The organism is Mycobacterium sp. (genome assembly GCF_049647605.1).
Classification (GTDB): domain Bacteria; phylum Actinomycetota; class Actinomycetes; order Mycobacteriales; family Mycobacteriaceae; genus Mycobacterium.
Genome location: NZ_JBARXZ010000079.1, coordinates 1 through 57182, shown reverse-complemented (window position 1 = coordinate 57182; position 57182 = coordinate 1). Strand labels below are relative to the sequence as shown.

Below are 57182 nucleotides of genomic sequence, written 5' to 3'. Positions count from 1 at the left end.
CAGCCGGTCGGGATCGTTGCGTCGATTCTTGCGGGTGACGTAGGTGTATCCGGTTCCTGCCGTCGACATGAGTTTGACGACGGGCCGGACGTCGGTGCTCTTTCCAGCCATCAGATTTTCTGTCCTTCCTGGCGTAGCCGGGCCACCACGGCTTCGATACCGTCCCGGTCGATAACTTTCATGCCTTTGGTGCTGACTCGCAGTCGGACTCGGCGGCCCTCCGACGGTAGGTAATAGGTCTTGAGTTGAATGTTCGGGTTCCAGCGCCGGCGGGTGCGGCGGTGGGAATGCGACACGGTGTTCCCGAAGCCAGGGCTTCGGCCGGTCACCTGGCAATGCGCGGACATCGGTGCGCCCCCTCCACGGTTATTGGGAATCATTTTCGACAAGCAGACCTGTGCACTGTAGCGTGAACATCGCTTAAGTGAAAATGATTCCCAATAACGGAGGGTGATGTGCGTACCCCGGTGGTGTTGGTCTGCGGGCTGGGTGACACCGATGCAACGGCTGGCGTATTGCTCCGCCAGCCGGGCACTTTGGTGGTCGAGCACCGGTTCGACGGCCACGTCGTGCGACGGACGATGACAACCCGTCGAGGTGGGCATTCGACCACGGCAGAGGCGGCACTGGAGCTGGCGCACGGATGTGTCTCGTGCACCATTCGCAACGATCTGCTGATCCTGCTGCGGCAACTGCACCGTCGTGACGACGTGACACGCATCGTCGTGCACCTGCCCTCGTCGATGGAGCCCGAGCCGGTGTGTTTTGCGATCGATCGGGTGCCGGTGCGGGTGGGACCCGGGTATATCGACGGTCCGGCGGCTCGCGATGTTTTCATCGCCGCGGTGGTGGTCTGCATCGACTCCGACACCTGGCTGGAACACGCGCTCGGTGACGAGGAGCTCGAGGACGGACGCACGCGGGCACAAGTGGCGGTGTGTCAGGCGGAGTTCGCCGACGTGCTGGTGGTGGACCGGCCGGAACCGATGGTGCTCGCGGTGCTGCAACGGCTGGCCCCGCGCTCGCGGATCACCGCAGGCGCAGGCCGGGTGGAAACAGCTTTGGCCAATCTCGAGCCCGACTCACGTTGCGGCCGTGTCGATCACCCGCACGGACCACTGTTGTCCGGTGAGCCGCCGCTACATGCCGACGGCCCGGTGCAGCTGATCGAGTTCGGTGCCCAGCGCCCCTTCCATCCTCGTCGCCTCCACGATGCGCTCGACAAGCTGCTCGACGGGGTGGTGCGGGCCCGGGGCCGGCTTTGGTTGGCCAACCGCGCCGGGCACGCCATGTACCTGGAATCGGCGGGCGGGGGTCTGCGGGTCAGCAACGCCGGAAAATGGCTGGCCGCCATGACATCCAGTGAGGTCGCCTATGTCGACCCCGAACGCCGCGCCCTCGCCGACCTGATCTGGGAGTACCGGTTCGGGGACCGGCACACGTCCATGACCGTGCTGGTGTGCGGGGCCGACCCCGATGATGTGCTGGGTGCGCTGCACACGGCCCTGCTCACCGATGACGAGATGAACCGACCGAACGGATGGGCGGCCTACGACGATCCATTCGGCGACTGGCACACCGAACCCTGTTACGACACCACCGAAGTCACTGCCGACAGTCAGCGCGGCGCCGAAGGAGGACACGCATGAAACCCAACATCCACCCCGACTACCACCCGGTGGTTTTCCAGGACGCGACAACGGGCACGGCCTTTCTCACCGGTTCCACGCTCACCAGTGCGCAGACCGTCGACTGGGAGACACCCGACGGGATACGGACCTACCCTCTGGTGATCGTCGACGTCACGTCGGACTCGCACCCGTTCTGGACCGGTGGCAATCGTGTTCTCGACAAGGCCGGTCAGGTCGAGAAGTTCCGCAAGCGATTTGGTGAGCGCCGCCGGCCCTGAGGCCGTCAGTAAACGTCGCGGACGTACCGCTTCTCCCGTTTCAGGGTGTTCACGTACTCGGTTGCGGCCTCGGGGACCAGCCCGCCGTGCTCGGCGACAACATCGTGGAGCGCCTTGTCGACGTCCTTGGCCATCCGGGTGGCGTCGCCGCACACATAGAAGTGGCCGCCGGCTTCGAGCCAGGAGAACAGATCGGCGCCCTGCTCGCGCATCCGGGTCTGCACGTAGACCTTCTGGGCCTGATCCCGCGAGAACGCCAGATCCAGTCGGTTCAGCAGGCCCGAGTTCGACCAGCCGGTGAGCTCGTCGGCATAGATGTAGTCGTCGGCGCGATGTTGATCGCCGAAGAACAACCAGTTGTCGCCGCCCGCGCCGCGCCGCTCGCGTTCCTGCAGGAACGCCCGGAACGGTGCGATACCGGTACCGGGACCGACCATGATCATCGGTGCGCTGTCGTCGGCGGGGACCCGGAACGACTTGTTGGGCTGCAGGAAGATCTTCGCGGTGCCGCCCCGGTCGGCCAGGAAGGTCGAGCAGACCCCGCCCCGCTCGCGGCCGGTGCTCTGATAGCGCACGCTGGCGACGGTCAAGTGGATGTGATCGGGATGCGCCAGTGAGCTCGACGAGATCGAATAGGCCCGGTGCTGAAGAGGTTTGAGCAGCTCGATGAACTCTTCCAGGGCCAGCTCGTCACCGCCGATCCGCAAGATGTCCAGGACGTCCTTGCCGTAAAGCCAACGGTCCAGGGTTTCCTTCACCCCACCGCGGAGTGCGTGGGAGAACTCGGCGTTGTCGGCGCGGCTTTCGACCGCACCCAGCAGATCCTTGGACGGGACACTGATCTCGTAACGATGGGTGAGCAGCTCACCGAGTGGCTCACTGTCGACAAGGGTGTCCACCGACACGCGGAAGTGATCGGCAATCGCCTCGACCAGTACCGGATCGTTCTCCGGGATGACGGCGAGCGCGTCACCGGCTTCGTAGGTGATACCGCTGTCGGCGAGGGCAAACTCGTAGTGCCGGATCTCTTTGTCCGAACCCGGTCCCGACAGCAACCGGTTGACGGCGACGTCGGAGACAAACGGGTTCTTGCGCGTCCAGCCGGAACGTGCCGCAATGCTGGGCGGAGGTGTGCTCGGGGTGCCGCTGGCGCCGGTGAGGCTGACCAGACTGCCTACCGCGGACTGCACCCACTCGGCGGCGAGGGCCTCGTAGTCGATATCGCAGTCGGCGCGGGCCACCAGGCGGCTGGCGCCCAGCTGTTCGAGCCGCAGGTCGATCAGCTTGCCTGCCTGGCAGAAACCGTCGTAACCGGTGTCACCGAGCGCGAGGACCGCGAAGGACACCCCTTCGAGCCGGGGGGCGGTGCTGGCAGACAGCGCCTCCCAGAACAATTCGGCGTTGTCGGGCATCTCGCCCTCGCCGTAGGTGGAGGTGATGATGAGAACGTGCTTACACCCGGCGAACTCGTCGAGTTCGATCTCGTCGAGACCGGCGACGGTCACGTCGAAGCCCTGCGCCCGGGCAGCGGCCGCGGCATCGCCGGCCACCCCCTCGGCATTGCCGGTCTGGGTGCCGTAGAGGATCCGCAACGGCGGCCGCGGCGCCTCCGAGTCGCCTGCGACAGCAGGCGGCGGCGTCATGCTCACCGCCATCCGAGAGTGCAGACCGGCCAGGAATCCCGAGATCCAGGCGCGCTGGTCCTCGTTGAACGGAGCGTCTTCGGGGATGTAGCCGATCTTCATGAGCTCTTCACAGGTTCCTTGCGCGGCGCGACCGGGGTCGAGTCCGCGATGACGACGGGGATGGTTTTGAGCGCAAACAGCTCTTCGAAAGACGGTAGCCGACCGATCTTTTCGACGTTCTTTGTGCTCTGGAACAGGATCCAGCCGTAGGTGCCCGGACTGTCCATCGACAGCACGTTGCGCTCGGTGAGGGCTTCCTTGTAATCGGTGATCCGCTTGTTGGCGATCAGCACCGCGAGGTCCTCGTCGCTGAAGGGGTCGATCGCTTCCCGGGCGTAGCGCTGCAGCTTCTGGATCAAGAAGAAGTCCTCGGTCAGCACCAGGTTGCGCACGGTCTTGCCGATCCGGGGGTCGGTCACATCCGTGACACCCGGGGTGCGCGCCATCGCCAGCTGCTGAGCCATGTTCAGCACGGTGTAGGTGTTGAGCAGAGCGAACATCTCCTCGGTGTCCGTCTCCCCGTAACCCGGCACCGAACCGCCGTGAACCAGCTGCTTGTCGCGGTAGGACCGCTTGAACTTGTGAACCTGGTAGCCCGCCAGCGCGGTTGCGAGCTCATCGAGCAGCTCCTTGCGGGTCTTGGCCGCCAGGATCGCATCGGAATCCTGGTACTGCAGCAGCGCGCGCGGCATCACGTACACCACGTGCTGACGCGTTGTCGCCCAATCATCGAGCAGCGACTGAGCTTTTGCCGATCCGGTGGCTTCGACATGCCACTGCAGCAATGTCTGGGCGGCCACCTCGTGGAACGGTGCCGTCGTGATCGGGGCGAGTTGCACCGAGTCGGCGCTCACCTTGGCGGCCAGCGCCCCTTCCGGGTCGTACTGGTATAGGAAGCCGCCGCTCATGCCGTTGGCGACGCCCTTGCCGAATCCGCCGATGTTGAACACGGCACCGTTGGTCATGTACTCACACAGGAATTCGCCGACCCCTTCGACCACCGCGGTGGCGCCTGAGTTCCGCACCGCGAAGCGGTCACCGGCCTCACCTTCGACGAACAGGCGTCCGCCGGAGGCGCCGAACAGTGCGAAGTTGCCGACGAGGACATTGCCACTGGATTCGCTGGAGCCGCCACCGGGAGAGCGGACCGCGATGCTGCCGCCGCAGGCACTCTTGCCGACGCCGTCGTTGCAGGTGCCGGTGTGGGTCAATGTCATTCCGTCGTTGCAGAACACGCCGTAGCTCTGGCCGGCCGAGCCACTGGTGGTGATGACCACGCTGTCGGGGGTGAGGTAGCGACGTCCGCGATCGTCGGTGGCGACCGACGATCCGGCGGCCCCCTCGTGGTTGAGCTTTCGTTCGATGTCGATCGCCAACTGTCCGCCGACACTCTTGTTCTGGTTGCTCAGCTCCACCGGGTCGAGAACAGCCCCGCTGAACGTCAACTGGCTCAGGAAGCTGTCGTCGACGGTGTAGTCCTTCTCCATGTAGATCGGCTCGTCGACGAGGACTTCCTCGGTCACTTCGAGCATCTTTCGCAAGTCGAGTCGCCCGATGCTGGAGGGGTGTTCGAGGAGGTGGAGCAGGTCGCTGCGTCCGCGGGCGGCCCGCAGTGACGGCAGGCCGAGCGTGGCCAGGATCTCGCGGACCTCGTGGGCGATGTTCAGCAGATACTGTGCCAGCGCCCGCGGATCCCCCTCGAATGCTTCGGCATTGGTGGTCAGGCCGGCCGGGCACTTGATGTTGCAGTTCTTGGCCATGACGCACTTGAGCATCATCAGCGCGGTGGTGCCGAACTCGAAGCTGTCCCCGCCCAGGAGCGCCGACTTGATGACGTCACTGGCGGTCTGGTGGGCACCCGAACAGCGCAGCGTCACCTTCTGCCGGATACCGTTGACGCACAGCGCCTGATGGACTTCGGCGACCCCGATCTCCGCGGAGCGTCCGGCGTACTTGAGGCTGGTGACCGCGGCGGCCCCGGTACCGCCGGTGTTCCCGGCGACGTTGATCACGTCAGCGCCGGCCTTGGCCACGCCGACTGCGATGGTGCCGATACCCTCCGAGGAGACCAGCTTCACGATCACCCGAACGCGTGCCGCCTTGCAGTCGTGGATCAGCTGCGCGAGGTCCTCGATCGAGTAGGTGTCGTGGTGCGGCGGCGGCGAGACGAGCTCCACCCCCGGGGTGCCACCGCGCGCCGCGGCGATCTGCACTGTCACCTTGGGTGCGGGAAGCTGGCCCCCTTCACCGGGTTTGGCACCTTGCCCGATCTTGATCTCCAACTCCCGCAACATCGGATCTGCGAGATAGCCGGCCCACACCCCGAAGCGGCCCGAGGCGAACTGCTTGATGCGCGAGCCGCGGATGGTGCCGTATCGGGTGAGGTGCTCGCCGCCCTCGCCACAGTTCGACAGACCGCCGACCATGTTGGTGCCGTGTGCGACCGCTTCGTGCGCCTCGGCCACCAGCGCGCCGTGACTCATCGCTCCCGAGGCCAGGGTTGCGGCGATCTCACTGGCCGGCTGAATCTCATCCAGCGGTATCGAATCCGGTGCTGTTTGCAGGTTCTGGAGATAGTGTGCCGCAGCCCCGGTGGCCCGCACCCACAGTCGGTCGCCGACAACCTCGCTGTCGAGGATGTCGTCGTCGAAACGTGCCACCAACGAGAACGCCAACGCATCGAGGCGTTGCGCCCCCTGGCTGAGGCGCAGCGTGAATTCGTCACCGTGCTGCACGCAGGACAGCCCGCGCACCTGGAAGTTGTTGTTGCCGGTCAGCGCGAATTGACCCATTTCATAGGTGAATTCGTCGGCGGTATGCACAAAGTTGACGTCCGCGGGAAGTGCCAGCACGTCCCGGAGTGCTGCGGGCCGGCGGCTCCGTTCGGCGTTCATGTTCCGCACGAAGTTGCGGTAGCCGGGGGTGATGTCGAAGCTGTTGACAGCGCGTGGGGTCAACTCGTCGAAACTGGTGTTGCGGTAGGCCTCGTCATCGAGTCCGAAGGCGCCTTCGAGTTGATGCAAGGGCAGCCCGCGCAGGTACGCCGGGTCGGCCATACCTGGGTTGTCGGGTCGAGCCTCGTCGCCGAACGAGATGGATTCCTCTGTCATGTCGACAAATCCGCGCACCGCCGTGGTGCCGTAGGAGTGGCCGGCACCTTCCGCGCGTTCCTTGAACAGTCCGAGAAGCGGGACGTCCTTCTCGCTGGTGACCGCAAGTGCGCGGTGGTGCCATTCGGAGACCGCGTCGGCCAAGGTGGTGAACCCGACCCCGGCGACGGGGGAGACGACGTTGGGGAAGTAGCGGCGCAGCACCGCGTCGCCGGTGTCCAGATAGTTGGGCTCGAAGAACTCGCCGCCGATGTAGCTCTCGACGGTGCACAGCCCGACGCGGCCCATGGTCTTCATCAGCGACTTCTCGGCGGCCTTGGCGAAGTGTTTGAAGGCCATCGAGATGTTCTGCTCGTCAGGGCCGAACTTCTCCTCAGCGCGCATCTGCACGGCCAGCGGGTAGACGGCCGCGGCGCCGAATCCGAGGACCGTGGCCACGTGGTGCGAGGAACACAGCTGGCCGCTCTCGGCGATCACCGACACCCGCAGCCGTAGGCCCTCCTCGATCAACCGTTGGTTGACCGCCGAGATGACGATGATGAGCGGCATTGCCGCGCGGGCACTCTCGACATGGCGATCGGAGATGACTGCGATTCCGCCGCTCTCCCGCGCAAACGCCTCCACCTCGTCGCACAGCGCATCGATGGCGCTCACCAGCGCCTCGGCATTTGCGGCCCGGTCGGTCAGGTCGATGCGGTACCGCATCCCGAACCGCCGCACCGGGGTCAGCTGCTGATCCCGGATCTTCAGCATGTCCAGATGCGTGAGAATCGGTGAGGGAACCACGATCTGGGGTGCCGGCTGGGCGCCGCTGTTGGGCTTGGCTCCCAGTGCGACGCGCAATGTCATGCCGTCCGCTTCGCGGATGCTGTCCAGCGGCGGGTTGGTCACCTGCGCGAACTTCTGGGAGAAGTAGCGGGCGATCCCACCCTCGTGGTTGGACAGCGCGTTGATCGCCGCGCCGTACCCCATCGCGGAGATCTTCTCCTGGCCGGTGGTCAGCATCGGGTCCATCAGGAACTTGAAGCTCTCCTGATTGAGCGAGTACGCGACGTAACGCTGATGCCGGTTCAGATCGCCGTTGTATCGCGCTGGAGAGCGCTGATTCTCCGGTGGCACCTGCGGCAGATCAGCGAGGTCGACGCGGGCCTCGGCGAGCATCGCGGGGTAATCATGGCGTGCCGCCAGCATTTCGAGGGCTTCGTTGGTGCTGTAGGAACGTCGCTCGTTGTGGTCGTAATAGAGCATGCCGCCGGCCTCGATGCGGCCGCGGCGCAGCACCTGCTCGGGCGGGAAGTACACCTGGCCTGCTTCGGACATCACGCCCAGGTAGTCCGAGGTCTCCACGGTGCGCAGCGGGCGCAGTCCCAGACGGTCAAGGCGGGCTCCGATGATGGTGCCGTTGCCGAAGATCAGCGCTGCGGGCCCGTCGTTCTTCTCCTCGTAGAGGCTGAAGAACTCCAGCATGGCCCGGACCTGCGGGGACAGCGTCGAATCGTTCTCCCACGCCGGGGGCATCATCGCCACCACAGCCGACACCACGTCCAGGTCGTCTTCGAACACCCGGTTCTGCAGCGTCTGGTCGAGGCGGCAACTGTCGGACTGGCCGAGTGGCCGCACGATCGACCGGTTGCGGGCCCGCGCTATTGCGTTGTCCGACAGCCGGTTCTTCTTGTCGGTGTTGAGCTCGCCGTTGTGGGCCATCAGCCGGAATGGTTGGGCCATCATCGCGTTCGGCACCGTGTTCGTCGAGAACCTGGTGTGGAAGAACATCGAGTGGACTTCCATCCGGAGGTCGGACAGATCGCTGAAGTAGGGCACCACTTCGTTCGAGTTGAGCCGGCCCTTGAGGACCTGGGTGCGCGCACTCAGCGACAACGGGTACAGGCCCAGCAGTTCGGCGCGGGTGTAGGCGATGGACTCGATGGCCATCAGGGCTTCGTGGATCTTGCGGTCCGAGATGTCCTCGTCGGCATCGGGGCAGAACACCCACTGCCGGATCGGCAGCTGATACTTGACCGCTGCCGGGCGGATCGCGGAATTGTCCACGGGTACATCACGTTTGACGGCAATGGTGAATCCCTGTGCGAGCAGGGCGGTCTCGATCACCGTTTCGGCTTCGGCGTGGAAGGCGGGATCGTTGGGCAGGAAGAAGTTGCCCACGCCGAACTGTCCGAGCTGCAGCTCAGGGCGGCCGGTGAGATCGGCGAAGAAGCGCAGTGACAGGTCGAGGTTCACCCCGGCGCCGTCGCCGACCCCCTCGGACGACATTCCGCCACGGTGGGGTACCGCGCACAGCGCTTCGTGCAGTTTGCGGATGACGTCGTGGGTCTGCACGCCGTCCTTGCGGGTCAAGAAGCCGACCCCACAACTGCTGTGTTCCAGATCCGGGTTGTACAGACCGTTCAAACGACGCTCTCCTCAGCCGGCACGCCAACCGAATGGCGCACGCGTTCAGGTGACGTGTCGCGCGTCGTCGAGCTGACCCGTCTGGCCGGCGCGGTGTCCGCGCGGGCTGGAACCCCACCGGAGGCAGCACGACACCTCGCCTAAGGCGAGGTCAGCCTAACCTAACTTCCCGTGGAGCTCTCGGGTGGGTTCTGCGCAGATGATGCCACGAACCATCCCCAACTGCGTAACCCCGGCTGGCATGATCGATTCCATGAGCATCGAAGTCGTGTACACCGCAGAGTCGACGGCCTCCGGCGGCGGCCGCGACGGCCACGTCAAGTCCATGGACGGCAAGATCGATCTCGACACCCGTCCACCCAAGGAGATGGGTGGCAGCGGTGAGGGAGTCAATCCCGAACTGCTGTTCTCCGCCGGATACGCGGCGTGTTTCCTGGGTGCACTGCGCCTGGTGGCCAAGAACGAGAAGATCGCGCTCGACGACGCCAGCGGTATCACCGCACAGATCGGGTTCGGCAAGGATTCCGAGGGCGGGTTCGGGTTGACCGCCAAGCTGGTGGGTTACCTGCCCGGCCTGGAACAGAGCGTCGCCGACGACCTGATGCAGAAGGCACACGGGGTGTGCCCGTACTCGAAGGCCACCCGCGGGAACATCGACGTTGCGCTGTCCGCCAAAGTATGACCAAACAACGGCCTGACCTGCGCATCGCGGCGGCGCTGGGGATAGCCGGTCTGGCGCTGGTGCTGGCACCCCCGGCCGGTGCTCGCCCCTCGGACCCGGGTGTCGTGAACTACGCCGTCCTGGGCAAAGGATCGGTGGGAAACATCGTCGGTGCGCCCGTGACCTTCGAAGCCGTCCTGACCAATCCCGTGCAGGTGTTCTCGGTGGACCTCCCGGTGTGCAACAACTGGGCCGATATCGGGCTGCCCGAGGTGTTCAACGATCCCGACCTGGCGTCCTTCAACGGTTCGATCACCCAGACCTCACCCAACGATGTCACCCATCTGGTCAAGCAGGCCGTCGGGGTGTTCGCCGACAACGAGGCCGCAACAGCCGCGTACCACCGGGTCACCGACCGCACCGTCGGGTGTTCGGGCCAGACCGCGGTGATGGGATTCGGTAACGGCACGTCACAGGTGTGGACCTTCGCCGGCGCCCCGCCCGGACCGGCCGACGCGGTGTGGATGAAGCAGGAAGCCGGCACGGACCGCCGCTGTTTCACCCAGACCCGATTACGGGAGAACGTTCTTCTCCAGGCGAAAGTGTGTCAATCCGGCAACGGTGGTCCGGCGGTCAACGTGCTGGCCGGCGCCATGCAGAACAGCCTGGGGCAATAGGCTCGGCTGTCAGAATCCTGGTGTTCGGGTACACGTCAGCGCAATGTAAGCCGTTAATCGCGCGAACTTGTCGGTCGCTTCCCCGAAGATGGAGCAATGACGTTCGTCGTCAGCCAGGGGGACAAACCACTCGCGGACTCGGCTGCCGCTGCGCACCACATCGCCGGCGCCAGCCTGGTTGACGCACCACTCGGCCAGGTCGGCCTCGAGGTCGAAGCGCACTGTTTCGATCGAACCGAACCGGGCCGCCGTCCCACCTGGGATCAGATCACCTCCGTCGTCGCGTCCTTGCCTGCCTTGCCCGGTGGCAGCGCGGTCACGATCGAACCCGGCGGTGCGGTCGAGTTGTCGGGACCGCCCCTTTCGGCAGCGTTGCCCGCGATCACTGCGATGGCCGCCGACCGGGCGGTACTAGACGCCGCGTTCGCCGAAGCCGGCCTCGGACTGGTGTTGTTGGGCGCCGACCCGCTGCGCGCGCCGCAGCGCATCAACCCAGGCCCCCGGTACGCGGCGATGGAACGGTTTTTTGTCGCCAGCGGCTCCGCTGACGCCGGCGCGGCCATGATGACCTCCACGTCGTCGATCCAGCTCAACCTCGACGCGGGTCCGCGTGCCGGCTGGGCCGCCCGCGTCCGGCTGGCCCACGCACTCGGGCCCACGATGGTCGCCCTGGCGGCCAACTCGCCGCTGCGCAACGGGCAGTTCACCGGCTGGGTGTCGTCACGGCAGCAGGTGTGGGGACAGTTGGACTCCGCCCGGTGCGGCCCGATCCTCGGGATCAGCGCCGACGATCCCGCCGCTGAGTGGGCCCGCTACGCGCTGAAGGCTCCGCTGATGCTGGTGCGCTCTCCAGATGGTTCCGAGGCTAGCCCGATGCTCGATTGGGTGCCGTTCGCCGAATGGGCCGACGGCGCCATCGAGCTCGGTGACCGGCGACCCACCACCGCCGATCTCGACTATCACCTGACCACACTGTTTCCGCCGGTGCGACCGCGTGGCTGGCTCGAGATCCGCTACCTCGACAGCTTGCCGGATGCGCTGTGGCCTGCGGTGGCCTTTACGCTGGCCACCCTGCTCGACGACCCCGCCGCAGCGGAGCTGGCCGCGGAGACCGTCGAGCCGGTGGCCACCGCATGGGACGCCGCGGCCCGGGTCGGCCTGGCCGATCGGCATCTACACACCGCGGCCCGCCGATGTGTGGAAATCGCCGCCGAGGTTGTTCCGCCGGAATTGGCGGGGTCGATGGAGCTGTTGACCGACATGGTGGAGCGTGGCCGGACAGCGGGCGACGACTTCTCCGACGCGGTGGTCCGGCATGGACTGGACGCCGCGATCATGGACCTGTGGCAGGAGCGCCTGTGAGCACCCGAGAACTACTGGCCGACGGCCTGGCCCGCGCCCGCGAGCGCACCCGACGACTCGTCGAATTCGACGACAACGAGCTGCGCAGGCAGTACCACCCGTTGATGAGCCCGCTGGTGTGGGACCTGGCCCATATCGGACAACAGGAGGAGCTCTGGTTGCTGCGCGACGGCAACCTCGAGGTGCCCGGGTTGCTGCCGGCCAACATCGAAGGGCTCTACGACGCATTTGTCCACTCACGGGCCAGCCGGGTGGATCTGCCGCTGCTGTCTCCGACACAAGCCCACGCCTACCTCGACACGGTGCGCGCCAAAGCCCTCGACGCCCTGGACGCCGCCGACGACACGTCGTCGTTCCGGTTCGGATTGGTGATCAGCCATGAGAACCAGCACACCGAGACCATGCTGCAGGCGCTGAATCTGCGCGTGGGAGCACCGCTGCTGGACAAGAACGCCCCGTTGCCTGCCGGGCGGCCCGGGGTGGCCGGAACCTCGGTACCGGTGCCCGCCGGGGACTTTGTGCTCGGCGTCGACGCCGCCGACGAACCGTTCTCGCTGGACAACGAACGCCCGGCCCACACGGTCGAGGTTCCCGGGTTCCGGATCGGCCGGGTACCGGTGACCAACGGCGAGTGGCGGGCCTTCATCGGTGATGGCGGCTACCGTCGCCGCGAACTGTGGTCGGTGCCCGGCTGGGAACATCGCACGCAGGCCGCCCTGGTGGCACCGCAGTTCTGGAACAGCGGTGACGGCACCCGCACCCGGTTCGGGCATGTCGAGACCATCCCCGACAACGAACCAGTGCAGCACGTCAGTTACTTCGAAGCCGAGGCCTACGCCGCCTGGGCCGGAGCCCGCCTGCCTACCGAGATCGAATGGGAGAAAGCGTGCGCCTGGGACCCGGCATTCGGACGGCGGCGACGCTTCCCGTGGGGCGCTGAGACGCCGACCGCGCAGCTGGCCAACCTCGGCGGAGAGGCACTGCGGCCCGCCCCGGTCGGTGCCTATCCGGGCGGCGCCTCCGCCTACGGCGCCGAGCAGATGCTGGGCGAGGTCTGGGAATGGACCAGCTCCCCGCTACGGCCGTGGCCGGGATTCACCCCGATGATCTACGACCGGTACAGCGAGCCGTTCTTCGAAGGGCCGGGGGCCGGAGATTATCGGGTGCTGCGCGGCGGTTCCTGGGCGGTGGCCCCGGACATCCTGCGCCCCAGCTTCCGTAACTGGGACCACCCGATTCGTCGGCAGATCTTCGCCGGTGTGCGATTGGCCTGGGATCTGTAGATGTGCCGACACCTCGGATGGCTCGGCGCGACGGTGCCGGTGAGCAGCCTGATGCTCGACCCGCCCAGCGGGTTGCTGGTGCAGTCGTACGCCCCGCGGCGCCAGAAGCATGGGCTGATGAACGCCGACGGGTGGGGCGTCGGGTTCTTCGACGGGGCCGTCCCGCGGCGCTGGCGGGCGGCTGGTCCACTGTGGGCTGACAAATCCTTCGCCTCGGTGGCGCCGGCATTGGCGAGCAGCTGCGTCGTGGCGGCGGTGCGCTCGGCCAGCGTCGGGATGCCGGCCGACGCCTCGGCGGCCGCGCCGTTCACCGACGGGCAGTGGTTGTTGTCGCACAACGGCCTGGTGGACCGGGCAGTCCTGCCGCTGGACCACGCCGCCGAATCCGTGGTCGACAGTGCGATTCTGGCTGCGCTGATCTTCCGGCGCGGATTGGAGCATCTCGGTGAGACGGTGGTCGAGGTCGCCGCCGCAGATCCCGCCGCCCGGTTGAACATTTTGGCAGCCAACGGTTCTCGGATGTTGGCTACCACATGGGGCGACACCCTGTCGGTGCTGCGTCGGCCCGATGGTGTGGTGGTGGCCAGCGAACCGTACGACGACCACCCCGACTGGCAGGACATTCCCGACCGCCACCTCGTCGAGGTGTCCGACGGGACCGTGACCGTGACCGCATTGCACTTCTGAGAAAGGGTCTTCGATGGCAAGCCGCACGTCTGTGTCCGTCGCCAACCACCTGCCCGCCGACCATGCCGCCCACACGTTGCGCGACGACGTGCGAGCCGGGCTGACGTCCTCCCCGAAGACGCTGCCGCCCAAGTGGTTCTACGACGCCGCCGGCAGTGACCTGTTCGACCAGATCACCCGGTTACCGGAGTACTACCCCACTCGCGCCGAGGCGTCGATACTCGCCGACCGGGCCGACGAGATCGCCGCGGCCAGTGGCGCCGACACCCTGGTGGAACTCGGTAGCGGAACCTCGGAGAAGACCCGGAAGCTGTTGGACGCCTTGCAGTCCCGGGGATCGTTGCGCCGATTCATCCCGTTTGACGTCGACGTGTCGGTGTTGGAGGCGGCCGGTTCAGCCCTGGCCGTCGAGTACCCGGGTGTCGACATCGATGCGGTATGCGGTGACTTCGAGGCGCACCTCGGTGAGATCCCGGCGGGCGGCCGACGGCTGGTTGCGTTCCTGGGTTCCACGATCGGCAACCTGACGCCGGGGCCGCGTGCGGAGTTCCTGTCGGCACTGTCGGCGGTGCTACAGCCCGGCGACAGCCTGCTGCTGGGCACCGATCTGGTGAAGGACACCGACCGGCTGATCCGGGCCTACGACGACAGTGCCGGTGTCACCGCCGCCTTCAACCGAAACGTGCTGGCCGTGGTGAATCGGGAGTTGCACGCCGACTTCGATCTCGATTCGTTCGAGCACGTCGCGAAATGGAATGCCGACGAAGACCGTATCGAGATGTGGTTGCGTGCCAGGTCCGCGCAGCGGGTCCGTATCGAAGACCTGGAACTGACTGTGGAATTCGGTGCCGGGGAAGAGATCCTGACCGAGGTGTCGTGCAAGTTCCGCGCCGACGGGGTGCTGACCGAATTGGCCGACGCCGGCCTGACCCGCACGCACTGGTGGACCGACGCCGCCGGCGACTTCGGACTGTCCTTGGCGGTCAAGTGATCTCCAGTGAGCTGGGCCGGGCGTGGCGGGCGGCCCGGCCGGAGCCGGCGGGTATCCACCTGGATTCGGCCGCCTGCTCGCGGCAGAGCCTGGCGGTGATCGAGGCGGCAACCCAGCACGCCCGTCATGAGGCCGAGGTCGGCGGCTACGTCGCCGCCGCGGCGGCCGAACCGGTACTGGCCGCCGGCCGGGCCGCCATCGGGGTGCTCACCGCGATGACCGCCGCCGATGTCGTCTTCACCACCGGTTCCACCCATGCGCTGGACCTGCTGCTCGGCTCCTGGCCGGGCCGGCGCACGCTGGCCTGCGCGCCGGGGGAGTACGGGCCCAACCTGGCGGTGATGGCGGCGCACGGATTCGACGTGCAGGCCTTGCCGGTCGATGGTGACGGCCGAATGCTGGTGGATCGCGTCGAAGCGGCGCTGGCCGACGATCCACCGGCCCTGGTCCATCTGACCGGCGTGGGCAGCCACCGCGGTGTTGCCCAACCCGTGTCGCAGCTGGCCGAACTGTGCCGCGGTCTGGGGGTGCCGTTGGTGTTCGATGCGGCGCAGGCATTCGGTCAGATCGACTGCGCGGTGGGTGCTGACGCCGTGTACTCGTCGTCCAGGAAGTGGATGGCCGGACCGCGTGGGGTCGGATTCCTGGCTGTGGCACCAGAACTCGCCGGCAGACTGGTGCGGCGATTGCCGCCACCGGAGTGGGACGTGCCGGTGGACGTGCTGACCTCGTTCGAACACCATGAGGCCAATCTTGCGGCGCGGGTGGCGTACTCGGTAGCCGTCGGTGAATACCTGGCCGCCGGCGCCGAGTCGGTGCGGAGCCGGCTGTCGGAGATCGGCAGGTCCACCCGCGGAGTCATCGACGGTGTTGCCGGTTGGCAGGTGGTGGAACCCGCCGACGAACCGACCGCGATCACCACGTTGACACCGCCTCCCGGGGTGGAACCGGCCGGTATCCGGGCCTGGCTGATCGAACAGCGCGGCATCGTCACCACCGTCGCCGAAGTGGCACGGGCGCCGTTCGAGATGACCGGCCCGGTGCTGCGGTTGTCACCGCATGTCGACCTGGCCGACGGCGAACTCGAGGGTTTCTGCGCCGCGCTGGAGGAAGCGACTGCCGCGCAACCCTAACGGGTCATCCGCTCCCGCAGGCTCTCGTAGATGGGGGGTGAGCCGGTGAGCTCGGCGACGAGCACCGCCGCGGCCGTGGCGGTCAGCATCGGAATGGCCACCGCCGTCGTCGACGTCATCTCCATGACCACGACGATGCCCGTCAGTGGTGCCCGCACGGTGGCGCCGAAGGACGCCGCCATTCCCACCAGCGCCATCGGGATCGCCAGATCTGCCGCGTTTCCCGGCCAGATCTTCTCGAAGACGCCAACAAACAGCAGCGCCCAGAGTGCGCCGACCGCCAGCAGCGGTGCGAACAACCCGCCCGGCACCGCCGCCGAATAGGACAGGGGGCCAGCAATCAGGCGTACCACGAGGTAACCGACAACAACGGGCAAGACGATCTGGTGTCCACTGAGGATCAGCTGCGTCAGGGTGTCGCCGCCGCCCACCGCCAGCGGGTAGGCGAACATCGCCAACCCGATGATGGCGCCGATGATGGCGGCTTTGGTGACCGCGGGGAGCCGGCGGTAGCCGCCGACGCGGTCGAGGAACCACAGCGTCAACCGGTTGTAGACCGCCCCGAGAAGCCCGGTCAGCAAGCCGAATACGGCGAACAGGGGCAGCCACGCCAGTGCGGGTGCTGTGATCTGCGCGACGGCGAAGTCCGGCTTGTTGCCCAGGACCAACCGCATGCAGCCGACCGCGGTGGCGCAGGCGAACAGCGTGGACAGCACCGTCATCAATCGAAAGGATTTGGTGACCTCTTCCAGCGCGAACAAGGTGCCGCCCATCGGTGCGTTGAAGGCAACCGCCAATCCGGCGCCGCCGACGGCGGTCTGCATCATCCGGACATCGGCCTTGCCGAGTCGGGCCCGGCGGGCTGCTTCGGCGCCAAGGGCTGCACCCATGTGCACCGTCGGTCCTTCGCGGCCCAACACCAACCCGGACCCGATGGACAAGATGCCGCCGACGAACTTGGCCGGCAGCAGGATCAGCAGCGGCGGGCGGGCCTCCCCTCGGTACACCGCCTCGACATGCTGGATGCCGCTGCCCGCCGCCAACGGCACCCATCGCACGATCAGCGCGGCCAGGGCCGCACCGAGTGCCGCCGCGGCCATCGGAACCAGCCAGCCCGGGCCGGGTAGCCCGTGGGCCCAGTCGACGAGGTCGAGGCGTAACCGGTCGGCGAGATCGAGAATCCACCGGAAGGCGCCGCCGATCAATCCGATCAGCGCGCCCGCGACCACCGCGGTCAGGCAGACGAGCACCGCGGCGCGCGCGGAGGGTTTGGTTTCGTCGGGATCCGGTGCCGGTTCGGTCATCGGGTCAGGCACACAGCCAAGGTACGGCCTTCGGTGGGAATGTTCCCGCGAACCCGGTCGCGAACCGACGTCCGTCAACCCAGGTGTGATCGGCACCACTTTGGGGAACTCCGCCTCCGCACACACACGGCGACGGTGGAGGGGTGGACGTGACCAGCGCAGATGCGGACGCCGATTCGGAGTCCGACCCCAAGAAGAAACGCAAGGACCGGACGCACTGGTTGTACATCCTGGTTCTGGTCGCCATCGTCGCCGGCATCGTCGTCGGGCTGGTCGCGCCGGAAACCGGTGCGGCTCTCGGCGTTCTGGGCACCTTGTTCGTCGCCCTGATCAAGATGATGATCTCACCGGTCATCTTCTGCACCATCGTGTTGGGCATCGGCTCGGTGCGCAAAGCCGCCTCCGTCGGCAAGGTCGGTGGTCTCGCGCTGGGCTACTTCCTGGTGATGTCGACGTTTGCGCTGGCCATCGGCCTGCTTGTCGGCAACATCATCCACCCCGGTGACGGACTGAACGTGGCCGCTGACCCTGCCGCAGGCGCCGAACTGGCGGCCGAGGCCGAGGGCGAAGGCGGCACCATGGAGTTCATCGCCGGCATCATCCCGACCTCGCTACTGAGCTCGCTGACCGAGGGCAATGTGCTGCAGACGTTGTTCGTCGCGCTGCTGGTCGGCTTCGGTGTGCAGGCCATGGGCAAGACCGGTGAGCCGCTGCTGCGCGGTATCGGCCTGGTACAGATCCTGGTGTTCCGCATCTTGGCCGGCATCCTGTGGCTGGCCCCGATCGGCGCCTTCGGCGCCATTGCCAAGGTGGTCGGTGCCACCGGTTTCGCCGCCGTCGTCCAGATGGCGGTGTTGATGGGGGCGTTCTATCTGACCTGCGTGCTGTTCGTGTTCGGAGTGCTCGGCACCTTGATCCGGTTGGTGGCGGGGCAGTCGATCTTCAAACTGACCCGCTACCTGGCGCGAGAGTATCTGCTGATCGTGGCCACCTCGTCGAGCGAGTCCGCGCTGCCCCGGCTGATCGCGAAGATGGAGCACGCCGGGGTGCAACCGACCACGGTGGGAATCGTTGTACCAACCGGTTACTCGTTCAACCTGGACGGCACTGCCATCTACCTGACCATGGCATCGCTGTTCATCGCCGACGCCCTCGGTGACCCGTTGACGATCGGCGAGCAGTTGTCATTGCTGGTGTTCATGATCATCGCCTCCAAGGGTGCCGCCGGTGTCAGCGGTGCCGGACTGGCAACCCTGGCCGGCGGTCTGCAGGCGCATCGGCCGGATCTGCTGGACGGCATCGGCTTGATCGTCGGCATCGACCGCTTCATGTCCGAAGCCCGTGCGCTGACCAACTTCTCGGGTAATGCGGTGGCGACCGTGCTGGTGGGATCGTGGACCGGATCCATGGACAAGGACCGCATGAGCAAGGTGCTCGACGGGCGGATTCCGTTCGACGAGCAGACCATGGTCGACGACGATCACGGCGCGAGCAAGCCGGAGTTGGCGCAGGCAGCCACTGAAAAAGGTTGATGCATTTGCGGTTTCGGAACTACATTGCGAGTTGCCTGATCTATCAACTCAATCGATAGCGCACCTGTGGACGACCGGCCTTGCCGTACTCGGTCACCCTGACTACCACGCCGTCATCGGCCAGCCGTTCCAGATAGCGCCAGGCCGTCACCCGCGAGATCCCGGCCTGGGCGGCGGCTTCGGAGGCGTTTAGCCCCTCGGTGCTGGTGCGGATGGCGGCGGTCACCAGGTCCATGGTGTCCGCGGAGACGCCCTTGGGTGTGGAGGTGCGCTGATCAGCGGTGCGCAACGCGTTGATGGCGCGGTCGATCTCGTGCTGACCCGACGCCGCACCACCGGCGCCGAGCGCCTCCCGATACTGCTGATAGCGCTCCAGCTTGTCGCGGAAAGCGGCGAACGTGAACGGCTTGAGCAGATACAGCGCCACCCCGTGCGCAACCGCCGACCGAACCACCTCGAGGTCACGCTCGGAGGAGATGGCGATGATGTCCGGCGACGGGCGGATCCCGTTGAGGGCCGAGGCGACATCGATACCACTGGCGTCGGGCAGCCCGATATCGAGCAGCACCAAGTCGATGGGGGTGCCGTCCGCGGCCGCCGAGGCGACGGTGCGGACCGCGGCACTGCCGGTGGACACCGTTGCGTGCACCTCGAAACCGGGCAGGCGCTGCGTGTACTCGCGGTGCGCCTCGGCGATCAGCGGTTCGTCGTCGACGATGAGGACCCGGATCACCTGCGGCCCAACGCTACCGGAGGTGCCGTCGGGATCGTCGCGGTGACCACCGAACCGTAGCTGTTCTCCGAGGTGATGGTCCCGCCGTGGGCGGTGATGACCTGCCAGACCAGGGCGAGCCCGAGGCCGCGCTCACCGGACTTGGTGGAGTACCCCCGCAACCGGGCCTGCTCGAACGCGTCCGGGGTCATGCCCGGACCGCTGTCGGCCACCGAGATGGTCAGTGCGTCGGCAGAGCCGAGAACGGTCACCTCCACCCACGCGGGGAGATCAGCACGTGCGCCCGGCCCTTCCTCGCCTTCGTCCCTCAGGCTCGTCGACCGGGAGGCGTCGATCGCGTTGTCGACGAGATTGCCCACCAGCGTGATCAATTCGCCCTGGCTCAGTGCGATGCTGCCGGGGTCGTCGAGCTGGGAGTCGTCGGTGACGGTCAGCTCCACCCCGTGATCGCGGGCCTGGCTGATCTTGCCGAGCAGCAGCGCCGCCAACGCCGGCTCGGCGACGGTGGCCATCAGCCGATCGATGAGATGTTGGGACACCGCCAGCTCGGCGGTGGCGAACTCGACGGCCTGTTCGGCGCGGCCCAGCTCGACCATCGTGATGACGGTGTGCAGCCGATTGTCTGCCTCGTGAGCTCGGGACCGCAAGGACTCGGCAAACTGGGTGACCGAGCTCAGCTCACCCGAAACCCGTTGCAGATCAGTACGATCCCGCAGTGTCATGACAGTGCCGATCAAGCGGCCGTCCGCGCGCACCGGCTGTTGGTTCACCAGCAGCACCCGATCCGCGGTGACATGGGTTTCATCGATCAGCGTGTCGCCGCCAGAGCTACTCAGCGAGCCCGGGAGCCGCGCGCGGGTCAGCTCACCGTCGGGCAGCGAAAGTAGCCGTCGTGCTTCGTCATTGATCAAGTCGGCGTTGCCGTCGACATCGAACACCAGCAGCCCTTCACCGATGGCGTGCAACACCGCTTCGCGCTGTTCATACAACGTGGACAGGTCGCTGAACGACAGACCCAGGGTGCGCCGCCGGAGCCGCCGCTCCAGGATGAGCGCGCCGATCAGCGCCAGCAGCAGCGCCGTGCCCAATGCCAGCGCGATGGTCGGCAGTGTGGCCACCACACTCTGCGAGACCTTGGTACGCGTCACCCCCGCCGAGACCAGCCCCACGATGTTGCCGTCGGCGTCGCGCACCGGGGCCACCGCACGGATCGACGGGCCGAGCGTGCCCGGGTAGGTCTCGGTGAAGGTTTCACCGGCCAGGGCGCGGTCGATGTTGCCGGTGAACTCCCCACCGATCCGGCTGACGTCGGTATGGGTGAAACGGGTGCGGTCCGGCGCCATCACCACGATGAAATCCATGCCGGTCGCCTCGCGGATCGCTTCGGTCTGCGGTTGCAGGATCGCAGTCGGATCGGGCGCGGCGATCGCCTGGGCCGTCGAGGTCATCAGCGCCACCGACTCGGTGACCGCGATGACCTTCTGGATCGTCAGCTCATCGGCGTCGCTGCGGGCGTCCAGAACCGCCACCGCACCCGCGCCCAGGATCAGGATGAGCAGCAGCGCAAGCTGCCAACCGAACAGCTCGCGGGCCACGCTCCGGTCGGTTGCCGAGCCCCGATTCCTGATCGTCATCGTCACGACCTTAAGTGTTCCGGTCTGAAATCAATGAACTAAATAGTGACTTGAATCACCCGTGGGCCGAGAGTCATCTGCAGTCAACCAGCGTGATCCCAACCACAGATCCCCAACTCACAGGAGTGCAGACATGGCAGACACCACCGCCGCACCCCCGCGGAAACGCGACCGCACCCATTGGCTGTACATCGGAGTCATCGTTGCGGTGATCGGCGGCATCATCGTCGGCCTCACCGCGCCGGACACCGGATCTGACCTCGGCATCCTCGGCACATTGTTCGTGAACCTGATCAAGATGATGATCAGCCCGGTCATCTTCTGCACGATCGTGCTCGGCATCGGCTCGGTCCGCAAGGCCGCCTCCGTCGGCAAGGTCGGCGGGATGGCCATGCTCTACTTCCTGGCGATGTCCACCGCCGCGCTGGGCATCGGCCTGGTGGTCGGGAACTTCATCAGCCCCGGAACCGGGCTGAACATCGCCGCCGATCCCGCGGCGGGCGCCGCCCTGGCCGAGAAGGCCCATGGTGCCGGCGGAACGCTGGACTTCATCTCCGGGATCATCCCGACCTCGCTGCTGAGCGCGCTGACCGCAGGCAGTGTGCTGCAGACACTGTTCGTGGCCCTGCTGGTCGGGTTCGGCCTGCAGGCCATGGGGGCCGCGGGGGAGCCCATTCTGCGCGGTATCGGCCTGCTGCAGAAGCTGGTGTTCCGCATTCTGGCCGGCATTCTGTGGCTGGCCCCGATCGGCGCCTTCGGCGCCATTGCCAAGGTGGTCGGCGACACCGGCTTCGCCGCGGTCGTCCAGCTCGGTGTGCTGATGGGCGCCTTCTACCTGACCTGTGTGCTGTTCGTCTTCGGCGTGCTGGGTTCGCTGATGCGCCTGGTTGCCGGCGTCTCGATCTTCAAGCTGGTGCGCTACCTGGCCCGCGAATACCTGCTGATCGTGGCCACCTCGTCCTCGGAGTCGGCCCTGCCCCGGCTGATCGCCAAGATGGAACATGCCGGAGTGCAGCCGACCACGGTGGGAATTGTTGTGCCCACCGGGTATTCGTTCAACCTGGACGGCACCGCGATCTATCTGACCATGGCGTCGCTGTTCATCGCCGATGCGATGGGCAACCCGCTGTCGATCGGGGAGCAGCTCTCGCTGCTGGTCTTCATGATCATCGCCTCCAAGGGCGCCGCCGGAGTCAGCGGAGCGGGCCTGGCCACGCTGGCCGGCGGCCTGCAGAGCCACCGCCCCGAGCTGCTCGACGGGATCGGGCTGATCGTCGGCATCGACCGGTTCATGTCGGAAGCCCGCGCCGTCACCAACTTCTCGGGCAACGCGGTGGCCACCGTGCTGATCGGCACCTGGACCAAGACGCTGGACAAGGCACGGATCGACGATGTGCTCAACGGCCGGGCACCGTTCGACGAGCAGACGATGGTCGACGACCACCCAATGCCCGCCGAGGCGCCCGCCGCCAAAGCCGGCGCTGCCCCCCAGGCGGTTGGCGTCTAGCTGCCAGTAGCGACAACCTGATCAACCGAGCACCGGCCCGAAATGGGCCGGTGCTCGGTCATGTTCGTGGGCAGACCTGAGCGCGCGGACGGGGTGGGCACCTGCCCGGTCGGACAGTTCTGGGGTTCCGGTCGGTGGGTAGTGGCGCCAAGGCATTGTGACTGCCGCCACAAGCGGTCAGCGTGGTAGCCGGAACCTCAAGTCCGCACCACCCGAATCAGGAGGCCTGCCATGGCCATTGAGCTCAACCAGATCTGGGACTTCCCGATCAAGGAATTCCATCCATTCCCGCGGGCGCTGCTCGGCGTCGGCGCCCACGACATCATCGGCGTCGAGGCCAAGAACCTCGGCTTCAAGCGCGCCCTGCTGATCACCACCGGGCTGCGCGGCTCCGGCATCATCGAGGAGCTCACCGGCAAGATCGAATACCAAGGCGTGGAGGTGGTGCTCTACGACAAGGTGGAGTCCAACCCCAAGGACTACAACTGCATGGAAGCCGCGGCGCTCTACCAGCAGGAGAAGTGCGACTCGATCATCTCCGTCGGTGGTGGCTCCAGCCACGACGCCGCCAAGGGCGCCCGCGTGGTCATCGCCCACGACGGCCGCAACATCAACGAGTTCGAAGGCTTCGCCAAGTCGACCAACAAGCAGAACCCGCCGCACATCGCCGTGTCCACCACGGCCGGAACGGGATCGGAGACGTCGTGGGCCTACGTCATCACCGACACCTCCGATATGGAACACCCCCACAAATGGGTGGGCTTCGACGAGGCGACGATCGTCACCCTCGCCATCGATGACCCGCTGCTGTACTACAGCTGCCCCCAGCACTTCACCGCCTACTGCGGCTTCGACGTGCTGGCGCACGGGTCGGAACCCTTCGTGTCCCGGCTCGACTTCGCGCCGTCGCTCGGAAACGCCTTGTACTCGGTCGAACTCGTGGCCAAGAACCTGCGCGAAGCCGTCTTCGAGCCGCGGAACCTCAAAGCCCGCGAAGGCATGATGAACGCGCAGTACATCGCCGGCCAGGCCTTCAACTCCGGCGGCCTTGGCATCGTGCACTCCATCAGCCACGCTGTCAGCGCGTTCTTCGACAGCCACCACGGCCTGAACAACGCGATCGCCCTGCCCCGTGTCTGGGAGTACAACCTGCCGTCGCGCTACGAGCGGTACGCGCAGCTGGCGACCGCGATGGGTGTTGATACCCGCAACATGACGACCGTTCAGGCCGCCGATGCCGCCGTGGAAGCCGCCATCCGGCTCTCCCAAGATGTTGGCATCCCGGACAACTTCAGTCAGGTGCGCACCGATTCCTACGACAAGAACCGGATGAACACCGGCAAGTACGCCGGCCGCGGTGAGGTGATCAAGGGCGACGACAAGACCGTGCTGGCGATCTCCGAGCACATCCAGGGCGACTGGTGCACGCCCGGCAACCCCCGCGAGGTCACTGTCAGCTCGATGATTCCGGTGGTGGGACACGCCATCAACGAGTCCTACTGACAGATCCCGAACCGGGTGCGCGGCCCAACTCCCGTCTTGGGCCGCGCACCCATTCACCCCTGCCACCTACCGGGAGCACCTTCATGACCGCCGCCACCGTTGCCATGCCCGACTCTGATCTCCGCTTCGCCGACGCCGCCGAACTCTCCGACGCGCTGCGCGAACACGACTACATCGCCGACACCGACCTGGCCACCGTGGTGCACCTGGCGACCGCACTGGACCGGCCGTTGCTGTTGGAGGGCCCGGCGGGCGTGGGCAAGACCGAGTTGGCCAAGGCGCTGGCCGCCGCCGGTGGCCGCCGCCTGGTCCGGCTGCAGTGCTATGAAGGGCTCGACGACAACCGGGTGCTCTACGAGTGGGACTACGCCAAACAGCTGCTGCACGTCCAGATGCTCCGCGACCGGATCACCGCTGCGACAGCGCATATCGAAGACATCGAGGAAGCCTCGAAGCATCTGGCCGGTCGTGACTTCGGGTTGTACTCCGAGGAATTTCTTGCGGTCCGGCCACTGCTGGATGCGGTGCTCTCCGATGAGCCGGTGGTACTGCTGATCGACGAGGTGGACCGCACCGAGGAATCGGTGGAGGCCCTGCTGCTGGAAGTGCTGGCCGAACGGCAGGTGACGATCCCCGAGATCGGCACCTTCGCGGCGCGTACGGTGCCCTGGGTGGTGCTCACCTCCAATGACACCCGCGAGCTCTCGTCGGCGCTGAAACGTCGTTGCCTGCATTTCCATCTCGACTTTCCGACCCCCGAACGTGAACGTGAGATCGTCGCGGTCCGCGCACCGGAGGTGGAGCCGACGGTCGTCGCCGACGTGGTGGAGCTGGCCCGCACGCTGCGCCAGCTGCCGCTGCGCAAGAGCCCGTCCATCTCGGAGGTGGTCGACGGTGCCCGGGCGGCAATGCTGCTGGGCGCAAGCGTCTCTGACGAGATTCTGTTGTCGGCACTGGTGAAGTTCACCAGTGACCGCGACGTGGTGCGCACCCACTTCCGCGGTGCGCAGCCCTCCGAGCAGCTGACAGTCGAACGGGTGACGGTGGCTTCCCGTCCGGCCAACACCACCACCTCTGCATTCCGCGGCCGGGGCGGCAAAGGCAAGTGATGACACCGGCGCGCTGGCTCGACCTGGTGGCCGCCGTGTTCGGTGGGCTGCTGCGCAGGGCCGGCGTGGGTGCCTCGCCGGCCGAGATCATCGAAGTGCGACGGGTATTGGGCTTGCTCGGAGCCGCCGACCAGGACGCGCTGCGGGCGGCGCTGCGTGCCACCTGTGCGAAATATGGCCGGGAACAACCGGGATTCGACAAGGCCTTCGATGCGTTGTTCGGACCCGCCGCGCATCCAGGTGCCTCCCACGAGTCGGAGGCGGGCCCGAGTCGTGCTCATTCCGGCTCGGGCCTGCCCGACCAACTCGACCTCTCCGAGGACCAGAGCATCGGTCGTTACGCCGAATACAACGAACGCGCCGCCGAGGTCGGGGACCACTTCGATACCCCGGAGGCGGACAAGGGTTTCAACCCGCACAAGGACGATGACGACATCAGCGTCTCCGGCGCCGACAACGAGTTGTCGGTGGCAGGGGAGACGGACGAGGGCAGACGTGGGGTCCGCTACACCGTTGAGGTGGACCGGGCGGGCACCACCGAGGTGGGCGATCTGGCCGACTCGGTGAGCCCCGTGGTGGCCGGCAGCCTCAGCTTCGACGACCCCGAATCGATCCTGGCGTGGCTGGATGCCTACGACCCGAGCCGCACCTACGGCGGCGAGGCCTCCGACGAGCCGCTGACCGCCGAGCAACTGGCGCGCCTGACCCGGGCCGTGGAGGACTTCGTCGCCGCCCTGGCCGAGCGCGCCGGTCTGGTGGCCGAACCCGACAGTGGCCCGACATCAGACGCCAGCCCGGCCGCAGACGTGGACCTGGCCTGCCATGAAGTGCTGCGCCGAATGCGGGGGGCACCCCGGCCGCGTCCCCGCGAGCGCGGCCGGGGCAGGCTCGACATGCGGCGCACCACCCGTGCCAGCCTGCACACCGACGGTGTGCCGTTCCGGCTGGTGACCCGCACACCGCTGCCGGACCGGGTGCGGCTGCTTGTCGTCGCCGACGTCTCACTGTCCGTGCGTCCGGTGACCGCGTTCACGCTGCGCCTGGCCCAGGCGATGCACCGGCGGGCGCAGCGCTGTCAGGTGATGGCGTTTGTGGACCGGCCCGTCGACGTCACCGAGGTGTTGCTGACTGCACGCAGCGCCGCCGGCGGCGGGGACGGGGTACTGGCCGCGGTGCTTGCCGATGCCAACCTCGACCTCGAGGCCACCAGCGACTACGGCCAGGTCTTCGACGAGCTGCTCACCGCACATGCGGGGGCCCTCGATGCGCGTACCGCGGTGCTGATCGTCGGCGACGGCCGCTCTGGTGGGCTGGCGCCCAAATCCGAGCAGCTACGGGCGTTGCGGCGCCGGGTGCACCGGCTGGCCTGGGTGACGCCGGAGCCGCGGCGTTACTGGCGACAGGCGACCTGCGCAATGCCCGAGTACGCGGAGATCTGCGACGACGTGATCATCGCGCGGGATGCCGAGCAACTCGCCGCCCATGCGGGACAATTGGCACACGCGCTGTCCTGACCACCGCCTACCTACCCGATCGGGCAGGTAGGACGCTGTCCACCTGCAGGTTGGTGCCGGGTCGTCCGGCCCGTATCGTTGAGCGGGAGATGTTACTTGGATCACAGTGCCGGGAGGGCACGATGACACCAGGAGCGCTGGTGCCCGAACACGACGGTCATGCCCACGACGGCGCGGCCGCCGAGCATCCTCGTGTGCTGAAATTCCATGCACCGGAGATCGTGTTCGGGGTCGATTCGATGGCCGAGGCCGCGCACGCCGCCGTCCGCCTCGGCGCGCTGCGGCCCATGCTGGTCACCGATCCGGGGCTGATCGAGGCGGGCTGGGTGGCCGAGCTCGCCGGCCACCTGCGTGAGCAGGGCATCACGGCGCAGGTGTGGAGTGAGCTGACGCCCAACCCGAAAGATCACGAGATCCAGGCCGGCTACGAGGTTTACCTCGAGAGTGGCTGCGATGTGCTGATCGCGCTCGGTGGCGGCTCGGTGATCGACGCCGCGAAAGGGGTGGCGATCCTGGCCGCCAATGGCGGCAGCATCCTCGATTACGAGGGCGTCGACAAGGCCACGGTGCCGATCCCACCTCTGGTGGTGGTGCCCACCACCTCCGGCACCGGCGCCGACGTCTCACAGTTCTGCATCGTCACCGACACCGCCCGCGGCACCAAGATCACCATCCTCGGGCGGGCGCTGGTCCCCGACATCACTGTCATCGACCCGCGACTTCTCACCACCATGCCGGAATGGCTCAACGCGGCAACGGGTTTGGATGCACTCACCCACGGCATCGAGGCTTTTGTCTCGATGGGGCACAACCAATTGACCGATCACCACGCCCTGCGGGCCGTGCTGATGGTCACCGAGAACCTGGTGCACACCATTCATCGGCCCGACGACCTGTCCAAGCGGGTGCTGATGGCGCAGGCCAGCCTCGAAGCCGGGTTGGCATTCACCAATGCCATCCTGGGCGCCGCGCACGCCATGAGCCACCAGGTGGGCGGTCTGCTGGACCTGCCGCACGGCGTCATCAACGGCGTGCTGCTGCCACATGTGGTGCGGTTCAACGCCGAAGCCGATCCGGTCCCGTTCGCGACGATTGCCACCTGCCTGGGGCTGGCCGATGCCGCAGCCCCGCCGGCGGAGTCGGCGCTGGCGCTCGCCGACCGGCTGGAACGGCTGGCCCGCGAAGTGGGGGTTCCGCGTGGCCTCAGCGAACTCGGGGTCCGGGAAGAGAATCTGCCGACGCTGGCCGCCAACGCCCTACAGGATGCGTGCATGTCGACCAATCCCAGACCGGCCGACACCACCCAGATCCTGGCGCTGTTCCGGGCTGCTCTGTGACGACCGTGGCGAGTCTTCCCGACGGGCCAGGTCATCGGCGACGGGTCAGTACCCCGGAGCTGGAACGGCTGACCGGGGTCCGCTCCGGGAAGAGCACCTTCTATCCCGAATTCCGAGTCACCGCACAACGTTTGGAACGGGTGCTGGCCGCCCTGGACACGATCTCGAGTGCACTGGTGCAGACCGTGAACGGGCCGGAGAACCTGGTACGCGCGGTCGCCGAGGCCGCCCGCACCCATCTCGGCGCGGACTGGGTGCTGTTGGCGCTGGCCGACGGTGCGCTGCCGCTGGCCCGCCCCCGGCATCTGATCCTCGACGCCGCCGGCGATGCGTATGCCTTCGAGGGGCTTGCCGGGGCCCGCGATCCCGGACCCCACCTGCCCGACGCGGTCCTCAACTGCCTCAACGACATCTTGCGCGGCCGACTGGCTCAGTTCCGGGTCGCACTGATCGAAAGCCACCACGCCCTGGTACCGATCGAGCTCGACGGCGGGGTGGTCGGTGCGTTTGCCGCGTGGACGCCGAGCCGCCGGACCCTGGACGCCACCGACGAGACAGTGATGCGGATCCTGAGCAGTCAAACCGCTGTCGCCCTGCAGAACTGTGCGCTGTTCTCCACCGCCCAGACACTGTTGGCGCAGTCGGAGGCCCACAACGCCGAGTTGCTGGCCACCCAGCGTGAACTCGGTGCGGCGCAACGACATCAAGTGCTCGACTCGGAACGGCACCGCATCGCACGGGAGCTGCACGACAGCGTCACCCAGACGGTCCTGTCGGCGGGCATGCAGATCGAGGTCTGCCGCTCCGAGATCCAGTCCGTCTCCGGTGCCGGGGAACTGGTGGAACGCCTCGACACCGCCAAGACCCTGACCCGGTCTGCCGTCGAACAATTGCGGTCGGCGATCTACGCCCTGAACCACTCCGGAGATGCCCAGCGCTCCAGTTTGCCGGAGTTGCTGGAGCAGCTGGCCACCGTGCACATGCCCGAGGACCTGCGGGTGACCCTGAAGGTGAACGGCGAGGTGGCCGAGCTGCCCGGTGAAACCGAGCACGCCCTGCTGCGGATCGCGGGAGAAGCGCTGTTCAACACGGCGATGCACGGCAACGCCAGTCGGGCGATCGTGCGGTTGACCTACCGCCCGGCCGCGGTGGTGCTGTCCATCTCCGATGACGGCACCGGGGAGCCGGAGCGGTTGCGGATGATGTTGCGGTTGGCCGATGCCACCGACGTCGACGGCCGACACCGTGGACTGGCCAACATGTGTGCCCGGGCCCGGGAACACGGCGGTACCTTCGACGTCCAGCGATCACGGATCGGCGGGGTACGGGTGGTAGCGACCGTGCCGAGGAAGGATGTGTCATGACAACCAAAGTGGGCACCAAGACCATTCGGTTGGTCCTGGTCGACGATCACGCGATTCTGCGGCAGGGGTTGCGCTCGGTTCTGCAGCGCGAGGACGACCTCGTGGTGGTGGGTGAGGCGTCCTCCGAAGCCGAAGCCGAGGCGGTGGTCAGCGCGACCGCCCCGGACGTGGTGCTGATGGATCTCAAGCTGTCGGCCGGCTCTGATTTCGAGGGACTCTCCTTGTGTGCCAAGCTGTCTGCGGCACATCCAGCGACGGGACTGCTGGTGCTGACCACCTTCCTGGACGAAGACCTGGTGGTGCGCGCCGTGCACGCGGGTGCCCGTGGATATGTGGTCAAGGATGTGGACACCACCGAACTGGTCCGGGCGATCCGCGCGATCTCGGTGGGTGACAGCGCTTTTGATTCCCGCAGTGCCGCAGCGGTGGTGAGGTCGATGTCCGGCCGGACCGAACCACGTCAGCAGCTCACCGATCGTGAACTCGAGGTGCTGCGACTGCTGGCCGCCGGGCTGTCCAACAGCAAGATCGGTGAAACGCTGTTCATCTCAGCGACCACCGCGAAGTTCCACGTCAGCAACATCATGCGAAAGCTGGAGGTGAGCAGGCGCGCCGAGGCGGTGTACGCGGCCAGTAAGCGCGGCCTGATCTGAGCGCTCGCCGAAACAGGGCTCAGGGGAGGTCGAGAATCAGCCAGCCGCCGTGGAATTCGTCGACGGTGGCCGTCAGCCCGGCATGCTCGTCGCACAGTTGCTCCCCCAGGGCCTGCAACCGCGACGGATCGAACCGCTGGATGTGTCCGTAGCATTCCCGGGGCTCATCCTCGAACGGCACCGCCACCACCACCCGCCGTCGGGCCAGCCGTAATGCTTCGCTGAGCACCCGGCCGAGCACTGCATCTGGGAGGTGTTCGATCAGGTGTAGCGCGGTGACCGTATCGGCGTAACCGTCGGGTAGCGGGACGTCGGCAGCGTCGGCGGTAACCGTGTGAAGCGGGCGGCGCAGATCCATGCTGGCGAGTTCCAGCAGCTGCATCGTCGGGGCACTGAGATCAGTTGCCGTGACGGCGATTCCCATTCGAGACAACCGCAGCGGGAAGAACCCGAAACAGGAGCCGAGGTCGACGACGCTGGGGCCGGCCACCAGGGCGGCGGCCCGGTGGTGGATGGGTGCAAAGGCGGTGCTGCCGTCTTCGAGCCGGGCCATGGAGTTGACGTAGAACTGGCGCCACGCCGGCCATCCTCCGTCGACGGTGGAGCGCACGATGCCGGTGAACACCGATTCGAATTCGGGTTGCCCGCGCAGGGCTCCGGTGTCGACCAGCTGCTCGGCGAGCTGGACGGCGAGTTCGTCGCTCAGCTCGTCGGGGGTCAGGTTGTGCTCGACGGTGAGCAACTCTGCGCTGCGGTGGGTGCAGAACCGCGGTGTGCACACCGCGTCGCTCTGGTGTGCCCGGTGCGGACCCGACCGGCGGCGCACCCGGACCCCGGGCCCGCTCCACAAACCGTGGGGGGCCGGTGCCAGCGGATCGAGCGCAGTATCCATGGTGGGCAACGCTATTGAACAAGCCCGGTGAACACGCGCCCCGAACGGTCGGGAAAACGCGCCGTCCGGGTGGTCTGAGAACTACCCGATCGGCCAGTTCGTAATCGGCACCGAGTGCCATAATGTGAGTGAGGCGGATCACATTCAGCAGTCCGGAGGAATCGTGACTGATCGTGTTGGTACCGATGGTCCCGACTCGGAAGCCTGTGTGGCAGAACCACTTGTCTCGGAGAGTCCCGCTGAGGAGGGTTTCGCCCGGCGAGAGGCACGGGTTCTGGCTGCGTCGGTGAACCGGCCGCCCAGACGGGTGTGCGATGTGATTCCGAGTCGCGAACTGTTGTAGAAGGAGAAGGACATGACCTGGTTCGAGACCGTTGCGCAAGCTCAGCGGCAGGCGCAGAAACGGCTGCCACCCAGTGTGTACTCCGCGCTGGTTGCGGGATCGGAGAAGGGTGTCACCGTCTCCGACAACCTGGACGCTTTCGGTGAGCTCGGCTTCGCGCCGCACGTCGTCGGCCTGTCCGCCAAACGTGACCTGTCGACAACGGTGATGGGACAAGCGATTTCACTACCGGTTTTCATCTCCCCGACCGGAGTGCAGGCGGTGCACCCCGACGGTGAGGTGGCAGTCGCCCGCGCGGCCGCCGCCCGGGGCACCGCGATGAGTTTGTCGTCGTTCGCCAGTAAACCCGTCGAGGAGGTCGCGGCGGCCAACTCGCAGACCTTCTTCCAGATGTACTGGACCGGAGGTCGCGACAAGCTGGTGGCCCGGATGGAATGCGCGCGCGCCGCCGGGGCCGTCGGCCTGATCGTCACCACCGATTGGTCGTTCTCCCACGGCCGGGACTGGGGCAGCCCGAAGATCCCCGAGAAGATGGACCTGCGGGCGATGCTGCGGTTTGCACCCGAGGGTCTGCGGCGGCCCCGGTGGCTGCTGGATTTTGCCAAGGCCGGGCGGGTGCCGGACCTGACCGCACCCAACCTCGCCGACGGCGGCGCCGCGCCCACGTTCTTCGGTGCCTACGGCGAATGGATGAACACGCCGCTGCCCACATGGGAGGACATCGCCTGGCTGCGCGAGCAGTGGGGCGGGCCGTTCATGCTCAAGGGCGTGATGCGTGTCGACGACGCCAAACGCGCCGTCGACGCCGGTGTCACCGCGATCTCGGTGTCCAACCACGGCGGCAACAACCTCGACGGCACCCCGGCACCGATCCGTGCATTGCCGGCCATCGCCGAGCAGGTTGGTGACGATATCGAGATCGTGCTCGACGGTGGCATCCGTCGGGGCAGTGATGTTGTCAAGGCGCTGGCCCTCGGTGCCCGGGCGGTGATGATCGGCCGGGCTTATCTGTGGGGTCTCGCCGCGGGTGGCCAAACCGGCGTGGAGAACGTCCTCGATGTTTTGCGCGGCGGAGTGGATTCCGCATTACTGGGATTGGGGTTGAATTCAGTACAGGAGCTGAGTCCGGAGAACCTGGTGATACCTGCGGGCTTCAGGCGCGATCTGGGGGTGTGGTGCGGCGCCGGCCCAGCAAAAGATCTGTGAGATTCAACTACGACCATGCCGGGCCGGGATGAGCGGTCGGCGCGGGACCGGTGAATACGGCCCGTCGGCGCCGCCGAAGTGCACCGGGATGCTATCTCGAGAGCTCCAGTGGGTAGACAGATGGCAGCGGAGCAGCGGTAGGCTGACAAGAGCCCCCGTGCGCTGCGTGATTAACGTCCACTCAGAGGCGGGCGGGCGTGACTGTTCAACACACTCGAAGTTGAGGAGCGGAAAAGTATCCCATGGCTGAATACACGCTGCCAGAACTGGATTACGACTACGGCGCGCTGGAGCCGCACATCTCGGGCCAGATCAACGAACTGCACCACAGCAAGCACCATGCCGCCTACGTCAAGGGCGTCAACGATGCTGTCGCCAAGCTGGAAGAAGCGCGGTCCAAAGATGACCACGCCGCGATCTTCCTGAACGAGAAGAACCTCGCGTTCCACCTCGGCGGCCACGTGAACCACTCGATCTGGTGGAAGAACCTGTCGCCGAACGGCGGCGACAAGCCCGAAGGCGACCTGGCCGCAGCTATCGATGACCAGTTCGGCTCATTCGACAAGTTCCGCGCGCAGTTCACCGCCGCGGCCAACGGTCTGCAGGGCTCGGGCTGGGCGGTGCTGGGTTATGACACCCTCGGCAACCGGTTGCTGACCTTCCAGCTGTACGACCAGCAGGCCAACGTGCCACTGGGCATCATCCCGTTGCTGCAGGTCGACATGTGGGAGCACGCCTTCTACCTGCAGTACAAGAACGTCAAGGCCGACTACGTGAAGGCGTTCTGGAACGTCGTCAACTGGGCCGATGTGCAGAACCGCTACGCGGCTGCCACCAGCAAGACTCAAGGTCTCATCTTCTAAAGAGTCCTCTTCGTTCGCCGCGTCCGGACCTCACCGGGCGCGGCGTTCGTCATTTCCGGACCAGTCGGTCTTTCACGCAGGCTTGTGTGCGGTGAGCAGGAACGCCGGCATCTTCATCCGGCCCTTCTCGTCGCGGTCGAACGGCGGTGGCGGAAGATCGGGGACAACGGGCTCCTGCGCGTGGATGAATGCGGGGCGCACCTCGTCGATGGTCCAGTACTTCCCGACAGCAGCACGGAGCTCGTCCTCGTCTACCTCGTTGGGCTTCTGCTCCTGCTCCGGCGGGAACGCGCCCTTGGCGAACACCAGGATGAAATACGTGGCGCCGGGAGCAGCCGCGGCGAACACCGACCGCTGGTAGGCGTCGCGAGACTCCACCGGCAACGAGTGGAACAGGGTGCTGTCGATGATGGTATCGAAGCGCCCATCGAACCCGGTGAACGTCGTGATGTCGTCCTGCACAATCGTGGCATTGTCCAGACCCCGATCCCGCGCAGCCTGTTGCGCGGCCGCCACCGCCGTGGGGGTCAGTTCGATACCGACGACGGTGAAGCCCTGGCTCGCCAGCGCCAGCGACAGCTCGGCATAGCCGCAGCCGGCGTCGAGCACCTCGCCGCGTACTCTGCCGTCGGCGATCAATGCCGCCAACTCGGGTTGCGGTTCACCGATGTTCCACGGCGGTGTACCCCCAAAACCCCCTTGCGCCTTGTATGCATCGTCCCAATCCATCACCTCAGATGTCATGGAAACAAACGTACTGACGGAACCTTAAAACCGGCTGTCCCAGGTGTGGACGGGCTCGTTGCTGTGCATGCGCTCGCAGTACAGTCGCAGCATCTCGGCCAGGGCCTGCGGTCTGGTCAGACCTCTCTCCTGCAAGGCCCGCACGGTCGCAACCTGCCAGGTGGCGCCGTTCTGCCCGGTTTTTGCGCGGCCCTCGATGACACCGAGGAACCGGTCCCGTACCTCGGCGGCGACACCCCAGCGGCGTAGTCCTTCGTCGGCCATCGGCAGCAGCCGGCGCAGCACCAGCTCGTCGGAGGTCACCTCACCCTCGCCGGGCCAGTACAGTCGTGCGTCCATGCCATCTCGGGCCGCCGACAGGAAGTTCGCCTCTGCCGCAGCAAAACTCAGCTTCGTCCACACCGGGCGGTCTTCCTCGGACAGTGTGCGCAACAGGCCGTAGTAGAAGGCGGAGTTGGCCATCATGTCGAGCACGGTCGGCCCGGCGGGCAGCACCCTGTTTTCCACCCGCAGGTGAGGCCGGCCGTTCACCACGTCATAGACCGGGCGGTTCCATCGATACACGGTGCCGTTGTGCAGTCTCAGCTCCGCCAGGTTCGGAGTCTCACCCGCCGCCAGCGCGGCGACCGGGTCCTCGTCGGAGAGTTCGGGCAACAGTGACGGGAAGTAGCGCACGTTTTCCTCGAACAGATCGAAGATCGACGTGATCCAGCGTTCGCCGAACCACACCCGAGGCCGCACCCCCTGGGTCTTTAGTTCGTCGGGCCGGGTGTCGGTGGCCTGGGCGAACAATTCGATCCGGGTCTCGGCCCACAAATGGTGGCCGAAGAAGAACGGGGAGTTGGCGCCGACTGCCAGCTGCGGTCCGGCGAGCACCTGCGCGGCATTCCAGTTGTCGGCAAACTCTCCGGGGGACACCTGCAGGTGCAATTGCATACTGGTGCAGGCAGATTCGGGTGCGATGGACGGTGATTGCAGGCTCAGTGGCTCCGGGCCGCCGATGTCGATCATCATGTCCTCGCCGCGCGCGGTGAAGATCGAATCGTTGAGGGCCTGATAGCGCGTGGACTCGCTCATCCAGTCGTCAGCCAGATGTTCGGGCATCAGTGTCGGCAGGATGCCGATCATCACGATGTGTGCGCCGCTCGAATTCGCCTTGTTCTCAGCGGCATTCAAGCTGGCACGCACATCGTGCTCCAGCTCGAGGCCCGAGGTGCCCGGAAGTGGCCGGGGCGGCACATTGAACTCGATGTTGTAGGCACCCAGCTCGGTCTGATAGGCCGGATCGGCGATGGAGGCCAACACGTCGGAGTTGGACATCGCCGGCTGGTACTCACCGTCGACGAGGTTGCACTCGATCTCCATCCCGGTCAGTGGCCGGTCGAACTCGAAGCTCGACTGGTTGAGCATCGTTTCGAACACATCGAGACACAGTTGCACTTTGCGCCGGTACTCCTGACGGTGCGTCCGGCTGAACTCGGTCTGCGTGACCTCTTCCCCCATGCCACCGATGGTAGTGACGGGCGCGACGGTTGCCTCAGTGTTCGGTAAACGACGTGGCTGCGGCACGGTTGCGTTGGGCGACGGCCACCTGCGGGGTGCTCAATCCCCGGCACAACGTCAGCTCGATGGCCGGGTCGGCGTACTCGGCCAGCGACTTCAGCGCCGAGGGGCTGTAACAGCGCAGTGAGCTGATCACGCCGTCATGGACAAACGGGATGAACGGCGCCAGGGGCAGCATCACCGCCAACTGCATGACATGCACCGGAGCCGGAGGTCGAGGCAGGTCGATGATCACCAGCTTGGTGGCCACCCGGGTGCCCTCGGCGAATACCCGAGCGGCGTCCCGCGGAGACAGATGGTGGAACGACAGCGCAAACAACGCCAGGTCGAACGCACCGTCGGGGGCGTCGATCGCGGTGGCATCCATCTCGCGGACAGTGGCACGCGGATCGGCGCCGAGGTGACCGGCGGCCATCGTGGCCACCGAGTCGGTGCTGATATCGGTGACGGTGACGTGGGCGGTCGGATGATTCTCCAGCAGCAGCGAGGAGACGGCGCCGTGGCCGGCGCCGAGCTCCAAGATCTTGGGGTCGGGCACGTCGGTGATCTGCTCGAGCGCGATCTCGGCGAACTTGCGGTGATTGCCGAAGACTCGGCCCGTCCAATCCAGTGCGCCGATGATCTGCCGTTTGACCGAATCGTCGACATCGTCTCGATCCAGGTACTCCAGGGTGTCTGTCTGCAGTAACCGGTCCAGACAGGACGCGTCGAAACCGCCGCGCGGCATGGACTCGATGTGTTCGGTGCCTGACGCCATGGAACCCATCATGGACCCGCGGATCCCTCGGTGGGGACGGTGCCGGGCGTCGGCACCGTCCCCACCGGGGTCGCTAGTCCTCACCGAGGATCTGATAGATCTCGCGGCGGGCGTTGTTGAGGATGTCGATGATGCGTTGCTGCTGTTCCTCGGAGGCGGCGTGCGCGGACTGCGCCACCGCTCCGAACAACTGGCCGGTGGCCGAACGCAGGTTCATCTCGGCCGGATCGGCGTTCTCGTTGATTTCGTCCCAGGGGGCGGTCTCGATTTTCTCGGCGACCGCTCTGCCGTCCTCTGTCAGCTCGAAAAGCTTTTTACTGCCTTCGGTTTCAGTCGCGACGATCAAACCTTCGTCGGTGAGCAGCTGCAGTGTCGGGTAAACCGAGCCGGGGCTGGGCTTCCACAGGCCATTGCTGCGTGAGGCGATCTCCTGGATCATCTCGTAGCCGTGCATGGGCCGTTCGGCCAGCAGTGTCAGCAGCGCGGCACGCACGTCACCACGCTTGCCGCGGCCGCCACGGCCGGGTCCGCGTCGGCCGCCGCGCCCACCGAATGGGCCTGGGCCGAAACCGAATCCAGGTCCGAAACCGGGGAAGTCGCGACCGAATCCGGGTCCGCCGAAACCGGAGGGGCCGGCGTGTTCGCGGACGTGCTCCCGGAATTCGCGACGAGCGGCCCGGCGGTGGTCATGGAGTGCGCGGCGGTCGGCGCCGGGAAAGCCGAAGCCGAAGCCGGGGCCCGGCCGGCCCGAGAAGGGGCCGTCTTGAGGGGTGAAGGGGGTGTTCATGGGTGGTCTCACTTTCGAAGTGGGAAGTCCAGATCCGACTTCCGATACGGTTACGATATATCGACAACTATCGAGATGCAACGTTTGTTCCCGGATTTGGCAACACGGTGCCACCCGTCGACTCCACGGAGAGTCCGGTGTCGGCCGTCGTCCGGCGGGTCAGGAAATGGCGTCTCGGCTGTCGATCGCCGTCATCAGCCAACGTGCCCAATCGGCTTCCATGGCGGCACTGCGAATGCCGTACTCGAGCGCGGCGCGCGCGTAGAAGTCGGTGGCAGTGTCCCTCCAGGGCACGGTGTCGCGGAGGTCCTCGTAGAAGGCGAGCATCGCGTCGGCAGCCGCGGCCATGCCCTCGACGTGGGCACGGGCGTCGTCGGCCGGTATCTCACCCAGCAGGAACACCCGCAGCACGTCGGGCCGGCGAATCGGGGTGTTCTTCGGCGGTCGAGCGATCCATTCCAGCAGTTCGCCGCGGCCGGCCGCCGTGACGGCGTACTCCTTGCGGCCGCGGGCGCCGACCGCCGTGACCTCGATCAGACCGTCGTCGGCGAGCTTGTTCAGCTCGCCGTACAACTGGCTCTGGGTGGCCGGCCAGACATTGGCCATCGACCGCTCGAACCGTTTCAGCAGGTCGTATCCGCTGGCCGGTTCCTGTGCCAACAAACCGAGGGCGGCGAATCGAAGACTCACGACCGGCATGGTACGGCCCCGATATTCCAGTGATGGAATATCGGGGCCGGTAGGTGTGTCAGACGGTCGCGACCGGCGCCTCCGCGGGAGTCAGCGGCTTCATCTGCCACGGCCCGCGGGTGGCCAGCAGGTAGAAGAGGCCGAAGCCCACACCGCAGCCGATGAACCAGCTGTACTGGGCGGCCACCCCCATCGATGCGAACGAACCGCCCAGCAACACCGGGATCACCGCCAGCACGGCGCCGACCACGGTCGCCACCACCGCCACCGGGTTGTAGCCCTTGCGGTACCAGTAGTTGGCCGTCGGGGACATGGTGAACAGGTCGTCAACCGCGATCTTCTGTTTGCGGATCAGATAGAAGTCGGCGATCAGCACACCGAACAGCGGGCCGATGAACGCGCCCAGCGTCTCGAGCGTGTAGTGGATGACCTCGGGGTTGCTGTACAGATTCCACGGCGTGATCAGCACCGAACCGACAGCGGCGATCATCCCGCCGGCTCGCCAGCTGATCTTCTGCGGGCTGACGTTGGAGAAGTCGAACGCCGGCGAGATGAAGTTGGCCACGATGTTGATCCCGATGGTGGCGATGGTGAATGTCAACGCACCCAACACGATTGCCATGGTGCTGTCGATCCGGGCGACAGTTTCCACCGGATCGGTGAGCAGCTCGCCGAACACCGGAACCGTCGCGGCCGCGGTGATGACCACCAGCAGCGAGAACACCAGGAAATTCACCGGCAGGCCCAAGAAGTTGCCCTTCTTGACCGCGGCGAAAGACTTGCCGTAGCGCGAGAAGTCGCCGAAGTTCAGCATCGGTCCCGAGAAGTAGGACACCACCAGTGCGATGGCACCGAGCATGATTGCGACGGTGTTGCCGTTCTTCTCGCCGCCGAGGGTCAGGCTGACGTGCCAGTCGCTGCGATACAGCAGGTAGCCGCAGAGCATGAACATCACGACATACACTGCGGGCCCGCAGAAGTCGATGAACTTGCGGATCGATTCCATCCCGCGCCAGAACACACATGCCTGCAGGATCCACAGCAGGATGAAGCTGCCCCAGCCCAGCAGGGACAATCCCGCAAATCCGTGGTTGTCGACGTCGGCATAGGGCATCAGGGCCGGGAAGAGTTTGAGCAGCACCACATCCAGGGCGGCTGAGGCAAGATAGGTCTGGATTCCGTACCACGCCACCGCAATCAGGCCGCGGATGATGGCCGGGATGTTGGCGCCCAGTACGCCGAACGAGCTACGGCAGACGACCGGGTACGGAACGCCGGTCTGCTGACTGGGTTTGGCCACCAGGTTGCAGAAGAAGTTGACGATGACGATGCCGACGAGCAGTGCCACGAGGACCTGCCAACTCGCCAACCCGAGGGCAAACAAGCTGCCTGCGGTGACGTAGCCGCCCACACTGTGCACGTCCGACATCCAGAACGCAAAGATGTTGTACGACGTCCAACTCTGCCGGCCCAGCGGGGCAAGATCCTCATTGGTCAGCCGCGGGTCGTAACCCGGTTTGATGACGCCGCCGCCGACGGGATGTCCGGCTGCTTCGATGAGGTCGTCTGCGCCGACGATGGCGCCCGGGGGTAGATCACGGGTATCGGTCATGGTCGGTGCTTCCTGCTCGATGGCTCCCAAAAGGTGATGCAGGCAAGCTAGTAAGACGGTGTTTCTCGGTCGTTGCGCCGAAGATATATTTTGGCGCGTCAGTCGTCTTCGATGACAAGACCGGTATCGGTGGGCAGTGCCGAGACGATTTTGTTGAGGCGCATGTTGTGGACCGCGGCCGCGGCCAACAGCGCGTCGACATCCCGGTCGAGGAACGCGCTGAGCATCACCCGGTGGTCAGCATGGAGCAGGGCCCGTTGACGATTCTCGACATGCACCATCAGCTGCACGGGTTCGGTGATGTTCCAAGATGATTCGAGCATGTGCACAAGCCGCAACATGCGGGATGGGCGGCTGAGCGCCAGGTGGAACTGCCTGCTGTGTCGATGGTAGGCCTGGGCGTCGTCGAACTTCACCGCCTGTTCGAGCGTGTGGTGCACGTCGGCCAGGTGGGTCCTGTCCTGGTCGGTGGCGCCGAGCACGGCGGCTGCCATGGCCGCGGATTCCAGAGTTTCACGAACGAGGTACATCTCGGCGAGCTCGCTGGCCGTCAATTGGGCCACTGTGTAGCCGGAGTTCGGCCGGTGCTGCACCAGGCCTTCCCCGGTGAGGGTTTTCAAACCTTCTCGTACCGGTATGTGGCTGACTCCGAACGCGTCGGCAACCTCGGTCACGGGTATGGGCGTGCCCGGGGGGACGGCACCGTCGAGGATCACCCGGCGCAGTTCGCCGACGATGTTCTGGCGGGAGGCGCCGTCTCTGCCCAGGGCCGCCCGGAACAGGGCCGCAGAGTGTCGACGATCGGACATGCAGCGATCCTGCTACGTCTGCGCCGAACGTGCGCCCCGAGAACATTCCATCATTGACATGTCATAAGTGGAGGGTGAAAATGGGTGAGTCAGCGATTCCGAGCCCAGGAGAGTCCGACATGACTGACATCACCGATACCGAGAACCTTGCCGATCGGGGCAATCTGCCCGCCGACGGAGCGTTCTTCCGCACTGGGAACTATGCCCCCGTTCCCGACGAACTCACCGACTTCGACCTCGACATCGACGGGACGATCCCGCCTGAACTGAACGGTTGGTACCTGCGCAATGGTCCCAATCCACGTCAGGAGAACGCACACTGGTTCACCGGCGACGGGATGATCCACGGGGTCCGGATCGACAACGGCCACGCCGCCTGGTACCGCAACCGCTGGGTGCGGACCGACAGCTTCGACGAGCACTTCCCGCTCTACAACGCCGACGGCACCCGCAACCTGCATGCCAGCATCGCCAACACCCACGTCGTCAACCACGCCGGAAAGACGCTGGCGCTGGTCGAGTCGTCCCTGCCCTATGAGATCACCAACGACCTGGAGACCGTCGGGGCCTACGATTTCGGGGGTGTACTGACGGACTCGATGACCGCGCATCCGAAGATCTGCCCCACCACCGGTGAACTGCACTTCTTCGGCTACGGCAACATCTTCACCCCGCACGTCACCTATCACCGGGCCGACGCCAACGGAGAGCTGGTGATCAACCGCCCCGTCGACGTGCCCGCGCTGACGATGATGCACGACTTCGCCCTCACGTCCGGGCACGTGATCTTCATGGACCTTCCCATCGTCTTCAACCTCGACGTGGCGATCAACAGGCCCGGAGACATGCCCTACCGGTGGGATGACGGCTACGGCGCCCGCCTGGGCGTACTGCGCCGAGACGACCCGTTCGGCGAGATCCGCTGGTTCGACATCGACCCGTGTTACGTCTTCCACGTCGCCAACTCCTACGACGACGGAAATTCGATTGTGCTGCAGGCGGTTCGGTATCCCGAGCTGTGGCGTGACACCGGCACCTTCGACGCCGACGGCGTGCTGTGGAGCTGGACGCTGGACCTCGAGACGGGAACAGTCGCCGAACGCCAACTCGACGACCGTGCAGTCGAATTCCCCCGAATCGACGACAGACTCGCCGGACTGGCTGCCCGCCACACCGTCTCGGTGGCCGATGACAGCCTGATCCGCTACGACCTGCACAGGGGTACTTCCGAGCAACACTCCTTCGGTGCCGGCAGGCCCGGGGAAGCTGTTTTTGTCCCGTCGGTATCAGGGCCCGCCGACGAATCCAACGGCTACTACCTGGGATACGTCTACGATCCGGCGCGCGACGGCAGTGATCTGGTGATTCTCGATGCCTCCGACTTCGCCGGCGCCCCGGTGGGCCGCATTCGGCTTCCCCGCCGGGTGCCCTACGGGTTTCACGGGAACTGGATCGACGGCTAGCAGTTTGCCTCGGCACACGTTTGCCAAAACGCGCCACGGGTAGGCCTTCTGCATGTCCCGCGCTGATCTGGAAGCCAATCACGCCCCCGAGCACCGCTCCGACCACGTGCCCCGCGGCCGAATCGTCTTGAATTGGGCGCTGGCGTGGGCGACGGTCATCGGAGCGGCGGCGCTGGTGGTCCTGGCGTACGGCAAGGTGATGGGAACCGCGGCCTGCACCGCCGACACCTGCGGGGTGCCGTCGGAAGGCCTGTTCACCGTGCTGCTGTACGGGCCGCCGGTGGTGGCAGCGGTAGCGGTGCTGGTGTCCTTTGTGACCGCCGGACGCCGGCGCGGTTATCTGGTGCCCGTGGTGGCGTGGCTGCTGCTTCTTGTCGATCTGGTGTTACTGCTGACCACATTCCAGCGTTGAGACGCCGGTACCTCAGTCCTTCGGCGCCGACCGGTGGAACACCGTCATCACCACCACGGCCGCCAGCAGCGCGAGCGTGCCGGCGATGATCGCCGTGGGTGCGATACCGGAATCGAACGCCGTGCGGGCCGACGCCATCAGGGCGTCGCCGATATCTGACGGCACGGTGGCCGCGACCGAGGTCGCTCCACCGATGCTCTCGGCGGCCGCGTTGGTCTGCTCGGGGGTCAGCCCGGCAGGCACCTCGACGTTGTTGCGGTAGAACGTGGTGAAGATGGTACCCAGTGTCGCGGTGCCGACGACGGCGCCGAACTCGTAGGCCGTCTCCGAAACAGCTGATGCCGCACCTGCTTTGGCCGGTGGCACCGAGGCCACGATGGTGTCGTTGGACATCGTCTGCGACATCCCCACGCCCAGTTCCAGCACGACAAACGACACGATCACCGCGACCACCGACAGGTCGTGGCGGAACAGCAGGATCAGGAAGAATCCGGCCGCGACCAGGAGCAACCCGAAGGTCATCAGCGCCCGCGGCGTGTAATGCTTTGCCAGCTTGACCACGGCGAGGCCGGCGATCACCGACACCACCGCACCCGGCAGCGTCACCAGCCCGGCCACCAGGGGACTCATCCCGAGCACCAACTGCAGATGCTGGGAGATGAAGAACAGGAAGCCGATGAGGCCCACGATGGACAGGAAGTTCGCCAGGATCGACGAGGTGAACGGGCCGTAGCTGAACAGCTCCATGTCGAGCATCGGAGTGGCGCTTCGGTTCTGACGCCGAATGAACATTGCTCCCGACACCAGTCCCACAGCCACGGCACCGAGGATCGCCGGTGAGAAGCCGTTGTGAGCGGCGGTCTTGATCGCCCACACCAGAGGCAACATCGCTGTGAACGACAGGGCCACGCTGATGAGGTCCAGCGGGCCCGGGTTGGGGTCGCGGGACTCCGGCACCAGTTTCGGGGCCAGCACCAACAACGGCAGCAGCATCGGGACCGCCATGAGAAACACCGAGCCCCAATGGAAATGCTGAAGCAGAGCGCCGCCGACGATCGGCCCCAGCGCTGAGCCGGCCGTGAAACCCGCGGCCCAGATGGCGATGGCGAGCCGCCGGGCGGAGGCGTCGACAAAGATGTTGCGCAGCAGCGACAGGGTCGAGGGCATCAGCATGGCGCCGAACACACCAAGCAGGGCGCGGGCGAGCACCAGCATCTCTGCGGACGGGGCGAAGGCAGCGAGGACCGAGACCACCGCAAACCCGGTGGAGCCGATCATCAGCAGCCGTCGGCGGCCGAGGCGGTCGCCAAGACCGCCCATGGCGACCAGTAGCGCGGCCAGTACCAGGGCGTAGACGTCGACCAGCCACAGCTGCGTGGCCGCCGTCGGCCGGAAATCCTCGGCGATCGAGGGCAGCGCAAACGTCAGCACGGTGTTGTCGATGGCGATCAACATCACCGGCAACATCAGTACCGACAGCGCCAGCCAGGCGCTGCGCGGTGTGGTGGTCGGGGTCGTGGGTTCGACACCGGTGGTCATGGGTGCTCCTGAAGTTCTGAAGTGGTCGAGACAGAGCCGAGACGGCGCTAGTTCGTGGACCGGATGGTGCCCTCGGTGAGGGTGGCCATGATGGCGTCGACGATTCGGTGTTTGGGGGTGCCGTCCTCTTTGGCGGCTTGATAGCCGGCATTGAGTAGCGCCCAGAACGCCCGGCGCGCCCACCCGGGTGGCGCGGTGTCCGGTTGGGTGGACACCTTGGCCAGCATCTCCGCGATGACCTCATCCCCGGTGTCGAGGTGGGCCATGAGTTCGGTGTCGGCGTTGACGATCGGTTCGGTGAAGACGTAGACCACGATGGGTCCCAGCTCCAGCTGCCCTTCCACCACTCGGCGCAGTGCCGCCAGCGGCGACCCGCACTCGGGCTCGGCTTCGTTGATCGCGGCATTGCTGAGCTCGTGCACATGCAGGGCAAGCGCGCGGATCAGGTCGGCCCGCTCGGGGAAGTAACGGTGCAGCGTGCTGCGGCCGACCGCGGCGGCGGCAGCGATATCGCTGAGCGGCGCGGCCGGGTTCTCGGCCAGCACCGTCATGGCGGCATCGATGATCGCCTTACGCGTCCGCCCCCGCGGACCGCCCTCGATTGACTCAACACTCACGCATCAAAACGTAGCACATTTTCCCCATAATGAGACAGAGATGTCCCACAATGAAGGTATTGGGTACCTCGGGTGGAATTGGGGTGGCGGCAGCTCAAACAGGCGGCGTGAAGCCGTCGGGCTCCCGCGAGGGTGCCGCCGAAGGCTGCTGCGTCGACGGAGGTGGAGGTTGCGGTGGCCGTGCCTGTTGGAAGGCGGCAGGCTGTTGGAAGATGGCAGGCTGTTGAGGCGGTGGCCACGGGGCCACCGGCCAGGCCGGAGCAGGCATCGGCGGTGCCGGCGGACCAGCACGCCGCGCGAGCCGGTCGAGTTCGCGACGATGCCGCTCGGCCAGTACCGCAGCCAGCACATATTGCGGTGGAGTGCCGGGAGGTGGTGGTGGCGAGATGCGGGCCAGGACCTCTCCGGCGATGCGATAGGCCATCTGATCACGCAGGGCCGAGTCGAGGTGTGGAGCGCGCGACAGGAACTGCCGGGCCAACTCGGCCTGTTCGGTACCCAGTCCGGACAGCTGTAGTGAGGCCGCCCACCACGCGAGATTGGGGGGCATCGGCGGCGGCGGGCTGAGCTTGGGTCCGCGCTCGCTGATCACCACGGTGCCGGCGAACACGTCACCGATGCGCTTGCCCTTCGGCGAGACCAGGCTGCAGATCACCGCGGGGCCACCGAACATCAGCCAGATCTCGATCACCGCGGACAGCGAACGAAACAACGCCTGGCGGAAGCGTTCCGGGCTGCCGTCCTCGGACACCACTCGCAGGCCCATCGCCATCTTGCCCAGGGAACGCCCCCGGGTGGCGGTTTCGAAAGCCAACGGGTAACCGAGCAGGACCAGCACGGTGAAAATGATCATCACGGCAGCTGACAACGCCGGGTCGTAGTCAGCCAGCGTCGCAGCCCACAGCATCAGGCCGAGAAGATAGCCGACAAACATCACCACGATGTCGATCAGCGCCCCCACCGCCCGGACCGGCAACTGCGCCAGCTGCACGTCCAGGACCACCGCGTCACCGGTGACCACGGAACCGGGATCCTGCGCCGCGGTCTGGGGTGAGCTGAACATTGCCACGCTGGCGACGCTACTAGACTCCGTCGGGTGGATGTCGATGCGTTTGTGCTCGCTCATCGGCCCACGTGGGATCGTCTGGAAATTCTGGTCAAGAGGCGCCGGAACCTGACCGGAGCCGAAATCGACGAACTGGTGGAGCTCTACCAGCGCGTGTCCACCCACCTGTCGATGCTGCGTTCGTCATCGACCGACTCGGTGCTGGTGGGGCGGTTGTCCACACTGGTGGCCCGCGCCCGGGCCGCAGTCACCGGCGCTCATGCCCCGTTGTGGAGCGAATTCGCCCGGTTCTGGACGGTGTCGTTCCCGGTGGTCGCCTACCGCGCGTGGCGCTGGTGGCTTGGATCGGCGGTGGCATTCTTTGTGGTGGCCGCGATCATCGGCTTCTGGGTGGCTCTCAACCCCGAGGTGCAGGCCGCCGTAGGCACTCCGACCGAGATCGACGAACTGGTCAACAGTCAGTTCGCGTCCTACTACAGCGAGAATCCCGCCGGCTCATTTGCGCTGCGCGTGTGGGTGAACAACTCCTGGGTGGCCGCCCAGTGCATCGGATTTGCTGTCTTGCTGGGGATTCCGATCCCGTATGTGCTGTTCCAGAACGCCGCCAACCTAGGAGTCTCCGGCGGGCTGATGTTCTACCACGGCAAAGGTGACGTCTTCCTCGGATTGCTCGCCCCGCACGGGCTGCTGGAGCTCACGGCGGTGTTCCTGGCGGCCGCGGCCGGGATGCGGTTGGGGTGGTCGGTGATATCACCGGGGAACCGGCCGCGTGGTCAGGTGCTGGCCGAACAGGGCCGGGCTGTGGTCAGCGTCGCGGTGGGACTGGTGGTGGTACTGCTGATCTCGGGACTCATCGAAGCGTTTGTAACGCCGTCGCCGTTCCCGACCTTTGTGCGCATCACAATCGGCGTGCTGGCCGAGATCGCCTTCCTGGCCTACATCGTGTACTTCGGCCGCAAGGCGGTGCAGGCCGGAGCGACCGGTGACGTCGACGACAAACCCGATGTGGTACCCACTGCCTAGTCCCCACTTCTGACCGCGAGCAGTCGCAAACCCGGGTGATTTGAGGCTCTCGAACCCGAGTCTGCGTCTGCTCGCCGGGGAAAATCGCGCAGAGAATTGGCGCCGGGGAGAGTTCAGAGCTTGCCGGTCGCCTTCATCGCCAGGTAACGATCCGCCAGCGCAGGTGCCAGCTCCTCGGGCAACGCATCGACGACCTCGACGCCGCTGCGGCGCAGCCGGGATGCGATGGACCGCCGATCGTTGCGGGACTTCTCGGCCGCGGCGGCGTCGTACACGGCAGCGGCATCGGAGCGGCCGCCGGCCAACTCGTCGACCCGGGGATCGGAGACCGCGGCCACGATCACCTGATGCCGGGATGCCAGCTGGGGCAGCACGGGCAGCAGGCCCTCGTCGAGAGCCGACGCGTTCAGCTCGGTGAGCAACACCACCAGTGCGCGGCTGCGGACCCGACGCTGGATCGCGGCAACCATTGCAGCTGAATCTGATTCGATCAGTGTCGGTTCCAGCGGGGCCATCACGTCCACCAGCTGCGCCAGCAACTCGGTACGGGATGCGCCGACGACGGCGGCGCGGGTGGTCCGGTCGTGGGCCAGGAAATCCACGCGATCCCCGGCGCGGGATGCCAATGCCGCCAACAACAGCGCAGCATCCAAGGACCAGTCCAGTCGTGGCCAGCCTCCCGGGTCGCTCGAGGTGGGGTCGACACCGACCCTGCCGGCGGAGGTGCGGCCGGTGTCGACCACGATCACCACCCGCCGGTCGCGCTCGGGCCGCCAGGTGCGGACCACCACATCGTGGCGGCGTGCCGTGGCGCGCCAGTCGATGGACCGCACATCATCGCCGACGACATACTCACGCAGCGAGTCGAATTCGGTTCCCTGGCCGCGGATCAGGACCGGGATCATCCCGTCGAGCTCCCGCAACTTCGCCAACCGCGACGGCAGGTGTTTACGGGACAGGAAGGGCGGCAGGATCCGCACCGTCCACGGCACTCGATGTGAACTCTGCCGGCCGGCCAGGCCGAGAGGCCCGACGGACCGGGCCGTCACCATCGCCGAGAGCTGGTCACCACGCCGCATCGGATGTAGCGCGGTCTGCACCCGCACCTGTTGTCGCGGATCGATGTTCACCTCATGGGAGCGCGGTTGCGCCCGCGTGCTGGGCGCCCAGGCGTCGCGGACCACGCCACGAAAGGTTTTGGTACCGCAATTGTGCACCGAGAGCTCCACCTGCACCGGTTCGCCCAAGCGCGCCGACGTGTCCCCGGACCGGGTGAACTGCAGCGACCGGGTGCTCGCCGCCAGGGTGATGTCAACAACGACGGCTGCCGCCAGAATCGCGAACAACACGGCAAAAGCCGCTGCCGGCCAAGGTGCCACCGCGACCGGCAATACGCAGACCAGCGCCACCAGCCCCGTCCTGCCGGTCAGGATCATTACCGCGGCACCGGCACGGCCGACAGGATCCCGTCGAGTACGCCGTCCGGCGTGGCGCCCTCGAGTTCGGCCTCGGGCCGCAGCGCCACCCGGTGCCGCAGGGTGGGGCGCGCCATCGCCTTGACGTCGTCGGGGGTGACGTAGTTGCGGCCCGACAGCCACGCCCACGAACGCGCGGTGCCGAGCAGCGCCGTCGACCCGCGTGGTGAAACGCCCAGCTGCAGTGCCGGCGACTGCCGGGTGGCCCCCACGATGTCGACGATGTAGCCCAGGACTTCGTCGGCAACCATCACCTGGCGGGTCGCTTCCCGAGCGGCGATCAGGTCCTCGATGGTGGCGACAGGTTTGATCGCCGACAGATCGCGGGGATCGAAGCCGTGCGCATGACGGCTCAGGATCGCGACCTCCTGATTGCGTGGCGGCAGTGGAACATTCAGCTTCAGCAGGAACCGGTCCAGCTGGGCCTCGGGCAACTGATAGGTGCCCTCGTACTCGATGGGGTTCTGGGTTGCGGCGACGATGAACGGATCCGGAAGCGCACGGGGGTCCCCGTCCACACTGACCTGACGCTCCTCCATCGCTTCCAACAGTGCGGCCTGCGTCTTGGGTGGTGTCCGGTTGATCTCGTCGGCGAGCATCAGGTTGGTGAACACCGGACCCTGCCGGAATTCGAACTCCGCCGTGCGCGCGTCGTAGATCAACGATCCGGTGATATCGCCGGGCATCAGGTCAGGGGTGAACTGCACCCGTTTGAACTCCAGTTGCAACGCCGCGGCCAGGGCCCGGACCAGCAGCGTCTTCGCCACGCCGGGAACACCTTCCAGGAGCACGTGGCCCCGGCACAGCAGCGCGATGACGAGGCCACTGACCACAGCGTCTTGACCGACGACAGCCTTGGCGATTTCGTTGCGCAGCGCGAGCAGTGCGGTGCGTGCGGATTCTGAAGTGGCGGTAGCGGGCTGCGTCACGAGTGGGTGACCTGCCTTTCGATGTCGTCGAGAGCACGGGCAAGGAACATCAGGTCGTCGTCCGAGGCCGGGGTGGGCCCGAACAGAGTGTGGTGGACGGTATTCGGATCGGTGGCGGTGTGCTGCGCGACGGCCTGCACCACCGTGGCCGGCGCGGTGCGGGCGCCCAGCCCCAGTCGGGGTGTCAGGCGCTGCAGGGTTGCGGTGCGCAGCGCCTCGGCGGCCTGGTCACGGGCCCGCCGGGACCGGTACAGCCGGCCGCGTCCCTCAACGGTCTCCGAGGCACGTACCACCACCGGGAGGCGCTCTGGCACCAGCGGACCCAAGCGCCGCCCCTTCCACAGCGCGACCAGTCCCACCACCAGCCACAGCTGCCAGACGATCCAGTCGACCTGTTCGGGGATCAAGTCGAATATCGTTGCCGAACTGGAGCTCTCACCTTCGATCCGCTGAGGTGCATACCAGACGAGTCGAGGTGAGGCGCCGGCGAGATTCATCGCCAGCGCGGCGTTGCCTTCATGTAGCAGTGTCGAATTGGTCATGAAGTTGGCCGTACTGGCCACGGTGACGGTGCGGCCGTCGTCGGAGTAACGGACCACCGCACCCGAGTAGCAGCGGGTGAGATCCACCGAGGAATCGTCGGCCGCCTCATAGGTGTCGGTGGGGCCGAATTGTGCGCTGCCGGCACGGGTGGCCTCCGGCAGATCGCAGTTGGGCTCGCCGCCATAGGTTGCAGTCGGGGCCACTTGGACCTGCGGGGCCAGAATTTCGCGGGTTCGGGAGGTGGGCTCCACCACCAGCCGGTCACCCGGCGCGTCGGCCAGTCGGCGCAGCAGCGCCTCGTCGGCCATGTAGTTCGTCTGCGCGATCAGGATCAGCGAATCGGGTCGCGCCGCCTGCGCTGCCTCGGCCACGGTGTCGGCGACGATCACCTCGACACCGCGATCACGCAACAGCTCGACCAGCGCGTGCGCGCCGTTCGGGGATGTCGCGCTCGGATCCATCCGCCCGCCCGGGCGCGGTGCCGACAACCACGCGACTGCGGTGGCCAGCACCACGATGACCACGAGCACCGCACCGACCCAGCGCCAGGTGCGCCACCGGCTCTTCAGACTCGGCGCAGTCGATGTGGACGTCGACGTCACCGCGGGTCCGCCCATCCGGAAGCCGCCGCGGGGGTCGGCGCTGACGCCGGGACCGCAGAATTGGTGCGCAGGTGGTCGTCCAGATCGCTGATCTTCTGATATGCGATGTGGGTTCCCGGTCGGCCGCCGTAGGTGACATCGTTGAAAGCGGTTGCCGCGGCCATGAATTCGGCGGTCAGCTGGGGGAGTGAGGCGCCTGCGTCGCGGGCCAGCTCATTGGCTGTACGGCCGGGGATCGCCGCCAGCATCCCGACCTCTTCGAGATGGCGTGCGACAGCCCGCAGCCGGTGCCGGATGGCTGCCGCCCAATCGCCCCGCGCCGCGCACTGCTGTGCCAGCTCCCGGTATCCGCCGGCAGTCAGTTCAGCCGGCCCGAACAACTGGTGGTCGCCACCGCGATTGGTGCGCATCGCCTTCCGGGCGATCCGGACCGCCACCACAGCGACGGCTACGGCGATGAGCAACAGCACCATGATGGTGAACCAGCCCCCCGGCACCATCGAACCATTGGTGACGATGCGGTAGATCAGGTCATCGATCCAGCCACTGATGAGATCGTTCAACGAGGCCTTCGGGTAGATGGCTTTGTTGAGCTCGTTCTCTGCGGCTTCACGGGCGGCGTCGCGGTCGATGTCTACCGGTGGCACGGTGGTCGTCTCCTCAGCGTCGGACCAGCCACAAGTTGTCGGTTGATTCGGTGGTGGCCGGGCCACCGGCCGCTCCGGTGCGCAACACCAGGTCGAATGCCTCGGCGCGGATGCGTCGATCGGTGTAGAGCAGGACCACCACCCCCGCGGTGAACGGTGTGGTGATGATCTGGGCGATGATGACGCCGACAGTCGCCGACACCGCGCCGAACAGGATCGCCGAGGTGGAATCGCCGCCGGCGACCAACTGTCCCAGCGCGAACGGCATCCCGATAGCCATCGTGACGGCCCACACGACGATCCCGGCCAATGCGCGGATACCAAAAACCCGCAGGAAGTCGTTACGGATCAACGCGAACGAGCGCTTGATCGACGCGATGACGGGCATCCGTTCCAGCACCACCGACACCGGTGCAAAGGACAGCATGGTAGCCAGATAGACCAGCCCCACGATGCCGCCGATGCCCAGCGGAATTCCGACGATGACAGCGGCGCCCGCACCCACGGCAACCGCCAAGACCGTGATGATCGCGACGATGATGCCGACGATCAGCACCAAACCGAGCAGCTCCAGCAACGCCAGCCCGAGCAGCGGCAGGATCCGATCCCGGATCCTGGACCAGGCTTCGCCGATCGTGATGGACGATCCGAACACCGCCCGACCGACTACCACGGTCAACATGCCGGACAGGACCACCGCGGCAAACGCCTGCATGAGCGTCGCGACGCCACTGCCGGCGGCCGAACTGAGCATCGCCGCATCCGAGGCGCCGGGACTGTAGAGCGCGTCCAGGTTTCCCATCAGCGCCAGCGGGCCGACCTGCATGATCAGCCCGATGACCTGCGTGATGATGACGACGGCGGCCGTCAGCCCCAGCGTCGCCTTCAGATTTGCCCGGATGTAGCGGACCGCGCCGTTGAAGATGTCCCCGAGGGTGAGCGGGCGCAGCGGGATCACGCCCGGCTGCATCGCGACCGGCGGCAGTCCCGGATATCCGGGGGGATAGGGGTACCCGGGCGGCGGATACCCGGCTTGGGGATGGCCGTGCTGTGGGTACCCCGGGGGCGGATACCCGTGCTGCGGATATCCCGGTGGGGGGTAGCCCTGCTGCGGATACTGCGGCGGGGGATATCCGTACGGTGACGGATTGCCCGGCGGCGGATATCCCTGCTGCGGATTTTCGGGCGGCGGCCAGCCGGATCCGCTCGGAGGCTGGGTCACCCGCGAGTCCGCCCGTCGTTGCTACTCATGTCAACCATCCTGTCGATGAGCCCTGGAAATGACAACGATACGAGCTCGGCGCGTAGCGTCGAGACCATGGCTGAGCTCAAAGCGCGGTTACGGTCGGACCTCACTGCAGCGATGAAGGCACGGGACACGTTGCGCGTCGCCACCCTGCGGATGCTGCTGGCGGCCATCCAAACCGAAGAGGTTGCCGGTAGACAGGCGCGCGAACTCTCCGATGCCGAGGTGCTCAAGGTGCTCACCCGGGAGTCGAAGAAGCGAGGCGAAGCAGCGCAGATCTACGTCACCAACGGTCGAGGTGAGCTGGCTGCCAACGAACGGGCCGAAGCCGAGGTGATCGAGGAGTACCTGCCGACTCAACTCGACGACGACGAAGTGGCCCATGCGGCCGACACCGCCATCGCCCAGGTCGCCGAGGAGCTCGGCGAACGGCCGGGCCCCCGACAGCTGGGTCTGGTGATGAAGGCGGCCAACGCGATCGTCGCTGGAAAGGCCGACGGGGCGCGGGTCGCTGCCGCCGTGAAGGACCGACTCTAGGCGGTTGGCCCGCCGCGGGCCGGGGTATCCGACCATCATGACGCGGTTCGGATACACCCTGATGACCGAGCAAGCGGGTCCCAAAGAGCTTGTCCGGCATGCCATTTCCGCAGAGACGGCGGGTTTCGACTTCGAAGTGTGCAGTGACCACTTCTCGCCGTGGCTGGCGGCGCAAGGCCACGCCCCGAACGCCTGGGTAGTCCTCGGGGCCGTCGCACACGCGACCGAGCACGTCGACCTGTACTCCTACGTCACCTGCCCGACCATTCGCTACCACCCGGCGATCGTCGCCCAGCAGGCCGCAACCGTGCAGATCCTCGCGGACGGCCGGTTCACATTGGGCCTCGGAAGTGGGGAAAGCCTCAACGAGCACATCGTCGGAACGGGATGGCCCAGCCTGCAGACACGCCAGGACATGCTCGTCGAGGCCGTGCATCTCATCCGGGAACTCTGGACCGGCACGCTGGTCGACTGGCGCGGCGAGTATTTCCAGGTGGATTCGGCCCGCATCTGGGACATCCCGGAGATGCCCATCGGTATCGGTATCTCGATCACCGGGGACCGCGCGCTCGACAACTTCGCCGCGCTGGCCGACCACCTGATCGAAGTGCAGCCCGACGCCGAACGGGTCCGCGCCTGGCATCGGGCCAGGCAGGCTACCGGGTTGCCCGGATTCGGGCGGGTCGTGGGGCAGATACCGGTGTGCTGGGATCCCAGCCGAGACGCCGCCATCGAACGGGCCCACCAGCAGTTCCGCTGGTTCAGTGGCGGCTGGGCCGTGAACGCGGACCTGCCCACCACCGCCGGCTTTGCCGGGGCGACCCAGTTCGTCCGTCCCGAGGATGTCGCCGCCGGCATCCCCTGCGGCCCTGATCTCGACGCGATCGTCGACGCCGTGAGTGCCTATTGGAAGGCCGGGTTCACCGATATCGCCCTGATCCAGATCGGCGGCGACCAGCAGGAACAGTTCTTCAGGGAAGCCGCCGAGCCGCTGCTGACCGCGTTGCGTTCCGCAGCAGCATGATGAATCGAGGAGACCGTCATGACCGATGAGCACAGCCTGCGCATTGCGACGAGTCCACACGAAGTCAAGGGCGTGCCCGACAAGGACAGTCCGGGCTCCCGGAAACCCAATAGGCGCGGTGAAGTCGCTCCGGAAGAAGTCGCTCCGGATGCCGCCGACCAGGGGGCCCAGGAACCACCGGATTGAGCTAGGACAGCGCCGTCAGTGCGCGCCGTGCCCGGCGCTCGACCAGCAATGGCACAAAATCGCGGATGGTGCTCTGGTGGAACTGGGCGTGGGCCTGTCCGATGGTGCTGGAAATGCTCTGCGGGTCCAGCTCGGTGAAGACATCGATGAGGCGGAGCTCGATCTCGCGTAGCAGATCCTGCTCACTCTTCTTTGGCACCGCTCAAGATTTCCCGGCGGGTAACCGTGCGTCAACGAGGTGTCCATCACAGATCTACTTTGATGGCGCGGTTTAACGGCGGCGAAACGGGGCATCTGTTGTCGGCGGATACAAACATCGGGTGCGCACTGTGTTCGCCCGTCTGATGGAAGGCCACCGTGACTGCAACTCTGCCCGAGGTGGGCCACACCCTGCTGGCTACCCCCGATGTGTATCGGCCGCAAGAAGATTCGCATCTCTTGGTCGAGACGATGGAGCGCGCCACCGTGGTTGTGGGGCGCCGTGTGGTGGACCTGTGCACCGGCAGCGGCGTCGTGGCTATCGCCGCCGCGCAGCTGGGAGCTCAATCCGTGAGCGCTTGGGACATCTCATTCGACGCAGTGCAATGCGCACGCCACAACGCCCAGGCCGCGGAGGTGGACGTCACCGTCCGCCACGGCATGTTCACCGAGGCTCTCGAGCATGGCCCGTACGACGTTGTGGTGGTGAATCCGCCCTATGTGCCCAACCCGACGACCGTGGATCTGTCCTTTCGGTCCGATACCGACCCGATGTGGTCCTGGGATGGTGGTGATGACGGACGAAGGGTGATCGACCCGCTGTGTGACATCGCCGCAGACCTGCTGGCCGACGGCGGCTCGATGCTGTTGGTGCAGTCCGAATTCGCCGGTGTGGACCAGACCGTGAACGCGTTGTGCCGATCCGGTCTGCATACCGATATCGTTGCCCGGCAGTCTATTCCGTTCGGTCCAGTGTTGACGGCGCAGGCGTCGTGGCTGGAAGCGACCGGCCGGCTGCCGGTCGGGCATCGCTGTGAGGAGTTGGTCGTGATCAGGGCGTACAAGCAATGAACGACGCCGAACCCCGTCGGGTCCGGATCGTCCCCAAAGGGCCGGTCATGGTGCAGGGGCCGCTGAGGATCGAGATGCCCGACGGCAGCACTGTGGAGTCAGATCGATTCATGGTGGCGATCTGTACCTGCAGGCGCAGCCGGACCTACCCGTTGTGCGACACCAGCCACCGGCGGACGGCCCGGCCGCCGGCCTGAACCTGCTCAGTCCACGGGGCGGCGCAGCGTCGAGCGGCCGGCGGTCCAGTCCGACATCAACAGCTCCGCCAAGTGGTCTTCGACCACCGAGAAGGCGTGGATGCCGAAGATGACGTCACGCTCGAGATGTGGCTCCATACGGATCAATTCGCCCACCACATCGGTACGAACCACTTGCTCGTGGACGGCGTCCGCCTCGACGTGTTCGCGGTAGAACCGTACGCACGGTGCCGGAGCGCCGAGACGCTCGAGGCCTTCGACCAGGCGGGCGGAACCTGGGGGTGAGGTGATCTCTGTCGCGGCAAAATGGCCGACTGCCGCGCCGCGGAGTTCACGGTGCAGTCCGAACATCGACATCAAGTTCACCACTGACAGCGCTTGCGCCGGAACATGATCGAGATAGCCGAGGTAGCTGGCATCGAGATGGGCGGCGGTCAAGAGATCGGCGAACAATTCCTGGTGGACGTGCTCGCCGCGGCCACCGCCGTATTCATCGAATTCCACTGCGACGAAGGAAGCTTTGGCTTGTCCACGCAGCCGCGGAATCGCCCATGCGTGCGGATCGGCTTCCTTCAGGTGGTACAGCGACCGGTGCACAAAATACTCGCGGGCCTGCTCCCAGGTTCCCTTGTCCCGCAAGAAATACGACGGCCCGGCACCGTCGGCCGGCTCGACCGAGATCTTGTCCATGACCGCCGTCGCCGTCGAATCCTCTTCCAGCGAGCCGACCTCAGAGGTCACCGCGTCCAGAAACGCGCTCTCCAGCTGTGCCCGCAAGTGCAACAGACCCGGATTCCACTCCCAGCCGGCGTCGACGGCCTGGAAACCCCGATAGTGCAATTCGTAGCAGATGTAGAGCGCCAGCTGCAGATCGATGCCCCACGGATCCGAATCGGTGACCGGCGCGGCAATCCTGGCGATGTGCCGGCGCTGCGGGCGGCCACCCAACACCTCGAGCACCGTGGCCGACAGCGGCCCAGCGGCAACGGGGAGGTGAGGTTCTGTCAGGGGCGCGGTTGGGGGCACGGTTGAACAGATACCCGTCGCTACCGGTCGGAAACCATTCCCGGCGATGTCACACCCGCCACAACGCTTCCTGCGTCATGCTCGCGACCAGTGCACCATCCTGGCTGTACATCGACCCCACGACCAAGCCGCGATTGTCGTTGTTGTTGACCGGATTCACCTCATAGCGGTGCCAGCTCGCCGGGTGGAAGGGACGATGGAACCACACCGAATGATCCAGACTGGCCGCATATCCGGCACCGGGCCGCAGCAGCGTTCCCGGGGGGCGGGCGGCGGGGACGGGCCCCAGGTCCGAAACGAACGTCAACGCACAGGCGCGGTGCAGGGCGTCGTCGGCAATCACGTCGCGGAACCTGACCCAGTACGGTGGCACCGCAAACGCCGACGGGTCCGACGGCGCGGTACGGATCTCCAGATGCTCGGCGATCGCCAGTCTGGAATCCCACAGCTGGGCGGTGTCGAGGTCGATCGGGGCCGGCGCGGGCGGATGCCAGTCGGCTCCGGCCTCGGGTCGGTGGAACGACGCGATCATCTCCAGGATGGCTTTGCCCTCCTGGACCGCGGTCACACGCCGAGTGTCGAACGAGCGGCCATCGCGAGTGCGCTCCACCTCGAAGTGCAATGGCACCCCGAATTTGCCACCCCGAACGAAGTACGCGTGCAGGGACTGGGGCAACTTGTCCGGCTCGACCGTGGCACCCGCGGCGCCGAGGGCCTGTGCGGCGATCATCCCCCCGAACAGCCGCTCACCGCGGCCACCGGCTGGATCTCGCACCACGAACACGTCACCGTCCCGCTCGAACGACAACAGCTCGCCGATCCAGCATTTCGTGGCGCCCGTCATACGAGGTGACCTTAGCTATCGGCGAAATACCGCTGCGCGTCGGCCGCCATCCGGCCGAAAACGGACCTGATCACCGGTGCCAACGCCTGTAGCGGCATCCGTAGCGCGCTCTTGGGTTCGATGGCCACGGTCCAGTCGAACAGGGTGCCGTCGCCGTCGGGTGTCAGGACGTAATCCTCCCCGAAACGGCGAAACAACGGGGCGCTGGCCTCATACACGTAGAACGAGTAGCCGGCCCCGGTGTCATCGGGGGCATCCCAACGGAAGTTATCTGTAACGGTAATAGCTGTGTGTAAGACAGTTACCGAGGTGCGTTTGAATGCGCGGGATCTACGAGGAACACAGTGTTATCTGTAACGGTGTAACTGACGAGCGAGCCCGTTTTTTTGGGGG

54 protein-coding genes (1 of these 54 running past the window's edge) are annotated in these 57182 nt (G+C 66.3%); 27 read left to right on the top strand and 27 right to left on the bottom strand.

Translation table 11 applies throughout. From position 1 onward, the window contains the following. Together rpmG and rpmB are read right to left on the bottom strand one after the other, a co-directional pair. A protein-coding gene (gene rpmG / locus WBB07_RS10170) for a 50S ribosomal protein L33 (protein WP_526307218.1) crosses the window boundary here: on the bottom strand, positions 1-111 show its 5' portion. The gene continues 60 nt to the left of window position 1, outside the view; 111 of the gene's 171 nt are visible here — the first part of the coding sequence; its start codon is at positions 109-111; the stop codon falls past the left edge of the window. Further along, positions 111-347 carry a 50S ribosomal protein L28 gene (rpmB, locus tag WBB07_RS10165; RefSeq protein ID WP_526307216.1) on the bottom strand — a complete coding sequence of 79 codons (237 nt, stop codon included), beginning with the start codon at positions 345-347 and terminating at the stop codon, positions 111-113. Before rpmB ends, rpmG begins: the two co-directional genes overlap by 1 nt. Before the next feature lie 108 nt (positions 348-455). Between rpmB and mrf the strand changes: the two genes are divergently transcribed. Beyond that, complete coding sequence (gene mrf / locus WBB07_RS10160) at positions 456-1649, top strand: ribosome hibernation factor-recruiting GTPase MRF (protein WP_526307214.1); 1194 nt, start codon at positions 456-458, stop codon at positions 1647-1649. After that, positions 1646-1909: a type B 50S ribosomal protein L31 gene (locus WBB07_RS10155; protein WP_526307212.1), complete on the top strand. Its 264-nt coding sequence runs from the start codon at positions 1646-1648 to the stop codon at positions 1907-1909. The genes mrf and WBB07_RS10155 overlap by 4 nt, the downstream gene beginning before the upstream one ends. A gap of 5 nt (positions 1910-1914) precedes the next feature. Here the strand turns inward: WBB07_RS10155 and WBB07_RS10150 are convergent, their stop codons facing one another. Together WBB07_RS10150 and WBB07_RS10145 are read right to left on the bottom strand one after the other, a co-directional pair. Continuing rightward, positions 1915-3654 carry a diflavin oxidoreductase gene (locus WBB07_RS10150; protein ID WP_526307210.1) on the bottom strand — a complete coding sequence of 580 codons (1740 nt, stop codon included), beginning with the start codon at positions 3652-3654 and terminating at the stop codon, positions 1915-1917. Continuing rightward, on the bottom strand, positions 3651-9113 hold the full coding sequence (locus tag WBB07_RS10145; RefSeq protein WP_526307208.1) for a glutamate synthase-related protein: 5463 nt from the start codon (positions 9111-9113) through the stop codon (positions 3651-3653). The genes WBB07_RS10150 and WBB07_RS10145 overlap by 4 nt, the downstream gene beginning before the upstream one ends. Before the next feature lie 253 nt (positions 9114-9366). Here WBB07_RS10145 and WBB07_RS10140 point away from each other — a divergent pair, with 253 nt between their 5' ends. From WBB07_RS10140 to egtE, 7 genes are all read left to right on the top strand, one after another. Continuing rightward, positions 9367-9795 carry an organic hydroperoxide resistance protein gene (locus WBB07_RS10140; protein WP_526307206.1) on the top strand — a complete coding sequence of 143 codons (429 nt, stop codon included), beginning with the start codon at positions 9367-9369 and terminating at the stop codon, positions 9793-9795. After that, the gene (locus WBB07_RS10135) at positions 9792-10451 is read left to right on the top strand and encodes a sensor domain-containing protein (RefSeq protein WP_526307204.1); all 660 of its coding nucleotides are present in this window, start codon (positions 9792-9794) and stop codon (positions 10449-10451) included. The genes WBB07_RS10140 and WBB07_RS10135 overlap by 4 nt, the downstream gene beginning before the upstream one ends. A gap of 96 nt (positions 10452-10547) precedes the next feature. After that, a complete protein-coding gene (gene egtA / locus WBB07_RS10130) occupies positions 10548-11813 on the top strand; it encodes an ergothioneine biosynthesis glutamate--cysteine ligase EgtA (protein WP_526307202.1) in 1266 nt (421 codons plus the stop codon). After that, a complete protein-coding gene (egtB, locus tag WBB07_RS10125) occupies positions 11810-13096 on the top strand; it encodes an ergothioneine biosynthesis protein EgtB (RefSeq protein WP_526307200.1) in 1287 nt (428 codons plus the stop codon). The genes egtA and egtB overlap by 4 nt, the downstream gene beginning before the upstream one ends. Then, positions 13097-13783, top strand: a complete 687-nt coding sequence (gene egtC, locus WBB07_RS10120; protein ID WP_526307198.1) for an ergothioneine biosynthesis protein EgtC — start codon at positions 13097-13099, stop codon at positions 13781-13783. A gap of 13 nt (positions 13784-13796) precedes the next feature. After that, a complete protein-coding gene (gene egtD / locus WBB07_RS10115) occupies positions 13797-14774 on the top strand; it encodes an L-histidine N(alpha)-methyltransferase (protein WP_526307196.1) in 978 nt (325 codons plus the stop codon). Further along, positions 14774-15907, top strand: a complete 1134-nt coding sequence (egtE, locus tag WBB07_RS10110) for an ergothioneine biosynthesis PLP-dependent enzyme EgtE (RefSeq protein ID WP_526307251.1) — start codon at positions 14774-14776, stop codon at positions 15905-15907. Before egtD ends, egtE begins: the two co-directional genes overlap by 1 nt. Here egtE and WBB07_RS10105 read toward each other — a convergent pair. Next, positions 15904-17211: a H(+)/Cl(-) exchange transporter ClcA gene (locus WBB07_RS10105; RefSeq protein WP_526307249.1), complete on the bottom strand. Its 1308-nt coding sequence runs from the start codon at positions 17209-17211 to the stop codon at positions 15904-15906. The two genes, egtE and WBB07_RS10105, sit on opposite strands and share 4 nt — an antisense overlap. A gap of 149 nt (positions 17212-17360) precedes the next feature. Here WBB07_RS10105 and WBB07_RS10100 point away from each other — a divergent pair, with 149 nt between their 5' ends. Beyond that, complete coding sequence (locus WBB07_RS10100; protein ID WP_526307194.1) at positions 17361-18743, top strand: dicarboxylate/amino acid:cation symporter; 1383 nt, start codon at positions 17361-17363, stop codon at positions 18741-18743. A 43-nt stretch (positions 18744-18786) separates the two neighbouring features. On the opposite strand, the gene WBB07_RS10095 is transcribed toward WBB07_RS10100, so the two are convergent. After that, positions 18787-19476 carry a response regulator gene (locus WBB07_RS10095; protein WP_526307192.1) on the bottom strand — a complete coding sequence of 230 codons (690 nt, stop codon included), beginning with the start codon at positions 19474-19476 and terminating at the stop codon, positions 18787-18789. Next, positions 19473-21110, bottom strand: coding sequence for a sensor histidine kinase (locus tag WBB07_RS10090; protein ID WP_526307190.1), 1638 nt, complete (start codon positions 21108-21110; stop codon positions 19473-19475). The genes WBB07_RS10095 and WBB07_RS10090 overlap by 4 nt, the downstream gene beginning before the upstream one ends. 133 nt (positions 21111-21243) lie before the next feature. Here WBB07_RS10090 and WBB07_RS10085 point away from each other — a divergent pair, with 133 nt between their 5' ends. The 7 genes from WBB07_RS10085 (at position 21244) to WBB07_RS10055 (ending at position 30097) form a co-directional block, all read left to right on the top strand. Further along, a complete protein-coding gene (locus WBB07_RS10085) occupies positions 21244-22617 on the top strand; it encodes a dicarboxylate/amino acid:cation symporter (RefSeq protein ID WP_526307188.1) in 1374 nt (457 codons plus the stop codon). A 231-nt stretch (positions 22618-22848) separates the two neighbouring features. Further along, positions 22849-24120 carry an NDMA-dependent methanol dehydrogenase gene (mdo, locus tag WBB07_RS10080; protein WP_526307186.1) on the top strand — a complete coding sequence of 424 codons (1272 nt, stop codon included), beginning with the start codon at positions 22849-22851 and terminating at the stop codon, positions 24118-24120. Between the two features lie 83 nt (positions 24121-24203). Beyond that, entirely contained in the window at positions 24204-25229 is a 1026-nt protein-coding gene (locus tag WBB07_RS10075; RefSeq protein ID WP_526307184.1) for a MadB family AAA-type ATPase, read from the top strand. Beyond that, positions 25229-26743: a MadC family VWA domain-containing protein gene (gene madC / locus WBB07_RS10070; protein ID WP_526307182.1), complete on the top strand. Its 1515-nt coding sequence runs from the start codon at positions 25229-25231 to the stop codon at positions 26741-26743. Before WBB07_RS10075 ends, madC begins: the two co-directional genes overlap by 1 nt. A 122-nt stretch (positions 26744-26865) precedes the next feature. Continuing rightward, positions 26866-28080 carry an iron-containing alcohol dehydrogenase gene (locus WBB07_RS10065; protein WP_526307180.1) on the top strand — a complete coding sequence of 405 codons (1215 nt, stop codon included), beginning with the start codon at positions 26866-26868 and terminating at the stop codon, positions 28078-28080. A gap of 5 nt (positions 28081-28085) precedes the next feature. Continuing rightward, on the top strand, positions 28086-29444 hold the full coding sequence (locus WBB07_RS10060) for a MadS family sensor histidine kinase (RefSeq protein ID WP_526307247.1): 1359 nt from the start codon (positions 28086-28088) through the stop codon (positions 29442-29444). Continuing rightward, positions 29441-30097, top strand: a complete 657-nt coding sequence (locus WBB07_RS10055) for a MadR family response regulator transcription factor (RefSeq protein WP_526307178.1) — start codon at positions 29441-29443, stop codon at positions 30095-30097. The genes WBB07_RS10060 and WBB07_RS10055 overlap by 4 nt, the downstream gene beginning before the upstream one ends. A gap of 19 nt (positions 30098-30116) precedes the next feature. Here the strand turns inward: WBB07_RS10055 and mftM are convergent, their stop codons facing one another. Beyond that, on the bottom strand, positions 30117-30989 hold the full coding sequence (gene mftM / locus WBB07_RS10050) for a mycofactocin oligosaccharide methyltransferase MftM (protein WP_526307176.1): 873 nt from the start codon (positions 30987-30989) through the stop codon (positions 30117-30119). A 355-nt stretch (positions 30990-31344) separates the two neighbouring features. On the opposite strand from mftM, the gene mftD reads away from it, so the two are divergent. Further along, entirely contained in the window at positions 31345-32538 is a 1194-nt protein-coding gene (gene mftD / locus WBB07_RS10045) for a pre-mycofactocin synthase MftD (RefSeq protein ID WP_526307174.1), read from the top strand. A 242-nt stretch (positions 32539-32780) separates the two neighbouring features. After that, positions 32781-33401, top strand: a complete 621-nt coding sequence (locus tag WBB07_RS10040; protein ID WP_526307172.1) for a superoxide dismutase — start codon at positions 32781-32783, stop codon at positions 33399-33401. A gap of 72 nt (positions 33402-33473) precedes the next feature. Here the strand turns inward: WBB07_RS10040 and WBB07_RS10035 are convergent, their stop codons facing one another. The 7 genes from WBB07_RS10035 to WBB07_RS10005 all read right to left on the bottom strand — a co-directional run bounded on the left by WBB07_RS10035 (position 33474) and on the right by WBB07_RS10005 (position 40363). Then, positions 33474-34145, bottom strand: coding sequence for a class I SAM-dependent methyltransferase (locus tag WBB07_RS10035; protein ID WP_526307170.1), 672 nt, complete (start codon positions 34143-34145; stop codon positions 33474-33476). A 24-nt stretch (positions 34146-34169) separates the two neighbouring features. Beyond that, a complete protein-coding gene (locus WBB07_RS10030) occupies positions 34170-35648 on the bottom strand; it encodes a glutamate-cysteine ligase family protein (RefSeq protein ID WP_526307168.1) in 1479 nt (492 codons plus the stop codon). 34 nt (positions 35649-35682) lie between these two features. After that, complete coding sequence (locus WBB07_RS10025; RefSeq protein WP_526307245.1) at positions 35683-36474, bottom strand: class I SAM-dependent methyltransferase; 792 nt, start codon at positions 36472-36474, stop codon at positions 35683-35685. Between the two features lie 64 nt (positions 36475-36538). Then, complete coding sequence (locus tag WBB07_RS10020) at positions 36539-37252, bottom strand: PadR family transcriptional regulator (RefSeq protein ID WP_526307166.1); 714 nt, start codon at positions 37250-37252, stop codon at positions 36539-36541. A 159-nt stretch (positions 37253-37411) separates the two neighbouring features. After that, entirely contained in the window at positions 37412-37951 is a 540-nt protein-coding gene (locus WBB07_RS10015; RefSeq protein ID WP_526307164.1) for a PadR family transcriptional regulator, read from the bottom strand. Positions 37952-38000: 49 nt separating this feature from the next. After that, complete coding sequence (locus tag WBB07_RS10010; RefSeq protein ID WP_526307162.1) at positions 38001-39554, bottom strand: NCS1 family nucleobase:cation symporter-1; 1554 nt, start codon at positions 39552-39554, stop codon at positions 38001-38003. A 98-nt stretch (positions 39555-39652) separates the two neighbouring features. Beyond that, the gene (locus WBB07_RS10005; RefSeq protein ID WP_526307160.1) at positions 39653-40363 is read right to left on the bottom strand and encodes a GntR family transcriptional regulator; all 711 of its coding nucleotides are present in this window, start codon (positions 40361-40363) and stop codon (positions 39653-39655) included. 119 nt (positions 40364-40482) lie between these two features. Here WBB07_RS10005 and WBB07_RS10000 point away from each other — a divergent pair, with 119 nt between their 5' ends. Both WBB07_RS10000 and WBB07_RS09995 read left to right on the top strand, forming a co-directional pair. Beyond that, a complete protein-coding gene (locus WBB07_RS10000) occupies positions 40483-41826 on the top strand; it encodes a carotenoid oxygenase family protein (protein ID WP_526307158.1) in 1344 nt (447 codons plus the stop codon). A gap of 52 nt (positions 41827-41878) precedes the next feature. Then, positions 41879-42238 carry a hypothetical protein gene (locus WBB07_RS09995; RefSeq protein WP_526307156.1) on the top strand — a complete coding sequence of 120 codons (360 nt, stop codon included), beginning with the start codon at positions 41879-41881 and terminating at the stop codon, positions 42236-42238. 12 nt (positions 42239-42250) lie between these two features. Here the strand turns inward: WBB07_RS09995 and lfrA are convergent, their stop codons facing one another. The 3 genes from lfrA to WBB07_RS09980 form a co-directional block, all read right to left on the bottom strand. Next, complete coding sequence (gene lfrA, locus WBB07_RS09990) at positions 42251-43777, bottom strand: efflux MFS transporter LfrA (RefSeq protein ID WP_526307154.1); 1527 nt, start codon at positions 43775-43777, stop codon at positions 42251-42253. A 47-nt stretch (positions 43778-43824) separates the two neighbouring features. Continuing rightward, a complete protein-coding gene (locus WBB07_RS09985) occupies positions 43825-44394 on the bottom strand; it encodes a TetR/AcrR family transcriptional regulator (RefSeq protein WP_526307152.1) in 570 nt (189 codons plus the stop codon). A gap of 94 nt (positions 44395-44488) precedes the next feature. Next, positions 44489-45457 carry an RDD family protein gene (locus WBB07_RS09980; protein WP_526307243.1) on the bottom strand — a complete coding sequence of 323 codons (969 nt, stop codon included), beginning with the start codon at positions 45455-45457 and terminating at the stop codon, positions 44489-44491. 33 nt (positions 45458-45490) lie between these two features. Between WBB07_RS09980 and WBB07_RS09975 the strand changes: the two genes are divergently transcribed. Then, a complete protein-coding gene (locus WBB07_RS09975) occupies positions 45491-46483 on the top strand; it encodes a stage II sporulation protein M (protein ID WP_526307150.1) in 993 nt (330 codons plus the stop codon). A gap of 113 nt (positions 46484-46596) precedes the next feature. Here WBB07_RS09975 and WBB07_RS09970 read toward each other — a convergent pair whose 3' ends face one another. Genes WBB07_RS09970 through WBB07_RS09950 form a run of 5 tightly spaced genes read right to left on the bottom strand, consistent with a single transcriptional unit; the run spans position 46597 to position 51901 of the window. Next, positions 46597-47919 (bottom strand): DUF58 domain-containing protein, encoded by a 1323-nt coding sequence (locus WBB07_RS09970; RefSeq protein ID WP_526307149.1) that lies wholly within the window; start codon positions 47917-47919, stop codon positions 46597-46599. Continuing rightward, on the bottom strand, positions 47919-48887 hold the full coding sequence (locus tag WBB07_RS09965) for an AAA family ATPase (protein ID WP_526307147.1): 969 nt from the start codon (positions 48885-48887) through the stop codon (positions 47919-47921). The genes WBB07_RS09970 and WBB07_RS09965 overlap by 1 nt, the downstream gene beginning before the upstream one ends. After that, entirely contained in the window at positions 48884-50047 is a 1164-nt protein-coding gene (locus WBB07_RS09960) for a DUF4350 domain-containing protein (RefSeq protein WP_526307145.1), read from the bottom strand. Before WBB07_RS09960 ends, WBB07_RS09965 begins: the two co-directional genes overlap by 4 nt. Next, on the bottom strand, positions 50029-50679 hold the full coding sequence (locus WBB07_RS09955; protein ID WP_526307143.1) for a DUF4129 domain-containing protein: 651 nt from the start codon (positions 50677-50679) through the stop codon (positions 50029-50031). The genes WBB07_RS09960 and WBB07_RS09955 overlap by 19 nt, the downstream gene beginning before the upstream one ends. Before the next feature lie 13 nt (positions 50680-50692). After that, the gene (locus tag WBB07_RS09950; RefSeq protein WP_526307141.1) at positions 50693-51901 is read right to left on the bottom strand and encodes a DUF7847 domain-containing protein; all 1209 of its coding nucleotides are present in this window, start codon (positions 51899-51901) and stop codon (positions 50693-50695) included. A 96-nt stretch (positions 51902-51997) separates the two neighbouring features. On the opposite strand from WBB07_RS09950, the gene WBB07_RS09945 reads away from it, so the two are divergent. The 3 genes from WBB07_RS09945 to WBB07_RS09935 are packed head-to-tail and all read left to right on the top strand — an operon-like array spanning position 51998 to position 53672. Continuing rightward, entirely contained in the window at positions 51998-52462 is a 465-nt protein-coding gene (locus WBB07_RS09945; RefSeq protein ID WP_526307139.1) for a GatB/YqeY domain-containing protein, read from the top strand. Between the two features lie 37 nt (positions 52463-52499). After that, positions 52500-53486, top strand: a complete 987-nt coding sequence (locus WBB07_RS09940; protein WP_526307137.1) for an LLM class F420-dependent oxidoreductase — start codon at positions 52500-52502, stop codon at positions 53484-53486. 18 nt (positions 53487-53504) lie between these two features. Continuing rightward, entirely contained in the window at positions 53505-53672 is a 168-nt protein-coding gene (locus WBB07_RS09935; protein ID WP_526307135.1) for a hypothetical protein, read from the top strand. Position 53673: 1 nt separating this feature from the next. On the opposite strand, the gene WBB07_RS09930 is transcribed toward WBB07_RS09935, so the two are convergent. Then, on the bottom strand, positions 53674-53871 hold the full coding sequence (locus tag WBB07_RS09930; protein WP_526307133.1) for a three-helix bundle dimerization domain-containing protein: 198 nt from the start codon (positions 53869-53871) through the stop codon (positions 53674-53676). 158 nt (positions 53872-54029) lie between these two features. Here WBB07_RS09930 and WBB07_RS09925 point away from each other — a divergent pair, with 158 nt between their 5' ends. Continuing rightward, positions 54030-54722: a HemK2/MTQ2 family protein methyltransferase gene (locus WBB07_RS09925; protein WP_526307131.1), complete on the top strand. Its 693-nt coding sequence runs from the start codon at positions 54030-54032 to the stop codon at positions 54720-54722. Further along, a complete protein-coding gene (locus tag WBB07_RS09920) occupies positions 54719-54919 on the top strand; it encodes a CDGSH iron-sulfur domain-containing protein (protein WP_526307129.1) in 201 nt (66 codons plus the stop codon). Before WBB07_RS09925 ends, WBB07_RS09920 begins: the two co-directional genes overlap by 4 nt. A 6-nt stretch (positions 54920-54925) precedes the next feature. On the opposite strand, the gene WBB07_RS09915 is transcribed toward WBB07_RS09920, so the two are convergent. From WBB07_RS09915 to WBB07_RS09905, 3 genes are read right to left on the bottom strand one after another with little or no spacing between them, the layout of a single operon-like run. Then, positions 54926-55945 carry an iron-containing redox enzyme family protein gene (locus tag WBB07_RS09915; RefSeq protein WP_526307127.1) on the bottom strand — a complete coding sequence of 340 codons (1020 nt, stop codon included), beginning with the start codon at positions 55943-55945 and terminating at the stop codon, positions 54926-54928. A 49-nt stretch (positions 55946-55994) separates the two neighbouring features. Beyond that, positions 55995-56789 (bottom strand): acyl-CoA thioesterase, encoded by a 795-nt coding sequence (locus WBB07_RS09910; protein WP_526307126.1) that lies wholly within the window; start codon positions 56787-56789, stop codon positions 55995-55997. A gap of 11 nt (positions 56790-56800) precedes the next feature. After that, positions 56801-57007, bottom strand: coding sequence for an SRPBCC family protein (locus WBB07_RS09905; protein ID WP_526307124.1), 207 nt, complete (start codon positions 57005-57007; stop codon positions 56801-56803). Positions 57008-57182: the final 175 nt, after the last annotated feature.

Excerpts from the sequence above, each read along its gene's own strand:
- rpmB (WP_526307216.1), bottom strand. The coding sequence starts at position 347 with ATGTCCGCGCATTGCCAGGTGACCGGCCGAAGCCCTGGCTTCGGGAAC.
- WBB07_RS10155 (WP_526307212.1), top strand. The coding sequence starts at position 1,646 with ATGAAACCCAACATCCACCCCGACTACCACCCGGTGGTTTTCCAGGAC.
- WBB07_RS10150 (WP_526307210.1), bottom strand. The coding sequence starts at position 3,654 with ATGAAGATCGGCTACATCCCCGAAGACGCTCCGTTCAACGAGGACCAG.
- WBB07_RS10140 (WP_526307206.1), top strand. The coding sequence starts at position 9,367 with ATGAGCATCGAAGTCGTGTACACCGCAGAGTCGACGGCCTCCGGCGGC.
- WBB07_RS10135 (WP_526307204.1), top strand. The coding sequence starts at position 9,792 with ATGACCAAACAACGGCCTGACCTGCGCATCGCGGCGGCGCTGGGGATA.
- egtA (WP_526307202.1), top strand. The coding sequence starts at position 10,548 with ATGACGTTCGTCGTCAGCCAGGGGGACAAACCACTCGCGGACTCGGCT.
- egtC (WP_526307198.1), top strand. The coding sequence starts at position 13,097 with ATGTGCCGACACCTCGGATGGCTCGGCGCGACGGTGCCGGTGAGCAGC.
- egtD (WP_526307196.1), top strand. The coding sequence starts at position 13,797 with ATGGCAAGCCGCACGTCTGTGTCCGTCGCCAACCACCTGCCCGCCGAC.
- WBB07_RS10105 (WP_526307249.1), bottom strand. The coding sequence starts at position 17,211 with ATGACCGAACCGGCACCGGATCCCGACGAAACCAAACCCTCCGCGCGC.
- WBB07_RS10090 (WP_526307190.1), bottom strand. The coding sequence starts at position 21,110 with ATGACGATCAGGAATCGGGGCTCGGCAACCGACCGGAGCGTGGCCCGC.
- WBB07_RS10085 (WP_526307188.1), top strand. The coding sequence starts at position 21,244 with ATGGCAGACACCACCGCCGCACCCCCGCGGAAACGCGACCGCACCCAT.
- mdo (WP_526307186.1), top strand. The coding sequence starts at position 22,849 with ATGGCCATTGAGCTCAACCAGATCTGGGACTTCCCGATCAAGGAATTC.
- WBB07_RS10075 (WP_526307184.1), top strand. The coding sequence starts at position 24,204 with ATGACCGCCGCCACCGTTGCCATGCCCGACTCTGATCTCCGCTTCGCC.
- madC (WP_526307182.1), top strand. The coding sequence starts at position 25,229 with ATGACACCGGCGCGCTGGCTCGACCTGGTGGCCGCCGTGTTCGGTGGG.
- WBB07_RS10065 (WP_526307180.1), top strand. The coding sequence starts at position 26,866 with ATGACACCAGGAGCGCTGGTGCCCGAACACGACGGTCATGCCCACGAC.
- WBB07_RS10055 (WP_526307178.1), top strand. The coding sequence starts at position 29,441 with ATGACAACCAAAGTGGGCACCAAGACCATTCGGTTGGTCCTGGTCGAC.
- mftM (WP_526307176.1), bottom strand. The coding sequence starts at position 30,989 with ATGGATACTGCGCTCGATCCGCTGGCACCGGCCCCCCACGGTTTGTGG.
- mftD (WP_526307174.1), top strand. The coding sequence starts at position 31,345 with ATGACCTGGTTCGAGACCGTTGCGCAAGCTCAGCGGCAGGCGCAGAAA.
- WBB07_RS10040 (WP_526307172.1), top strand. The coding sequence starts at position 32,781 with ATGGCTGAATACACGCTGCCAGAACTGGATTACGACTACGGCGCGCTG.
- WBB07_RS10035 (WP_526307170.1), bottom strand. The coding sequence starts at position 34,145 with ATGACATCTGAGGTGATGGATTGGGACGATGCATACAAGGCGCAAGGG.
- WBB07_RS10030 (WP_526307168.1), bottom strand. The coding sequence starts at position 35,648 with ATGGGGGAAGAGGTCACGCAGACCGAGTTCAGCCGGACGCACCGTCAG.
- WBB07_RS10025 (WP_526307245.1), bottom strand. The coding sequence starts at position 36,474 with ATGGGTTCCATGGCGTCAGGCACCGAACACATCGAGTCCATGCCGCGC.
- WBB07_RS10020 (WP_526307166.1), bottom strand. The coding sequence starts at position 37,252 with ATGAACACCCCCTTCACCCCTCAAGACGGCCCCTTCTCGGGCCGGCCG.
- WBB07_RS10015 (WP_526307164.1), bottom strand. The coding sequence starts at position 37,951 with ATGCCGGTCGTGAGTCTTCGATTCGCCGCCCTCGGTTTGTTGGCACAG.
- WBB07_RS10010 (WP_526307162.1), bottom strand. The coding sequence starts at position 39,554 with ATGACCGATACCCGTGATCTACCCCCGGGCGCCATCGTCGGCGCAGAC.
- WBB07_RS10005 (WP_526307160.1), bottom strand. The coding sequence starts at position 40,363 with ATGTCCGATCGTCGACACTCTGCGGCCCTGTTCCGGGCGGCCCTGGGC.
- WBB07_RS10000 (WP_526307158.1), top strand. The coding sequence starts at position 40,483 with ATGACTGACATCACCGATACCGAGAACCTTGCCGATCGGGGCAATCTG.
- WBB07_RS09995 (WP_526307156.1), top strand. The coding sequence starts at position 41,879 with ATGTCCCGCGCTGATCTGGAAGCCAATCACGCCCCCGAGCACCGCTCC.
- lfrA (WP_526307154.1), bottom strand. The coding sequence starts at position 43,777 with ATGACCACCGGTGTCGAACCCACGACCCCGACCACCACACCGCGCAGC.
- WBB07_RS09980 (WP_526307243.1), bottom strand. The coding sequence starts at position 45,457 with ATGTTCAGCTCACCCCAGACCGCGGCGCAGGATCCCGGTTCCGTGGTC.
- WBB07_RS09970 (WP_526307149.1), bottom strand. The coding sequence starts at position 47,919 with ATGATCCTGACCGGCAGGACGGGGCTGGTGGCGCTGGTCTGCGTATTG.
- WBB07_RS09960 (WP_526307145.1), bottom strand. The coding sequence starts at position 50,047 with ATGGGCGGACCCGCGGTGACGTCGACGTCCACATCGACTGCGCCGAGT.
- WBB07_RS09945 (WP_526307139.1), top strand. The coding sequence starts at position 51,998 with ATGGCTGAGCTCAAAGCGCGGTTACGGTCGGACCTCACTGCAGCGATG.
- WBB07_RS09940 (WP_526307137.1), top strand. The coding sequence starts at position 52,500 with ATGACGCGGTTCGGATACACCCTGATGACCGAGCAAGCGGGTCCCAAA.
- WBB07_RS09935 (WP_526307135.1), top strand. The coding sequence starts at position 53,505 with ATGACCGATGAGCACAGCCTGCGCATTGCGACGAGTCCACACGAAGTC.
- WBB07_RS09920 (WP_526307129.1), top strand. The coding sequence starts at position 54,719 with ATGAACGACGCCGAACCCCGTCGGGTCCGGATCGTCCCCAAAGGGCCG.
- WBB07_RS09910 (WP_526307126.1), bottom strand. The coding sequence starts at position 56,789 with ATGACGGGCGCCACGAAATGCTGGATCGGCGAGCTGTTGTCGTTCGAG.